Here is a 57,671-nt window from a genome sequence, read left to right on the forward strand (position 1 = left end):
ACTGAGGATCAGAAAGCTTGTTTGAATCGATGTATTTCATCCGCAGATTATGCACGAATGCTAAGAAATCCGGAGTGCAAATATTAACCAAAAAGAAGATCGTTTTTTGATTTATGAAAGAGATCTATTATTTTTAATTAAATAAATTAAAACCCAATATTTTTAAAAGGATAATGATGAAAGTTTTAAAAACGAATTTAATGCTTATTATGCTTTCAGCAATGAGTTTAATAGGGTGTAATACACATTCAACAAAAACTTATGTATTGACGACAACATCTTATGGTTATGATGCAAGTTATATTCCATATATTGTTGAATTAAATGGAGAGGAGTTAGGTGGAGGGCTAGGTAGTGGAACGAAAAGATCAGCAGTGATAACAGGAGCTCAATATATTAAATGGGGAGAAGGTAATAGCTCTAAAAAGCATATTGCAACCAATGTCCCCACATTGACGAATGAAAATTTAAAAGATAAAAAATATTTAGCTGTACATATATATCCAGATGACAGTGTGGAAATTAATTTATCGAATGAATTACCTGATGCTACTGAGAAAGGTTTAGAGTGGAGAGCAAAAATTATTGATGAATTGAAGGTAAAAGAAAAAAAATAACTGTATCAGTCATTAGTGGTGTATAGATAAAAAAAAGCGCATGATGACATGCGCTTTTTAATTTACATCTAATTATTTTTCAACGAATGCACGTTCAATCACGTAGTCGCCTAGAACGCCCATCTTAGGAGATTCTTTCAGACCGTGCTGGTCAAGTAGCGCAGCAACGTCGTCTAGGAATGCAGGTGAACCGCAAAGCATTGCGCGGTCAGTTTCAGGGTTGAAACGAGGAAGACCAATTTTTTCGAAAAGTTGACCAGATTCAATGGCAGTAGTTACACGGCCTTGAGTATGGAATTCTTCACGGGTTACTGTAGGGTAATAAACCAATTTTTCTTTCGCGCCTAATTCACCAAAGAATTCGTGGTTAGGAATTTCATCTAAGATTAAATCTTGATAAGCCAATTCCGAAATGAAACGAGTACCATGTACAACGATGATTTTTTCAAAACGTTCGTAAGTTTCAGGGTCACGAATTACAGAAAGGAACGGTGCAAGACCTGTACCTGAAGAAAGTAGGTATAAGTTTTTACCAGGGTTTAAGTCATCTAGAACTAAAGTACCTGTAGGTTTTTTAGACACTAAAATTTCATCGCCAACTTTTACTTTTTGTAAAATAGACGTTAAAGGACCATCTGGAACTTTAATAGAGAAAAACTCTAATTCTTCTTCATAGTTTGCGCTTGCAATAGAATAAGCGCGCATTAAAGGCTTACCATTTACTTCAAGGCCGATCATCACAAATTGACCGTTTTTAAAACGTAACGCAGTATCGCGAGTGGTTTTAAAAGAGAATAAAGTGTCATTCCAATGGTGGACGTGAGTAATCTTTTCGACGTTAAAAGCAGCCATTAAAGGTCTCAATAAAATTATCAAATTAGAACAGCTTACTATTCTAATCTAAAATCATTCTCGATAAACTGAATATATTTAATTGAACTTATCAGAAAAAGTGATTATGTCTGAGCTTAAAATGCCAATTATCGGGTATATGAAATCTCCCTACCGAGAAAAATTTGGTATTCCACGTCAGCCGAATTTGGTGCAAGTCGAATCTTATATTGAAATGCTAGAACCTTATAACGATTTATTGGCTTTCGAAGGGATTGATGATTTTAGTCATCTTTGGCTGATTTGGCAGTTTCATGAAAATAAAAATGCAGATTCGACAAAATTTCGTCCGCAAGTTCGTCCTCCGCGTTTAGGTGGTAATCAAAAAATCGGGGTATTTGCGACACGAAGTATGTACCGACCGTCACCTATGGGCTTGTCGGTTGTGCAGCTCAAAGGAGTGAAAAAAGTCGGAAAATCGGTATGTGTCTATGTGGTCGGTAGTGATTTGTTGGATGGAACACCAATTTTAGATATCAAACCCTATATTCAATATTCAGATGCAGTGATGGATGCGCAAAGCGGTTATGCGCAGGATGAGCCAGAAAGAAAATCTGTGATTTGGTCAGAGCACGCTGAGCAACAAAAACAGGTATTTTTGAATAATGGCAATTTAACCGAACAATTAACAGCAGAACTGGAACAAGTATTGAGTTTAGATCCACGTCCTGCTTATCAGCATGATGATGAACGTGTGTATGGCATGTTATTTGGTGGATTGAATGTAAAATTTCAGATCTGTGATCTACAAATTCTGATTATTGATATATCTCAATAAAAAAGGAGCTTTTAGCTCCTTTTTTATTAAATGTGTAAATTATTTATTTGCTGCAAAACTTTGTTTGATTGCGTTAAGAGCAACATCGTTATACATGCTGCAAGAGTTCTCAGCTAATTGTTTAAACTCTAAAAATTGAGTTTTTTGAGTAGGATTAGTTGAAGTATTTATCCAATTATCAATAACCTTAATTAAATCCTGCATATTGTATTCCACTCCTTTAGGAGATAGGTAAGCGTTATAAAAACGATTTTTATATTGAGCTACGCCATATTCACTCTCATCATCAGCTACGGTATAGGCTACAGTATCTTTCATGATGTATTTTTTCGCAGTAATATCTGTACTAAGATCAGCCCACCAGTCAGCTAAAAAACTTTGACTATCACTATCTGAGGAATCTGTTAAATCTAAATACTGTTCACTATTTGATACTTTATTTAATTGTAAACAGCGAGAACCAGCGGGAAACTTAATATTTGAAATAGCTGTTAAGTATTTGAGAGCATCGTTAGAAATATAGTTGCTTGAATCAGTAATATTATTTTTTATGATCCAATAATTATAGGCATCAACTTGAGATGCTAGGATTTCACCTTCAAGATTGAAGGACTTCATTGTTGTCGTAATTTTTAGACCTGATGAATTAATAGTGGAATGAGGACTTAGCGTCCACACATTATTTGCAATGGATATATTGCCATTCAGATAGCCATACGAACTGTGTAGAGATCCTTCATCATACAAGCCATTCGCTGTGACCATAAATGAATCGCTACTTTCTGAAGTATATAGTTTACCATTATCGATAGTTGCAGTATCACTTTCGTATGACAGCACATCACTTTCACTGTCGAGTTCAAAAGTTGACCACTGTTGGAAAGCAGCATTTGGTATCGTTGGATTTTCGCTGGAGTCATTATTAGAGGTTGAGTTTCCACCGCCACCGCCGCAGGCAGTTAAGCTAAGAATAGTCATGGTACAAATTGCTAATATTTTTATTTTCATCATAAATCTTCTTATATCGTAATTATAAAGCCCTGATAGGCAACTTTATTATAGCTTAAATTTATGAATGTTTTCATTAATAACAAAAATAGTATGCTTTCAGAAAACCTATGTGCAAAACACTAATGACACAAGCGTGCCTTTAGAATTTTTTGCTATAGTGGTTTTATGTTTGGGGAACATAGAACAATGACTTTTAATTTTGAAATTGACACTTCATGGTGTTTAGACCAATTACAAAAAGACGGGCGAATTACTGAACGGGACAAAATACTGATTCAAACCACGCACCGTCAGCGTGAGCAGTTAAAATGGCATCCTTTACAATGGATTGCCAATTTTAATTTGGTCGATCAGAGTCATCCGCAGTCTACCTTAACGCTCAATAGACTCTGTCAATGGTTGGCAGAAAAGTCAGGTGTACCGTTTTATATTATCGATCCTTTAAAAGCTGATGTACCTGCTTTGACAGCCATTATGTCGCAGGAATTTGCAGTACGAAATCGCATTTTAGCGGTGGAATTACAAAATGAGCATGTGTTGATTGCAACGGATCAACCTTATAAAAATGAATGGATTGCAAATTTAGAAAGAACGGTATTACCACGCAAGATTCAGCGTGTATTACTCAGTCCAGATCAACTACAGCGATATTTGGTTGAATATTACCAAGTGAGTCGTGCGGTCAGTAATTCTCAAAAATCATCGAGTTATGACCGTGAAAATAAAGGCGTTGAAGCGTTATTACAATTAGGTGATACACAAAATCCAGATGCCAATGATCAGCATATTGTGAAGCTTGTGGATTGGGTCTTACAGTTTGCCTTCGAACAAGGTGCAAGTGATATTCACCTCGAGCCGCGTAAAGATACAGGAAAGGTGCGTTTTCGTATCGATGGGGTATTACATACCATCTACAACATGCCCGCAAATACCCTGACAGCCGTGGTCTCGCGAATTAAGATCTTAGGTCGGATGAATGTGGCGGAAAAGCGTAAGCCGCAAGATGGACGTTTAAAAACCCGTACACCCAAAGGCCAAGAAACAGAGCTACGTTTATCGACGTTGCCAACAGCTTTTGGTGAAAAGTTGGTTATGCGTATTTTTGACCCTGAAGTCTTGGTACGTAGCTTCCAACAGCTCGGTTTTGAAGGGCGTCTGTTAGATGATTGGAAAGCATTAACCAGTCATAGTCACGGTATTATTTTAGTGACTGGTCCGACAGGTTCAGGTAAGACCACCACGCTTTATTCATCACTCAAACAATTAGCAACTGAAGAAGTGAATGTCTGCACCATTGAAGACCCGATTGAGATGTTAGAGCCAAGCTTTAACCAAATGCAGGTGAATACAGGGATTGATCTGGGCTTTGCTGATGGTGTACGGGCTTTAATGCGTCAAGACCCTGACATTATCATGGTCGGGGAGATACGAGATCATGATACGGCAAATATGGCGATCCAAGCTGCATTAACAGGTCATTTGGTGCTTTCAACTTTACATACCAATGATGCACCATCGAGTTTGACGCGATTACATGACCTAGGTATTCAGCCTTTTTTAACCGCAGCGACCATATTAGGGGTTTTGGCACAACGTCTAGTTCGTCAACTCTGTCCACATTGTAAGCGTGAGACTTTTATCAATGAACAAGAGTGGAAACATCTGACCTTTGAATATGCGATTCAAATGCCTGATTTTGTCTACGAGGCGGTGGGCTGTGATGAATGCCGTCAAACGGGTTATAAAGGCCGTGTGGGGATTTATGAATTTATGCCGCTCAGTATTGAAACCAAACAATTGATTGGTGCCAATGCAGATTTAACCCAATTACGTACACAGGCACGTAAAGAGCATGTCGAGCCATTACGAATTGCCGGTGCGCGTAAAGTACTTGCAGGGGTAACCACTTTAGAAGAAGTCCTGCGTGTCGTGCCGCTCAACTAATGGTTCGATCAAAGTAAATAAAAACGTCTTTGCAGCTTAAGATTCGACTCATCTTGCTTTGTTTAAATAGCGCTATCGAAATAGACAAAGTAAGAGAGACCGAAGATGAAAACATTCACTCAATTGGTATGTGGTTTAGCATTTGCAGGTGTGGCATCGGTTGCAGTCGCGAATACAGCCGTTAATCAAACAGCAGTTGCACCGATGAAAACCACATCTGTGAAACATGCCTTAGGCTTAAAAGATGACAGTAAGGTTCAATTGAAAGGTTATGTTGTCAAATCGATGGGCGATGAAAAATATCAGTTCCGCGATAGCACAGGCAGCATTACAGTGGATATTGATGATGAACTTTGGCAAGGCAAAGCAATTTCAGCTAAAACACCGGTAACGCTCATTGGTGAAATCGACATTGATTACAAACCAACAAAACGCGTTGAAGTGGATGTCGATCAAGTAAAATTTTAATTTAGCCTGTCATTCAATACAGTGCTGCACTATAAAAAACCACGGCTTGCTGTGGTTTTTTTATGATTTGAGTAGATATGAGCAAAAGTTCGATACACTGAAGTCGGAACCATAGAAATAGGGTAGGTAAGATGCGAATTTTATTGGCAGAAGATGATGCATCCCAAGCAGACAGTATAAAAACATGGCTTGAAATGGATGGCTATAGTGTCGATTGGGTTGATCGCGGCGATCACGCTATTTTGGCTTTAGAACAACATCAATATGATTGCATACTTTTAGATCGTGGCTTACCAAAAGTAACTGGTGATGAAATTTTAAAACGTATCGTACAGTTGCATCCGTTTACACCAGTTTTATTCATTACTGCTCGGGACAGTATTGCAGATCGTGTTGAAGGTTTAGATCTGGGAGCCCATGATTATTTGGTGAAACCGTTTAGCTTAGAAGAGTTGTCAGCAAGGGTACGTGCCCAATTACGCTTGCATCATCAGCAGCGTGATAATTGTCTGACTTTTGGTGATTTAAGTTTAGATGTACATGCCAAAACGCTGCGTAAAAATGCGGAATTGATTACGTTGACTTCGCGTGAATATCAAATTTTGCATAAGATGTTGTTAAATCCTGAGCATATTATGACGCGTAGCCAACTCGAAGAATCACTCTATGCTTGGGGCGATGAAGTTGAAAGTAATGCGATCGAAGTTTTTATTTACCAATTGCGTAAGAAGATTGGCAGTGATTACATTAAAACCTTAAGGGGTTTGGGTTATCGCATGAATCTTCCGCAACAAAGTTAAGTCTATGAGTGATAAAAAAAGCATTTCCTTACAGTCGCAACTGATTAAAACCTCACTGCTCAGTGCAATTTGGGCGGGAGCAATCTCTCTGTGTCTGATGTTGGGATTTGGTTTGTATCACATCATGAATGTACATGATGCCCTGATGGACGAAGTGGCAGATATGCTTACTGCTACTGATCTAACGCTGAAGCAAGACGAACAAATAGATGAGCTGAGTGAAGAGTTTGATATGCAATATCAACTCATACAAGGGTCGCAAGTCTTAACCACATCGGAACAACACACAGCATTTGAACATCAGCCCAATTTAAAACAGGGGCTAAATTATCAATGGAGAGACGGCGCGCTTTGGCGTAGCTATGCACTTCAGGACGATGGATTAAGCGTACAAATCGTTCAACCGATGAAAACACGGCTCAGAGAAACGCTGCAAAGCGTACTAGGCTATGCAGGGATTCTATTGATTGTCTGGTTGATCCAATGGCTATTACTGCATATTTTGATTAAACGTCAATTGAAAGTTTTACAGCTTTTTTCAAAACAAATCGCTGAAAAAAATGTAGATGACTTACAAGCCATTGTCTTACCTGAACCTGTATTACAAGAATTAGAGCCGATCCAAACACAGCTGAATTTTTTATTAAGTCGATTAGATCAAGCCTTAGAGGCGGAACAACGCTTTACATCCGATGCTTCACATGAATTACGCTCACCGCTGTCTGCGATTCAAATGCGACTTCAGGTATTAAAACGAAAATATCCCGACATTCAGCAGGATTTATTGAGCATACAGCACGATGTTAATCGAGGAACGCGCGTGTTGGAAAATCTACTGATTTTGGCACGGCTCGACCCGACGCAATCGGAGCAATTAGATAAAAAACAAGAAGACTTAGAACAGCTGAGTTTACAAGTCTTTGACGCTTTACAGCCTTTTATTGAAGAAAAACAGATCGAATTGAAGCTACAGACCCAGTCTGTACAGTTTGCTATGAACCCAGAGTTGATGTTTAGCTGTCTACGCAATTTAGTCGATAACGCTATTCGCTATAGTCCTACGCAAGGACAGGTAAAGATTGATTTAACGGTAACAGCACAGCAGGCGGTTTGGACGATTGAAAATCAAGGTGCGGGACTGACAGTCGCAGAATTGCAACGCATTGGCGAGCGATTTTACCGTGTATTGGGAACGAAGACGCAAGGTTCAGGTTTAGGTATTTCAATTGCCCAAAAAATTGTACAGTTACATCAAGGCCATTTAAATGTGGATGCATCTGAACTGGGTGGCTTAAAGGTACAACTCACTTTTCCAATCCGTTAAAAACACGATTTGCTCTAAGGAATTTAGCGAAAGAGTGTTGTGAGAGGAAGATGAGTGTTGCGATTTAAATTAAGTTTGAGTAGCTATAAAACTTAATTTAACTAAGTACAAAACTTAAAAAGCAGTAAGCGTATGGCTTACTGCTTGTGTCCACGATTATTTTTATTGCGCTGATAATTATTATTTTTATCAGAAATTATTTGGTCAAAATAAGGCGATTATTTCGTGTTAAACGTAGTCGATATTCTTCACCTGCATGCATAATGCGAATTTCACGTCCTAAAGCAAAAAGGTTGTTTGAATGTAGCATTGGCAGTGAGTGGTGTGCTTCATTGCTACGAGTAAAAAGGCTAAATGGTGCGTTCATTCCGTCGACTCCGTGGTGTATTTCTGAATGTTTTAAATGATAATCATTATCGAATAGGCCTATCAACGGTAATTTTAGGATTTTATAAAAAAGATAAATTTGCTTACACTTGGAAATCAATTGGAACAGAGTAGAGAGCAGGGAACTATGTCTAAACCGCAAATCGATGTCGCCATTGCGATTTTATTGCATCAAGACAAAGTACTGGTGGGTTGGCGTGAAGCAAAACAACATCAGGGCAATAAATATGAGTTTCCGGGTGGTAAAGTCGAGCAGGGGGAAAGTCCTGAGCAAGCTTGTCGTCGTGAAATTTTTGAAGAAGTTAGCATTGGTTTACACGACGGGCATGCTTTTGATTTTATTCAACATGAATATGATGATGTTATTGTGAAATTACATTTATTTCATGCCACCGTCCCGCATGCGTTGCTGAATGAAATCAAAAAGCCATGGGCCTGGTATTCACGTCAACAACTCATGAGCTTAAATTTTCCAAAGGCCAATCAAGCTATTTTGCAGCGCTTATATTGGCAGCAACAGATCAAAATCACCGCCGATCTACCAACACGTGAAACGCTTCAAGAGACGCTGTTGTATTATTGGCGAGTCGATGCCAGCGCAGAAAATGCAAAGGTATTAAATCAATTACCTACTGTGATTTTAAAACAACTGATAATTAATGAAGATCTATGGTCATTGCTCTCTACAGAGGTGCAAGCACATATTTCAGCATTACATCTTAAACAGCACCAATTGCTGCAAAAAAATAAAGGTGATTTACAGCTTGGGAAGCGCTATATCGCAGCTTGTCATGATCAAGTTTCTGCACTGCATGCGCAAAAAATTGGCTGTGATGCCATCTTTATGAGCCCAGTTCTGGCGACACAAAGTCATCCAGAGGCGCAAAGTATGGGATGGGCGCATTTTTCTGAGATTGCACGAAGCATTGAAATCCCTGTTTTTGCTTTAGGTGGGATGCGTCCTGAATTGTTGCCTATTTCACAGCAGCATCATGCTTATGGGGTGGCTGGTATTCGCAATTTTTAAATTAAAAACTGATGTTACGCAGTAACATCAGACGCACAGTTTGCTTCAGATAAAAGAATGATACACGGTAAGGTCATCCGCAAGTTTTTGAGACAAGACTCCTTCTAATCAAAAATGGTTTTGCGATACTTTGATTAATTTGACGCTAGTGAACGAGTTTTGTCGGTGAGGTGCATTGCACCGCAAGATGGTTTCATTGCGAAGCACGCTTCTCATTTTGCCTAATGAGAAACATTGTTTCATAAGTGTACCTCCTGCCGAAGGCTAATCCCTTTATTCAAACCCTAGATGTAAGACACCGTTGAATAGACTTAAAATTCATTTTTAATATGCGAAATTACTTTTAGGTGCGTAACATCAGTTAAAAATACGTGCTTTTAATTAAATTTGTATTTGAAAGTCGATATTTTAGACTTGAAATAACTTTTAGAAATAAACTTACTTTTAGTATGTATGGAATAAGAAAGCCTGATCTTAATTGAGATCAGGCTTTTTTACGAGGTGCTTAAAGGGCTTTAATGGCTTGTTGAGCTTTTTGAATGGTGCTGCTTTTCTTTTGCATTTGACCGGCTTTTAAAACAACATTCCAAAGCTGTTGTTTCATCGGCTTGGTTTGAGCATAGCTTAATCCACGCAGTGCCAACGATTCTGCATTCGCAGGTTGATTTTTTCGATTGGCGATCATTGCCAAATATAAAAAAGTTTCCGCAGATTGCGGTGCCAAACGCTGTGCTTGAGTTGCCGCACTTTCAGCTTCATTCCATTTTCCATTGGCATAAGCGGTTTGCGTACTTTTCATCAATTTTTTGAATGCAGGCAAGTCGCGGCCATCATCAAATTTTTGAATTTGGGTTCTCTGCTCAGGAATAACGATGCGTTGACGTTTAATTTCTGGATGGTCATATGGCGTAATAATGACCCCAGAAGAGTCATGGATATCTGCCTTTTTTTCAGGTGGAGCAGGCGGCTTTTGCTCAGGTTCGACTATGGTTTGGCAACCAGCCAAAATGATCGTCAAAACGCTCAGAATACTGAACGTTTTTAAAACTTTAATGTTTTGCAATTTAATTTGTATACTCTCCACTTGAGATGATGCGAGGTTGATCAGATGAACCCTGATCATTATCGACATCACTTTCACGAATGTAGTCACCTAAACTATCATTTTGTTCCTGAGTTGGCTGCGTCTCTTCAGTATCAACTGTGTAAGGTTCTACTTCATATTGTGTCGAACCACATGCCGTAGCCTGATTTGGAATAGAGTTACGCGACAGAGGAATATACATCGCACCTGTACAATGCTGCGCAGATAAATTACCTGAATAACGGTCTAACCAATGCCACTGTACGCTGTCTGGTTGACGTAAATTAACTGGTTTTTGACGTAACTGCTTCATGACATTGGTCCAAACAGGAAGTGCTCCTGACGAACCAGTTAAGCCTGTAACTTTGTTGTTGTCTAAACCTAACCAAACCACACTTAAGTAATTACCTGAATAACCTGCAAACCATGAGTCACGCGTATCATTGGTTGTCCCTGATTTACCTGCAAGTTTAAGTGAAGCCGGTAATGATGCATAAGCAGAACGGCCTGTCCCTGAACTCATCACTTGTTGTAAACCGTAGTTCAATATAAAGGCTGCATCAGGTGCAATAGTCGGTTGTACCGTTAAGCTATAACGATCTAATAAACGACCATTGGCATCGACCACTGAACGAATAGCTTTCACTGGATATTTGAAGCCACCGGTTGCAAAGTTTCCATAGACACTCATGACTTCCATCGGTGACATATCGATAGCGCCGAGGTAAATCGAAGGGTAGTTTGGAATATTAGACGTCACACCAAACTTTTTCAGATGGTTAATAAAAGTCGACATACCGAATTCTTGACCTAAGCGTACCGCAGAGAGGTTATAAGAGTTTGATAGGGCATCAACCATTGGTACGACACCATGTGCGCCACCACTATAGTTTTTCGGTGTCCAAGCTTTGCCATCACTTTGAATGCTGATCGGACTATCTTCGATTTGACTCGCCCAGTTATAACGGTTGGATTCTATCGCACTGAGGTAAATCACAGGTTTTAGCAATGAACCGACTTGACGTTTAGCATCCATTGTACGGTTAAAGCCGGTAAAGTCCTGCGTTGAACCCACTGCTGAAACCAATTCACCATTTTCAGGATGAGACACCAATACCGCGCCTTGTAATTCTTTTAAGCGTGCTGGATTGGCATTGCTTAAACGGGCCACAGATTCTTTAAATGCAGTTTGTACACGGGTTTGTGCAATCGGGTCCATCGCGGTGAAAATACGCAGACCTTGATTGGTCAAATCGCTTTCTTGGTATTCAGTACGCAGTTGACGACGCACGATATCCATATAGTCTGGGAAGCGAGAAGGGCCCAATGTTGGTTTTGTAATGACATTTAATGGACGTGCAGACTCAGTTTCATATTGTTCCTGAGTTAAATAGCCCATCACCACCATATTGTTCAACACAATATTACGGCGTTTAATCGCACTTTCAGGGTTTTTCCACGGATTAAATAGAGTTGGACCTTGAACCAAACCGACTAAATACGCCTGCTGAGCAATATTTAGTTCACGTAGGGGTAAACCAAAATAGAATTGTGAGGCTAAACCATAACCATTGATGGAATAGTTACCGTTTTGACCTAAGTTCACTTCGTTTAAATAAGCTTCAAGAATTTCATCTTTGTCATAGTGAAGTTCAATCAGCATGGCCATTAAGGCTTCGTTGGCCTTACGCTTAATGGTTCTCTCAGGCGATAAATAAAAATTTTTCACCAATTGCTGAGTGAGGGTCGAACCACCTTGACGTTTTCCGCCTGTGACATTACTCACAATGGCACGTGCTGTACCACGAATCGAAATACCATGATGTTGATAGAAATTGCGGTCTTCGGTAGCAATTAAAGCTTGGATTAAAGGCTTAGGCACTTTATCAAGTTTGATCAGCACACGGTCTTCATTGTGCTGAGGATAAATACCACCAATTAACATCGGCTCTAAGCGGGCAATACCACTACTTGAAGGCTTGGTTGCACTCACTTCAGTGATTTGATCTTCACCAAAGGTCACTTTAAGGACTTGTTCAGGGTCGACACTATCACCAAAGTCAAAACCACGCGTATGGATATAGGTCACATTGCCAGAAGTAACGTAACTCCCTGTTTTCGCATAGCTATCTTGAGCGTTATAGCCCAAAAGTTTCAGTTCTTGGTTGAGGTCTGCTTGGCTTACAGGCGCATTGGTATAAATTTCTAAAGGACGAGCAAATACCTTGGCTGGAATGTCCCAACGTTGACCTTCGAATTTATCCCGTACAATATTATCTAGACGAATAAGATAAATGCTGAACACGAGAAATCCGCCGATAATCAACAGCGAAAAAATCAGTGCAATTATGCCTATGCCACGTTCAGACTTCATAAATAGTGATAATACCCTGAGAAATTTTGCTAATCATGCGAAGCTTTTCAGTATTTTGCAATATTTAAACTGTTATATGTATGCAAAATATTGGAAGCTACTTCACTAAAGTCGAAACTTTAAAGTTTTTTTAAATCATTTCTGTTAGTGATATGATACCAATGAGGCGAAGCGGAGCAAAAGCGCAGGTGCAAATTTCACATAAATCATTTCGAAACATTGGGTTGATTGGTCGTCCAGACAAATCATCAGTGATCGAAACCCTATGTTTGATCCACGATCATATTTTGAGTTTGGGATTACATCCTGTATTTGATACGCAAACAGCGCAGCTGGTTCCCTACAATAATACTCAGACGGTCAGCCGTAATTTATTGGGTGAAGTTGTCGATTTGGTGATCGTTGTCGGAGGTGATGGTTCATTGCTTCATGCCGCACGTGCCTTGGTGAAATATAATACCCCTGTGATTGGGGTGAACCGTGGTCGTTTGGGCTTCCTGACCGATATCAAACCGACAGAAGTGATTTTCAAGTTAGATCAAGTGCTCAAAGGTGAGTTTCAGCTAGACCGACGTTTCTTGTTGGAAATGGAAATTCGCTCGAAAGGCGAGTCGATTTATGATGCTGTAGCTTTAAATGATATTGTGCTGCACTCGGGTAAATCGGTACACATGATCGACTTTGAACTGAATATTGATGGGCAATATGTATACCGCCAACACAGTGACGGTTTAATTGTTTCGACACCAACCGGCTCTACAGCTTATGCATTATCTGGTGGTGGTCCGATTGTCCACCCAAGTATGGATGCGATTGCCTTAGTGCCAATGCATCCACATACTTTGTCGTCACGGCCGATTGTCGTCGGCGGACAAAGCGAAATTAAAATTTTGATTCGTGAAAATCGTGTTCTACCAATGGTCAGTGCCGATGGTCAACACAGTGTATCATTGGGTGTAGGCGATAGTTTACATATCCGCAAACATCCATTTAAGCTCAACTTATTACATCCACCTGGTTATGACTTCTATATGGCATGTCGTACCAAGCTAGGCTGGAACCAAGATTTTGACTCATTAAAGCAGGATTAATTATGAATATTGAACAGATGCTTGCCGTACTCGATCCTGAAATTGTTGGTCGATTAAAAACGGCAATTGAAATTGGTAAATGGCCAAATGGCGTAGCGCTGACTCAAGAACAACGTCAAATTTGTATGCAAGCGGTGTATGCATGGGAAATTAAACATTTGCCAGAAGATGAGCGTAGTGGTTATATCGACCGTGGGACCAAAGAAGAAGATGAGCATTGCGACTCGCATGTGGAAGAACCTGAGTTCAAGCCGATTCGTTTCGTTTAATCCTTTTTCTTTTTGATTGAAAAAGCCAGCTCAATGCTGGCTTTTTATTGGCTTGATGCATGCCTAGATTTATTTCTTCATATCTGCTTATTTAAGCGTGACGATTTGCCCACATGGTTTTGGCAGTTTGCATGGCTTCATCAAAACTTGCGACTACACCCATGGTATATAGTGCGATTCCCATGGTTTCGGTGACTGCGATTTCACCATATTCATGTGTCTGCTGACCGTCCCAAACGGCTTTAAAAACGGCCAAATCAAGTTCTTCTTCGACTGGACTACGGTTGTCCGTCAGTTTAGGCAACTCATGTTCATACATTTCACCATCCTTGATGCCACAAATTAAGGTTTTTGCATCGGGGTTACGTTCGAATTCACCACCTTCACCCTTAATGACAGCACTATTTTGATAACCCAATTGGAATGCCGCACGTTGGTGTGATCCACGATAGGCTGGATGGAAAATCGCTTGCATGGTGGCTTTGGCATTAAATGGATTTATCAGACGCGCAAGGGTGTGAATTGGGGAACGTAAGCCCATGACATTGCGTAGTGAAATTAAATCACTGAGTATTGGTGAAATGACGTCGAGCGGAATATAAGCAAAATGACGTTGTATAAGCTGCTGTTCCACATCTGTATCATTTTGGCAAATAGGAAAACCCAAATACTCTAATACTTGTTCTGTATAAAGGCGGTTAATGGTATGACCTGAAGCGCCATGCATTACGACATTGTAGCCGTGTTTTGCCAGCGTTAATGCGGCCAATAAAAACCAAGGATAATGTTTGCGTTTACCTGCATAAGATGACCAATCTAAATCGACATCAAGCTTTTTAAACTTGAGCTGATCACGTGTGGCTTGGACAAAGCCTGTCAGTTCATCGACAGATTCTTCTTTTACACGCAATAACATCAAGAAAGCGCCCAATTGAACGTCTAAAACCTCATCTTTTAAGATCATGCTGAACGCTTGGTAGGCTTCATCATAAGTGAGAGAACGTGCGCCATTTTTACCTTTACCCACGATACGGACAAATTGCGCAAAAGGATGTTCAAAATCTTTGTAAATATTTCGTTTATTGTTCATGCAAATACTGGGCTTAAAATTAGGACTTAAGGATAGTTTACTTCTATAGTTGGTATTTTTCAGCCTGATAACAGGTTTAAAAAAGGATGTCTTTAGACTATCGTCTAATAAACTCGGTCTATTATTTAACCGAAATTAACATTTGTGGCAGAACAAGCCATTAAAAAACAGGTAAAATTTAACCTACTTTAGTATGTGTTTCATCTCCTGATCAATGCGCTGATTTTATATCAGGTTCTGATGTGATTATTTAATCACCATACATATTTCGTTTTTCTGTATTTGGCTAAGTCAAATACCTTTGGTGCTCTTTTGTCGAAGACAAAGGGGTTTTGGGCTGTTTATTTTTTGAAAATAGACAAAAACTGAATATTTCTTTGAAGCAGAAATATATCGTGAAGTAATGTCATGGCTAAAAAACCAATTTATAAGTCACTATATTTTCAAGTGATCGTTGCCATTATTGCGGGTGTATTGGTGGGGCATTTCTCACCAAGTGGCACACAAATTATCAATGGTACCGAGCAATACGTAAAAGGCTGGGGTGAATTGTTCTATCCACTAGGACAAGGTTTCATCAAGCTGATTAAAATGATTATTGCACCTGTGATCTTCTGTACCGTGGTGAGTGGTATTGCAGGTATGGAAAGCATGAAATCTGTGGGTAAAACAGGTGGTGTCGCTTTACTATACTTCGAAATTGTTTCGACCATCGCACTCATCATTGGTCTTGCAGTAATTAATATTGCAAAACCAGGTGTAGGCATGAACGTAGATCCAGCATCTTTAGATACTTCAGGTATTTCTAAATATGTTGAATCTGGTGCAGCACAATCTACCCAAGATTTCTTTATGAATATCATCCCAAACACCGTTGTTGGTGCGTTTGCTGAGGGTGAGATTCTTCAAGTTCTATTATTTGCCTTATTATTTGGTTTTGCATTACATAAACTTGGTGATGCAGGTAAGCCTGTATTGAAGTTTATTGATCAAATTGCACATGTATTCTTTAACATTGTAAACATGATCATGAAGCTTGCGCCAATTGGTGCCTTCGGTGCGATGGCTTATACCATTGGTAAATATGGTATCGGTAGTTTGGCGCAATTGGGTCAGTTGATCATCTGCTTCTATATTACCTGTTTGCTGTTTATTTTCCTTGTACTTGGCTCAATTGCACGTATTTGCGGTTTCAGTATCCTCAAAATGATTCGTATGATTCGCGAAGAGTTACTGATCGTACTGGGTACGTCTTCTTCTGAATCTGTACTGCCACGTATGTTGAAAAAACTCGAACTTGCTGGTGCAGAAAAATCTGTAGTGGGCCTTGTTATTCCAACAGGTTATTCATTTAACCTAGATGGTACGTCTATTTACCTGACCATGGCAGCAATCTTTATTGCACAAGCGACCAATACACCGCTTGATATTTCGCATCAGATCACGTTGTTGTTGGTTCTACTCATTTCATCTAAGGGTGCTGCGGGTGTGACGGGTTCAGGCTTTATTGTGATGGCTGCAACATTGTCTGCTGTGGGTCATATTCCTGTTGCAGGTTTGGCATTAATTCTTGGTATTGACCGTTTCATGTCAGAAGCACGTGCATTAACGAACCTTGTAGGTAACTCTTTGGCAACGATTGTGGTTGCGAAATGGGTGGGTCAATTAGACAAAGAAAAACTGGATTTTGCTTTGGCAAACCCTGAAGAAATTGACCGTCAGATGCAAGAAGAAGGCAATGCACATCATGCCTAAGGCAGATGCTGTGATGTAAAAGATGTCATTTAAAAAGGAAGCTTCGGCTTCCTTTTTTAATGCAGGACTAAAGCCAAATTTGAACGCTTTAGTTTTTGGGCATGACGGCTGTTCTAAACTGCAATAGGATGGAGTTCAACAAAACAACAAACTTAACCAAGGAAGAAACACATGCTGGCTTATGATGCAGACTTAGAATTATTTCGAGATAACTTTCGCCGTTTTATGGCAGAGCATGTCGCACCACATTATGAGCAATGGGAACGTGAAGGCATTATGCCGCGATCAGTATGGAATGCCTTGGGTGAAAATGGCTTTTTATGTGTCGATGTGCCTGAAGAATATGGCGGCTATGGCGTCCCAACGCATTATTCACTGATGCTAGTTGAAGAATCTGCGCGCGCAGGTTTTAGTGCATTATCGACAGGTATTTCATGCCATTCTGAAATTGCAGCACCGTATATTTTGCACATTGGTTCAGAAGAACAAAAACAACATTGGTTGCCGAAAATGGTCACGGGTGAAGTGGTCGGTGCCATTGGTATGACGGAGCCGGGTGCAGGTTCAGACTTACAGTCTATGCGCAGTAGTGCAATTTTGCAGGGCGATCATTATCTACTCAATGGCTCGAAAACCTTTATCTCAAATGGTCAACATGCAGACCTAGTGGTATTGGCGGCGAAAACTGATCCACAAGCACGTGCTAAAGGCGTGTCATTACTTTTAGTCGATACCCATTTGGATGGATTTAAGAAAGGTACCAACCTCGACAAAATTGGTCTGCATGCGCAAGACACTTCAGAGTTGTTTTATGACAACGTCAAAGTGCCAAAAGAGCAACTTTTGGGTCAAGCTGGACAAGGCTTTGCTTACTTGATGCAAGAGTTACCGCGTGAACGTACCGCAATTGCCTCGACTGCAATTGGTGCGATTCGCGGTTCCATTGATGTGGCAACGCAGTATGTTAAAGAGCGACAAGCGTTCGGACAGGCGATCGGACAGTTCCAAAATACTCGTTTTGTCTTGGCACAGGCTAAGATTGACGAATTGGCTACAGCGGCATTTTATAATCAAAATGTTGAACTTTATATGCAAGGCAAACTTGATGTTGAAACTGCAGCAGCACTCAAGAGCTTTTCTACCGATATGCAAATGAAAGTGGCCCATAATCTACTTCAATTATTTGGTGGCTATGGTTATATGACCGAATATCCAATTTCACGTTTCTTTGTCGATGCACGTATTCAGCAAATCTACGGTGGCACCAATGAAATTATGAAAGAAATCGTGGCACGAAGTATTTTAGGTCGATAAACAATTTATCAGGCTGAAATTAAAATAGCGAAGTGAAGACTTCGCTATTTTTTTTAGGATGTATTTCTATAGAGACGATGTATTTCTATAGATTTGCTTATTTGAATTAGATTGTGTGTTTAATTTTGCGTGAATATTTTGAAACCTATGATAATGACGGTTGCCCCAAAACTTGCAAACAGACTTCAATAAATTCAGGTGTATCTAAAGTACTGCGAGACGATATATATAGGTTATTATCATTCACAACCGATTGATCCGACACCACCACACCTGCGTTTAACAAAGCGGATTTAAGTGTTTCAGATTGGGCGAAATGGCGACCTTGTATGACACCAGCTTCTAGTAACAACTGTGGACCATGGCAACTGCTCAAGATCGGCTTTTGGCTATCTGCAAAATTACGTACAAAATAGATAAAACGGTCATCTAAAGCGAGTTTCTCTGGGGAATAACCGCCGGGAATAAATAAGGCATCAAAATCATGCACAGAGGCATCGTCGATACTTTGGTCAATGGTGATCTGGGAACGGCGTTTAATGCCGTAAACGATTTTTCCAACCTGATCTTCGATATTGATAATGCTGTGCCGAGCGGCTCGAAAGGCCTCCACAGGCTCAAGATACTCAATATCTTCAAAATCGTAGGTCACTAACACTGCAATTTTCTTGTGCATACTTGTACCTATGGGGCTGTTATTTTTTTTTCTGATATTTAGACTACAAAGCAATGATAAGAATTACCTGTGTCTTTTGTAATAAATGCGTCAATGACTGTAAACACTAGATGAAAGTGCCTATTAAGTCACTGAAAAAACGATCAATGACCAAGTGTTTATATAGATCATCTTTAAGTTTCAAATTATTTCTATGCCATGAAAACCAAGTTTTGAAATTTTTATTTTGCTTCAAGTATTGAGAGCAAAATTTAAAACTGAAATGACCAATGAAACAAATTGATTGATGGGCTTATACAAGGAGATGGATCTGAGGCAAATTTGGAGGAAAAGAGAAGGGCTATTTATTGTGCTGCTCAAGATGAATGATCAATAAAGCCGTCAAAAGGTAAGATTTGCCTTAATTATGGCTTTACCTATCAGTTTGGCTGTTTTGGCTCTTAAGTTAAGCTGATGAAGCTTTAATCAACTGTATGTTTTTAAGGCTGAAACCATCAAAGTCGTATTGCGCAACATTTGAAAGCTAACTATTGTTATACTGTTTGCAAAATTTTTTTGAAGGGCGACATAACAATGATCAACGATGATCAAAACACTCCGACTTCTCTGGACTTAGCTCAAATTCGTGAAGATATCGACTCTGTTGATATGCAGATTCAACAACTTATCAACCGTCGTGCGAAACTAGCTGAAGCTGTGGCAAAAGCAAAATTTGCTGCAGAAGAGAATCCATTGTTTTATCGTCCTGAACGTGAAGCGCAAGTTTTACGTAAAGTTATGGATCGTAACGAAGGCCCATTGTCTGATGTGACAATGGCACGTTTATTCCGTGAGATCATGTCGGCTTGTTTAGCTCTTGAAGCACCGCAAAGTATTGCGTTCTTAGGTCCAGTCGGAACTTATACGCATTCGGCTGTTTTAAAACATTTCGGTCAAGACGCTGTTGTTCGCCCTCTTCCAACGATTGATGAAGTATTCCGCGAAGTAGAAGCAGGCAGTGCGCACTATGGTTTAGTGCCTGTTGAAAACTCATCTGAAGGGGTAGTGAACCATACTTTAGATTGCTTTAAATCTTCACATCTCAATGTTATTGGTGAAGTGGAACTGCGTATTCATCACCAATTCCTTGTGTCTGAAAATACACGAAAAGACAGCATTAAACAGATTTATGCACATCAACAAACTTTGGCGCAATGCCGTGGTTGGTTAGATGCACATTATCCGGGTGTAGAACGTGTTGCACTCAGTTCAAATGCAGAAGCTGCACGCCGTATTCGTAATGAATGGCACTCTGCGGCAATTGCCTCTGAAGTTGCTGCGAACATCTATAACCTCGAGATTTTGCATAGCAATATTGAAGACAATCCTGAAAACACCACACGTTTCTTGGTGATTGGTCGTGAAAAAGTGCCACCATCTGGCAATGATAAAACTTCATTGTTGATTTCTGCGCATGACCGTGCGGGGGCATTACTTGAAATTCTTGCACCGTTTGCCAAGCATAATATTAGCTTAACAAGTATCGAAACACGTCCTGCATTACCAGAAAAATGGGCTTATGTATTCTTTGTGGACTTGGAAGGTCATGTTGAGCAAGAAAACGTGAAAGCGGCAATTGAAGAAATTCGTCCGTTAGTAAAAGAAATTCGTGTATTGGGTTCATATCCGATTGCTGTTCTTTAAGATCACAACTGTGATCAATTCCATCAGGAGTTGATCACCTTCATCATTTGAAAAAACTGGAAGTGTAAAATGACGTTTGTCCCAGCCAATGAAGGCATTGCAAAGCTAAAGCCTTACCAACCAGGTAAACCAATTAGTGAACTTGAGCGTGAGTTGGGTATTACAGATATCGTAAAACTCGCATCAAATGAAAACCCATTGGGTTGTTCTGACAAAGTGAAAGAAGCGGTTGCTGCTGAACTTGCAGAAATTGGTCGATATCCGGATGGTGGCGGTTTTATTTTGAAAGACCAAGTTGAAAAACAATTTGGTATTGCACATGACCGTATTACGTTGGGTAATGGTTCAAACGATCTTCTAGAAATTTTTGCTCGTGCTTTTGTTTCAGAGCAAGACTCGGTTGTGTATAGTCAACACGCATTTGCTGTGTATGGTCTGGTGACACAAGCCATTAATGCTGAAGCGATTGAAGTGCCTGCAAAAGGTTTTTCACATGACCTAGATGCAATGGCTGCGGCAATTAAAGACAATACTAAATTGATTTTTATTGCGAACCCAAATAATCCAACAGGTACATGGTTTGAAGAAGCTGAATTTGAAGCGTTCATGCAAAAAGTACCTGCAAATGTGATCGTGGTTTTAGATGAAGCTTATGTGGAATATTTCCCAGAAAACTTCAACAGCTTAAAATTCTTAGATCAATACGCAAACTTAATCGTTAGCCGTACCATGTCAAAATGTTATGGCTTGGCTGCGTTACGTGTTGGTTTTGCCTTGGCTTCAGTTGAAGTGACGGATTTCCTTAATCGTATTCGTCAACCCTTTAACGTAAACCATCTTGCAATGGTGGCTGCTGTTGCTGCACTCAAAGATGAAGCGTTTATTGAAAAATCACGTGTAGTCAATAAAGCAGGTATGGCGCAACTTGAGTCAGGATTTGATGCTCTAGGTTTAGCATATGTGCCTTCACGTGCGAACTTCATTTTAGTAAATGTAAAAGCTGATCCTGCACAGACTTTCAATGCTTTATTAAAAGAAGGTGTGATTGTTCGTCCAGTTGGTATCCCAGAGCATTTACGTGTATCAATTGGGACTGAAGCTGAAAATGCTAAATTCTTAGCAGCCTTGGCTAAAGTTTTGGGCTTAGAGGCTAAAGCTTAAGTCATGTCTGTGCCACTATTTGAAAAAGTTGCTTTTATTGGGCTTGGGCTGATTGGCTCAAGCCTAGCTCGCGTCATGATTGCTGAAGGTTTAGCTAAGGAAATTGTGGCGTCTACGCGTTCACAAAAAACTTTAGAAGATGCAAAAGCTTTAGGGCTTATTCAGCAGGGTTATAGCGATCCTGCTGAAGCGGTCAAAGGTGCAGATCTCGTTGTCTTGGCTTTGCCTGTACGTGCGACACAAAAAGTCCTTGAAGCGATCAAGCCTTATCTAACCGAACAGACGATTATTACCGATGTTGGGAGTACCAAAGGCAATGTCGTTGATGCAGCGAAAGCAGTCTATGGTGAGCAATTACCTGCTGGTTTTGTACCGGGGCATCCGATTGCTGGGGCTGAACTAACAGGTGTGCATGCCGGTAAGGTAGATTTATTTGCTAATCACAAAGTGATTTTGACACCATTACCTAGCAGTGCAGATTGGGCTGTAGAGAAACTGATTCAATTGTGGCAAGCTGCCAAAGCGGAAGTGATTTGCATGGATGTGGAAAAACACGACGAAGTGTTGGCCCATACCAGTCATCTTCCGCATTTGATGGCATTTAACTTGGTTGAGCAACTTGCGAACCGAGAAGACAATTTAGATATTTTCCGTTATGCCGCTGGCGGTTTTCGTGATTTCTCACGCATTGCTGCAAGCGACCCACATATGTGGCATGACATCTTTTTTGCCAATAAAAAGGCAATTTTAAAAGCGGTAGATGGCTTTGAAAAACAATTGGCTATTCTTCGCAAACTGATTGAAGATGAAAACTCACAAGCGTTGATGGGACTGTTGGGGCATGCACAAGCGGCACGTCAACATTTCAATCACATGCTCGCAAAGAAACCACTGATGGAGAAAAATAAAGTGACGACACAGCAATTCAAAATTTTACCGGGTCCAAAGCAATTCCAAGGTAAATTTACTGTGCCAGGTGATAAATCTGTGTCACATCGCTCTATCATGTTTGGTGCTATTGCAGAAGGCACAACGCATGTCACTGGTTTTCTAGAAGGTGAAGATGCCTTGGCAACTCTCCAAGCATTCCGCGATATGGGTGTGAGTATTGAAGGCCCTAAAAACGGCGAAGTTACCATTCATGGTGTAGGCATGCATGGTTTAAAAGCACCTGCAGGCGCTTTGTATATGGGTAACTCAGGCACTTCAATGCGTTTGCTTTCAGGCATGTTGTCGGCACAGAAGTTTGATTCGGTGATGACGGGTGATGCGTCATTATCAAAACGTCCAATGGAACGTATTGCCAAACCATTACGTGAAATGGGTGCGCAAATTCAAACTACAGGTGAGCGTGGTACGCCGCCCGTGTCTATTTCCGGAAGTCAAAACCTGAAAGGTATTCATTACGACTTACCAATGGCATCTGCACAAGTAAAATCCGGTATTTTGTTGGCTGGTCTTTGGGCGGAAGGTGAAACTGTTGTCACTGAGCCGGAACCAACACGTGACCATTCAGAGCGTATGCTTCGTGCATTTGGTTATGACGTGAAAACAGAAGGCAACCGCATTTCACTTCAAGGTGGCGGCAAGTTAGTCGGTACAGACATTCAAGTACCCTCTGACATTTCATCTGCAGCATTCTTTATGGTGGGTGCAGCGATTACTGAAGGTTCAGATGTCACACTCGAAGCGGTTGGCATTAATCCAACACGTACAGGTGTGATCGAAATTTTAAAACAGATGGGTGCTGACCTGACTGTTGAAAATGAGCGTATCGCTGGTGGTGAGCCGATTGCAGATATTCGTATTCGTGGTTCACGTACACTCAAAGGCATTCATATGCCAGAAGATCAAGTGCCATTGGCGATTGATGAATTTCCAGCACTGTTTATTGCAGCGGCATGTGCAGAAGGTCAAACCATTTTGACCGGTGCAGCTGAACTTCGAGTGAAAGAGTCGGATCGTATTCAAGTGATGGCAGATGGCCTAAAAATTATGGGTATTGACTGCACGCCTACTGATGACGGCATCATTATTGAAGGTCAAGGTAAAACGGGCGAGTGGGGTGCAATCTTCACAGGTGGTCAAATTGAGTCACATCATGACCACCGTATTGCAATGAGCTTCTCAATGGCAGGTTTACGTACTTCGGGTGAAATTAATATCGTGGGTACAGAAACCGTTGCGACCAGCTTCCCGACATTTACAGAGCTAGCCACTCAGGCCGGTTTAACGATTGCCGTAAGTGAATAAATAATTCACCAAAATTGTATATTTATTCAACAACAGCCAAGCAAATGCTTGGCTGTTTGGTTTTAATTGCTTATGCTAAAACCATACAACAAGAATGTCTTTGGATAGATACATGAGAAAACTACAATTCACCGCGCATAGCGAGTCAAATCGAGTTGAAAGCAGTGCTGATACGCAAACTCAGGTTGCTGAATTATTGGCAAATAAATTAGAGCGTTATGGCTTTCAAACGTTATCGCAAAGTGGTGATCAGATTGCAGTCAGTGTCGATCAGCATGAATTGCCGCTTTCAGTGACATGTCAGGGGCAGGATGAATCAGGTCGTTTAGTCTGTGAAATTACCTCTTATCCAGATGAAGACCAAGATTGGTTAGATCGTATTACTGAGCAAAGTTTATTGAACCAATTGGCTCAAGCAGTCGAAAACAGTTTAAAAGAAGAAGAGTCATATAGTGAGTTTCAATGGAAACAAATGACAAAATGATCTGAAAAATTGAATTAAAAATCATCCATAAAAAAGCAGCATAGCGCTGCTTTTTTGTTTTTAACAGAATGTATTGAACAAGGTTATAGACATTCAATATTGATTGGATTAATGGTTCGATTGCTCTTTTTCACATAGTCACACATTTTTTCTGACTCTTGTTCATTGAGTCCCCAAAACACAATCACACCACGTTGATCAGTCAATTTGCTATCGCTAAGATAAATATAATGGGTGTCATGATAGTTTTTATCGAGCATATCTTTATATTTTTGATCGGTAAAAGATGAACAAGACGAAATTTCAGCTTCTTTACACACCGAGTCACTCGAACAGCGTTGCTTAAAGGTTGAAATCATATTCATGGTGTCTGTGCTGTTGAGCTGGGCTTCACACACTTGGCTATTGGGAAAGTCGTAGACCATCTTTAAGCTAAAATCACGACCATCGACATTCATCTTGTATGACGCTGTCAAATAGGCTTTGGGACCATCGTTCGCAGCAACCGTAGATGCTGGCAAATTTGTCGTTGTGGATGGGGTTGAATTAAAATAATAGACCAAAGCTGCAATGCCTAGACTTAAAATCACAGCAACAATATATTTCATTTTTCCCTCTAAATTTTATCTTAATTTTTCTCGGTATTATTTCTATAGTTGATTATTTAAACAAGTAAATTATTGGTTTTTAGATAAAAAAATGTTGCGTAATAAAAATTAAACTAGCGACGAATTAGGTCATTACATGTTGAATAGATAATGATGGCCAATGCACTAAAAAGATGGATAAATCGAAGTGCTGTAGGTGAATTTATCTGAAATATTGGTGGGGAATAGAGCGGTCACTAGGCAAAAAAATGAGCCAGTTAAGCTGACTCATTTTTGGTATTGTTTATACTAAAAAGCGTGAAATCGCGATACGAAGCTGTTTTAGATAACCCGTAAAAAAGTGGTTTGCACCGGGTAAAACCGTGATTAAATGGCGCTGCGGTTTGGCCCACTGAATCAAGTCAGATAACAGTGTGACATTATCTTCTTCACCGTGAATAAATAAAATATCACCCTTAATATGCGGCGTCACATAGTGACGTACACCTGCAACTGTTGTAGTTGGTAGTCCGCATAAAATAGTCTGTACAGGCTGTAATTCTACAGGCAATAGGGCATAGCATTTAGTCATGACATTTGCACCAAAACTAAAACCGCCTGCATAAAATGGCAAGTTTGGGTGTTGGCTACGAGCAAATTCAATGACTTGCATGGTATCTTTGGTTTCACCATTGCCTTCGTCATGTATTCCTGCACTTTGGCCAGAGCCGCGGAAACTTGGGCGATAGACAACATAGCCACGTTCTAAGAACATTTGCGCTAAAAGCACAGGGACTTTGTGCTGTGGTGTGCCACCTTGCAATGGGTGAGGGTGTGTAACTACCGCGAATCCTTTCACTTCACCCTGTGGATAATCAACAAAAATTTCAAGTTGACCCATCGGCCCTTGAATGAACATTTGTTCTGACATAATGACTAAAATGTGAAAGCGGGAGAGTCTATAGTTTACAGATTATGTTTATCAAAAACACAGATTGGATTTGAAAATACTCTACTGTTATAGTTTGTTTAATTAAAAATTAATCAGGATGTTTATGCTCGCTTTAATTTCTCCAGCAAAAACTTTAGATTACGAAACCGCTTTACCGACTGAAAAATTCACTCAACCACGGCTATTAGATCATTCTGAAGAATTAATCTCAGTCGCACGTAAATTGTCGGCAAGTGAAATTTCAAGCTTGATGAGTGTCAGTGAGAAAATTGCGACTTTAAATGTTGAGCGCTTCCGAGATTGGCAGCCTGATTTTGATTTTGCCAATGCACGTCAAGCAATCTTTGCCTTTAAAGGTGATGTATATACCGGTTTAGATGCTTATAAACTTACAAACTCAGACCTTGAATATGCACAAACCCATTTGCGTATGCTCTCGGGTCTCTATGGTTTATTGCGTCCGCTTGATTTAATGATGCCATATCGTTTAGAGATGGGGACCAAGCTGCAAAATCCACGTGGACATAACCTATACGAGTTTTGGGACAATACCATCACCAATCTCATCAATGACGATTTGGAAAAAGCGGGCTCTGAACTTTTGGTCAACATCGCTTCAGATGAATATTATAAGTCGGTCAAAGAATCAAAAGTTAAAGCCGAAATCATCAAGCCAGTTTTTCTCGATCAAAAGAACGGCAAATATAAAGTCATCAGCTTCTATGCCAAAAAAGCACGTGGCCTAATGGCGCGATATTTGTTGGAAAATAAAATTGAACGTATTGAAGATATCAAGTCGTTCAATACCGATGGTTATTATTTCGATGCTGAGAGTAGCTTAAAGGGCGAATTGGTCTTTAAGCGAAATGAACAACAAGCCGCTTAATTTTAAAATTGAAAAACTTAGACTGAAAAGAATATGAATAGCCGCTGATTAGAAGTCAGCGGCTTTTTTATCTTCTTCACTCGAGATGTAATGGTGGGCCTGTGAAATTGATCGTGCTTTAAATTTCGTATATGAAATGATCTATGATTTGAAGCTTTTTACGGAAAAGGATTCGAAAAATCATTCAGCGATTATCTTGTCTATCAGTCTAAAATATATTACAAAATTAACATTGATCGAACAAATAGCTTATTAAATGACTTAATAAGATATAAAATTGTGAAATACGTCACTTTTTTGTTTAAATTTTTTGTTATTATAGCCAAATATTTAAACATGAATAAAATTTTGTTATGAAAAAAATACTGATACCAATTTTTATACTCAGCATTGTGTTTTTAGGGTTTAGTGTTTATAAGAATGCAGAGTTAAAGCGACAGCAAGAAATTAATCAGGTGTTCAATGATGATTTGAGCGCATCACCTTATATGCGCTAAAAAAAATCAATCTTGCTGCTTTTGCATTGAGCTCAAGCATGGTCTTGAAGTGTTCGTTTAAATATTGATATTTTATTTTTATATATAATAATTTGAAACTTTATAAAGAAAACAATGTCTTAAATTTACTAAATTGAAAAGCGATGAAAATGTGGAAACATTAAAAAATCAATGTGTTATAATTTGCCGAAATTAATTTGATCAGTATTTATTGATATTAAATACGAATTAAATGACATAAATAGAGGAGCTGCATAGGTTTATGCAGCTTTTTTGTTTGCAAATTTCAACATTTGTACCGTGTTGTATGTTGTTGAAAATAGGATTTTTTAAAGCCTACAATCTGCCGAATTGGCATATTCGTTGCTTAGGCATACACAAAATTAATGATGAATACATGACATGATTAATTTTGTGGAATGCTTATATGCATAAAGTTTACTTCATAGGGGCTAGGTCATGACGACTCCTAATCCATCTTCCGAGAACATGCTTGAACGTCTGTTTAAACTGAGCGAAAACAAAACCAGTTTCAAAACAGAAGTCATTGCAGGTGTAACTACTTTCTTGACAATGTGTTACATCATTATTGTCAATCCAATGATTTTGTCCGAAACGGGTATGGATCATGGCGCTGTTTTTGTCGCAACCTGTCTAGCAGCAGCCATTGGCTGTTTGGTGATGGGGCTTGTTGCTAACTATCCAATTGCCTTAGCACCCGGTATGGGCTTAAACGCTTACTTTACCTATTCTGTATGTTTGGGTATGGGCGTGGAATGGCAAACTGCTTTAGCAGCTGTTTTTGTCTCTGGCCTTGTTTTTATCGCTATCAGCATGTTCAAAATCCGTGAAGCGATTGTCAATGCGATTCCAATGTCGCTTAAACTGGCGATCGGCGGCGGTATTGGTTTATTCCTTGCACTGGTTTCTTTGAAAAATGCCGGCATTATTGTTGATAACCCTGCAACATTGGTTAGTCTGGGTGATTTAAAACAGCCGTCTGTCTTGTTGGCTTTACTTGGCTTCTTGATGGTTGTGGTTATGCATCACTTTAAAGTACGTGGTGCAATCATCATCAGTATTTTGGTGATTACTGCAATTTCAACCCTGCTGGGCTTCAACGAATTTAAAGGTGTTGTGGGTGCTATTCCTTCAATCGCTCCAACATTCATGCAAATGAACTTCGAAGGTCTATTCACCGCAAGTTTGATTGGCGTGATCTTTGTATTCTTCTTGGTCGATTTATTTGATTCTACAGGTACATTGGTCGGTGTATCACACCGTGCAGGTTTATTAAAAGACGGTAAATTACCACGTTTGAAGAAAGCATTATTTGCTGACTCATCTGCAATTGTTGCGGGTGCGGCATTGGGTACGTCATCAACTACGCCTTATATTGAATCATCAGCAGGTGTTGCTGCCGGTGGTCGTACAGGTTTAACTGCAGTTGTAGTTGCTGTATTGTTTATTTTGGCATTGTTCTTAGCACCACTTGCTCAGTCAGTACCAGGTTTTGCAACTGCGCCAGCATTGTTGTTTGTCGGTGTGTTGATGATTCAAGGTATCGTTCATATTGAGTGGGATGATATTACTGAAGCAGTCCCTGCATTCTTGACAATTGTATTTATGCCGTTTACCTATTCAATTGCAGACGGTATTGCAATGGGCTTCATTAGCTATGCATTGGTTAAATTGCTTACAGGTAAGGCGAAAACTGTACCATATATGGTCTGGATTATTGCTGCACTTTGGGCATTAAAATTTGCTGCATTTGGCGGTTAATACTGTCAAATAGCGAAAGGGTGTAAACTCAGTTTGCACCCTTTTTTATTTTTATGAGGATAAAAGATGGATCAACTTGAGCTGATTCGCGCTTTGCCAAAAGCAGAGCTACATGTGCATATTGAAGGGACATTTGAGCCTGAACTCATGTTTGCAATTGCCCAACGCAACAATATTGCAATTCCTTATCAGTCAGTCAAAGAATTAAAAGAAGCGTATAACTTTCATAATTTACAGTCTTTTTTAGACATTTATTATGCAGGTGCAAATGTACTGATTCATGAGCAAGATTTTTATGATTTAGCATGGGCATATTTAGAAAAATGTGCAGAAGATCATGTGGTTCATACTGAAATGTTCTTCGACCCACAAACTCATACAGATCGTGGCGTTGCTTTTGAAACTGTTTTGAATGGCTTACAACGCGCTTGTAATGATGCCAAAGTAAAACTGGGCATTAGCTCACATCTGATTATGTGTTTCTTACGTCATTTATCTGAAGATGCAGCATTTTCAACTCTAGAACAGGCTTTGCCATATAAAGATCAAATTATTGGTGTCGGTTTAGATTCGAGTGAAGTGGGGCATCCGCCATCAAAATTTGAACGTGTTTTTGCCAAAGCACGTGAAGCAGGTTTTCTTATTGTTGCGCATGCAGGGGAAGAAGGTCCAGCAGAATACGTATGGGAAGCCTTGGATCTACTGAAAGTAAATCGTGTTGACCATGGTGTACGTTCAGAAGAAGATCCTGCTTTGATGCAACGTTTAATTGCAGAAAAAATGCCATTAACAGTTTGCCCGCTGAGTAATTTAAAACTTTGTGTTGTGAATGATATGGCTGATCATAATATTCGCCGACTATTGCAACAAGGTGTGCATGTGACCGTCAATTCAGATGATCCATCTTATTTTGGTGGCTATATGAATGATAACTTTATTGCGATCACCAAAGCACTTGATTTAAGCAATGCAGAGTTAAAGCAACTGGCAATTAACTCTTTTGAAGCATCATTTATTTCAGATGCGGAAAAACAAACTTGGATTAAAAAGATTGAAGCGTTGAATTAATAATCAGCGTATAATCTCAGGCAGTGAATATTCACTGCCTTTTTTATGTTTAAATCATGCTTTTCTCTCATTCAAATCGCTCTATATTTGCCTCATCGATTACATTTTTAGCCGCAGTATTGATTTCATCCGCTGCTAGTGCAGATAAATCAAGTTTAAGTCAGCGTATGCTAAAGCCCGTGATTGAATATCAATGCTCGCAAGAGTTAAATAGTTCTAAAATTTGGAAAGGTGCTGCGTTGTTTATGAGTGCTCAACAGAAAAAAGACAATCAAGCTGCGATTTGTCAGTGCGTGAGTGAGCATGCTATGGATGATATCGGTGCGAAAGATCTGATGACTGCTGCAGTGAATGAAACTGAAAAGAATAAACTGATTTCTAAAGCGGTTTTGAATAGTATGCGAGGTTGTGCTCAGCAAGTACTGAATTAAAAGATAATGCTTAAAATAAAAGCCACATGATGTGGCTTTTATTTTGTCTCTATTTAAGTTTTGGTTGTTGTGTCATGCTTTTGAGCACATGGTCTTTATCTATAAAATGATGTTTCAGCGCTGCCAAAATATGACCCACTAAGAGAAAGCCTGCTGCCCAAGAAATCCAAATATGTAATGGTTTCACGATGGCTAATAATTCAGAATTATCTTGTACCAAGCGTGGTATTTCAAAAAAATACAATACGGGAGCAGGGTGACCTGCACTCCAACTGAATAAGCAACCTGTGATCGGCAAAGCCAGTAGTACAAAATACAGTGCTAAATGACCCAAATGTGCCAAGGTTTTCATGCCGGAGGACATGTTGTCAGGTAAATCTGGAGCGGGGTGGGTATAGCGCCAAAAGATTCGTATCACCACCAAAAAAATAATCGTAGTCGCAATATTTTTATGGAGGGTAATGACTTGCCCTTTAAAGCTGCCATCGACGTCATAACTCAGAAAATTACCACTATAAAAGCCAATTAACCATGCCACGATGAATATGATCGCCATCAGCCAATGTAAGACCTGAGCTGTTCGAGTGTAGTATTGTGTGTTATTGCTCATGTTGATTATTTAAGCGTCTAATCTTATGCAGATTCTAATACAGACCACAAAAATATGCGTCGTTTAAAATCGGGACACTGTGTTGTGAATATGCAACACAGGCTTTGATGATTAACTACACAACTACCGAATTTATTTTAAATAGTCATATCAGATGGTGTGTGATTTGGGGCACAATATGCGCGTTAATTAACAGAACAAAGGAAATATTCGTGAAAAAATTAGTTGCTGTTCTAGCGCCATTAGCGCTTGTACTTTCTGCATGTGCTGCGACTGGTACAACAGGTACAAGTACATCTACAGGTACAACTTCAGCAAACAGCTTGGCAATGATGGCTGTTAAAGTAGGTGTTCAAGCAAAATGCGTGACTGAGCTAAATAACAACAGCTACTGGAAAACAGGTTCAAAACTATTAACAGAAACTCAAAAATCTGAACTACAAACTGAAGTGTGTTCATGTGTAGGCGAGAAAGCGACAACTAGCGTGACTGCAACGGATTTGGTTGTAGCAGCAATGGATAAAACTTCACAAGCTAATCTTGCGGCTAAAATCGTGACAAATACTTTAAATGCTTGCGTGATCGAAACATTTAAAAACTAAGATTTAGAACATTTTATACGACCCAAACAGTGGTTTTGCTGAGTATCAGTAAATCCAAATTAAGGGTCGTATTTTATTTTGAGTGAGAGATATATGAAAATTGCTGGTGCAGATGAAGCGGGTCGCGGTCCATTGGTGGGTTCGGTTGTTGCGGCAGCTGTCATTTTAGATCCAAATAACCCGATTGAAGGTTTAAACGATTCTAAAAAACTCACTGAAAAAAAACGTGAAAAGTTATTTATTGAGATTCAAGAAAAAGCCTTGGCTTGGGCGATTGCTGAAAGTTCTGCACAAGAAATTGATGAGATCAATATTTTGCAAGCATCATTACTTGCAATGCGTCGTGCAGTGGAAAAACTCAATGTACAGCCAGAACACGTGTTGGTCGATGGTAATAAAGTCCCAACCGGTTTAGCAATGAGCTGTGATGCAATCGTGGGCGGTGATGCGATTCATCCAGAGATTTCGGCTGCGAGTATTTTGGCAAAAGTGACTCGAGACCACGAAATGGTTGAACTGGATGCAAAATATCCACAGTATGGTTTTGCGAAACACAAGGGCTATCCAACCAAAGCGCACTTCGAAGCGATTGCACAGTATGGGGTGATTGATGAACATCGCCGCAGTTTTGGCCCCGTACGTAAAGTTCTAGAAGGGCAGTAATTAAGCTCAGTTGAACTTATATAGTAAACGCATGTTCTAGATAAATTTAAAGCGGCCTAATGAGCCGCTTTATCATTTAACAACTTAAATCTTAGCGATTATAGTTGTTTTGTGAATAATCAGTTTCTTCAAAAGATGGCTGATATTCTTGATCAATGTTTTGGAGATGTTCGTGCATTGCGCGTTCATGTTGAATTCGTTGGTAAATTTCTTCACGATGAACAGATACTTCTTTTGGAGCATTCACGCCAATACGAACCTGATTACCTTTAACACCAAGTACAGTCACGCTAACTTGGTCTCCAATCATTAATGTTTCTCCGACACGACGAGTCAGAATCAGCATGTTTCTCTCCTTGCAAAATGCAAAACCTGCAAATGATCTGTTATGTAAAATTCATAACTTGTAAAAGCAAAAAAATTTAGCAGTGCATCTGAAACAATCATTGTGACAGTCGCAAACTGAGTAAATTTTAAAATCCTCAGGTTTAATATAACAGAGCCACTATAAAAAAAACTATAGTGGCTCTGAATTTTTACGATGTTTTTCAAAATCTGTCTAACAATGACAAATTTTGACACACAGCAAGGTTAATTAAGCACGCGCGCTTGATTCACCTGTTTCACGATCTAGACCGAATGCAGTGTGTAGAGCACGTACAGCAAGCTCTAAGTATTTCTCATCGATAATCACTGAAATTTTGATTTCAGAAGTCGAGATCATCAAAATGTTAATGCCTTCTTTTGCAAGAGCAGTAAACATTTTGCTTGCTACACCAGCGTGTGAACGCATACCAACACCAACAATCGATACTTTAACGATGTCTGCGCGAGTTGCAACTTCACGTGCACCAATTTCTTGTGCAGTCGCTTCAAGAATAGCTTTCGCTTTTGGTAATTCACCACGGTTAACTGTAAAAGTGAAATCAGTTGTACCGTCTTCTTCCACGTTTTGGATAATCATATCCACTTCAACATTGGCATCACCAATTGGTGAAAGGATGTTTGAAGCGATACCTGGTTTATCCGGTACACCAAGAATAGTTAATTTAGCTTCATCACGGTTGAACGCGATACCTGAGATGATTGGTTGTTCCATGTTGTCTTCCGCTTCAGTGGTGATTAGTGTCCCGACGTTTTGTTTAAAGTTTTCGTCGAATGCGCCATCATCGTCATTATCAAAACTTGATAATACGCGTAAAGGCACTTGGTATTTACCGGCAAATTCTACAGAGCGAATTTGAAGGACTTTAGAACCAAGTGATGCCATTTCAAGCATTTCTTCAAAAGAAATACGATCAACTTTTTTCGCTTTTGGAGCGACACGAGGGTCAGTGGTGTAAACACCATCAACGTCTGTGTAAATCTGACATTCGTCAGCTTTAAGTGCAGCAGCCAATGCAACACCTGAAGTGTCAGAACCACCACGACCTAGAGTCGTTGTGTTACCTTCAGCATCAAAGCCTTGGAAACCTGCCACAACAATGACACGTCCAGCGTCAAGGTTTGAAGTCAATACATCTGTATCAATCGCTTCAATACGCGCCTTGGTAAATGCGCTGTCGGTTTTAATACCAACTTGACGACCTGTAAGTGATTTAGCTTCAACACCAATAGAGTTAAGTGCCATTGCTAACATAGAAATCGTTACCTGTTCACCCGTAGACACCATTTGGTCTAATTCGCGTGGATCAGGTGTTTCGGTAATGGCTTTCGCTAAAGCAAGTAGACGATTGGTTTCGCCACTCATTGCAGATACAACAACCACAACTTTGTGACCGTGATCATGCCAACGCTTTACACGACGAGCAACATTTAAAATGCGCTCTGGAGTACCCATTGAGGTACCGCCATATTTTTGAACGATTAATGCCATAACTATCCTTACCAAGTAAATAAGTCTAAAGACTTAAAGCACTTACACATATTTTAAGACCGCACTTCGGCGCGATTTTAATATACCACGTAGCTTATGAACTCCAAGGTAGGAGGAGTTCAAATAGATACTTTGTGTCTGCAGGGGATTCACATGAACCCAGCCTTTTAGACTCCATTTTCATCATTTAGCCAGAGGTTGAATATTGGTTTCAACATGATGATTGAGTTTGCGCTTTCACGCATCAACAGTGTTTAAGCAGGATCCAGCATTAAAAAACACACTGCTTAAACCTGTTGATTTGCTCAAAGGAGGTGAGTCACTTTGAGCTATAGGACTTTTGGTCTTATTTTGCAGCTAACCATGCAACGAGGTCAGTCATTACCGCTTCAAGTTTGTCGCTATAAGGCGCACCACCTTGAGCCATATCAGGTTTACCACCACCTTTACCGCCAAGTTCTTGACCAAGGTGTTTGATGATGTCACCTGCTTTTACAGCAGCAGTGTATTCTTTAGCAACCGAAGCAATGAGGCTCACTTTGTCGGCATCAACCGCTGCGATCACGATCACAGCATTGTCTAACTTAGATTTCACACCGTCGTGCAAGTTGCGAAGTGATTTCGCATCTACACCTTGAACCGTGGTGATTAATGTTTTGCGGCCAGCAATCTCTTGAACTTGACTCAATAACTCAGCGGCTTGGAAGCTCGCTAGTTTTTGGTTTAATTGTTCAATTTGCTTTTGCAAGCTAGATGCTGTGTGAGATAAAGCTTCAACTTTTTCTAAAGTTTGATCTTTTTGCGCTTTCAGCAAGTCATTAATTGCATGAATGTCACGATCAGCTTTTTGCGCAGCTTCAACTGCCTTAGTACCAGTAACGGCTTCAATACGACGTACGCCTGCTGCAACACCACCTTCAGAAGTGATCTTGAATAGGCCGATGTCGCCTGTGCGTTTTACGTGAATACCACCACAAAGCTCGATAGAGAAATTTTTCTCATCTTTGGTTGTACCCATAGACAATACACGTACTTCGTCACCGTATTTCTCACCGAACAACATCATTGCGCCTTTTTCTTTGGCCGCATCGATGTCTAAAAGTTCAGTTGAAACAGCAGTGTTGGCAATCACTTCGGCATTGACAATGCGTTCAATTTCTTGAAGCTGTTCAAATGAAACAGGCTGATCATTGGCAAAGTCAAAACGTAAAAGTTCGCTGGCAACCAATGAGCCTTTTTGCTGTACGTGCGTACCCAAAACTTGGCGCAGCGCTGCATGCAACAGGTGAGTCGCAGAGTGGTTGCGCGATGTTGCTGCACGGATATCTGCTTTAACAATCGCTTCAACCGCTTGAGCCGCTTTTAAGTTACCCATGGTCACGATGCCTTGGTGTACAAATGCGCCGCCTGATTTTTTGGTGTCTTGAACTTCAAAAATACCAGTTTCGTTTTTGAAGATACCTGTATCGCCAACTTGACCGCCACTTTCTGCATAGAACGGAGTTTGGTTTAGAACGATTAGTGCTTCATCGCCCTCAAAAACTTCATCAACTTGTTCGCCGTCTTTGTAGATTGCAACAATTTGACCTTGGCCTTGAGTTGCGTCATAGCCGTCAAATTGAGTCTCGCCTTCAACTTTCACAATTGAGTTGTAGTCGACAGCAAATTTACCAGCATCACGTGCACGTTGACGTTGAGCCGCCATTTCGACTTCGAAACTAGCTTCGTCAATGGTTAAATCACGTTCACGTGCAATGTCTGCTGTTAAGTCAGTCGGGAAGCCGTAAGTATCGTAAAGTTTAAATACAGTTTCGCCTGGAATCACTGAACCTTTAAGTTGAGCCAATTCGCCTTCAAGCAATTTCAAACCTTGCTCTAAAGTTTTTGCGAATTGTTCTTCTTCTTTCAAAAGTTGTGCTTCGATACGTGCTTGCTGTGCAGCAAGCTCAGGATAAGCAGCGCCCATCACGTCGATCAGCGGCTGCAACATTTTATGGAAGAATGAACCTGTTGCACCCAATTTGTTACCATGACGTACTGCACGACGGATAATACGGCGAAGTACATAGCCACGGCCTTCGTTAGACGGGTTAACACCGTCTGCAATCAAGAAGCAGCAAGAACGTGCATGGTCAGCCACAACTTTAAGTGAAGCAGGGTATTCAACTGGTTTGTTTTCTGCTTGTGCTTTTGCTTCAAGTTCAGTGGTATCTAAACCAATGATTTCAGCAGCAGCTTTAAGTAGGTTTTGGAAGAGGTCAATTTCGTAGTTTGAGTTTACATGCTGTAAAACTGCAGAAATACGCTCAAGGCCCATACCTGTATCTACAGAAGGTGCTGGAAGTTCATGCAGAACACCATCAGCAGTACGGTTGAACTGCATGAATACGTTGTTCCAAATTTCGATGAAACGATCGCCATCTTCTTCAGGAGTGCCCGGTAAGCCGCCCCAAATGTGGTCACCATGGTCAAAGAAGATTTCAGAACATGGACCGCAAGGACCTGTATCGCCCATTGCCCAGAAGTTATCTGAAGCGTATTTTTCGCCTTTGTTGTCACCAATACGGATAATGCGTGAAGCGTCTAAACCAATTTCTTTGTTCCAGATATCAAATGCTTCGTCATCTGTATGGTAAACAGTGGCATAAAGTTTATCTTTTGGCAGACCTAACCATTTTTTGTTGGTTAAGAAATCCCAAGCAAATGTGATGGCATCACGTTTGAAGTAGTCACCAAATGAGAAGTTACCCAACATTTCAAAGAATGTGTGGTGACGCGCAGTATAGCCAACGTTGTCTAAGTCGTTGTGTTTACCACCGGCACGGACACATTTTTGTGAAGAAGTTGCACGAACGTAGTCACGTTTTTCAAGACCAAGGAAGCAGTCTTTAAACTGGTTCATACCAGCATTTGTGAACAATAGTGTTGGGTCGTTGGCAGGTACCAGAGAACTCGACGCGACACGTGTATGCCCTTGCGATTCAAAGTAGCTTAAAAAAGCTTCGCGAATTTCAGCTGATGTCATAAAACGAGTACTCACAACCAAGTCTCTCCTAATTTCGATTTGGTAATAGCATATCAAGCAAGTCTTACAAAATTTTAAAGCTGGCTTGAGATGCTGACATAAAATTTAAAAACGCTAAATTATAACGGAAAAAGGTGTAGTGACCAATGATTTTCGGCTATCTCTATGACTTTTTATATGTTTTAAATTTAGCACCTATATTTTTAGATTTTTAAACCTTTGGAACGCTGAAAGTATTTATTGATTAATCTAGTGAGCACTGTTTTCGGCGTTTTATTTATATGTCTTGGAAAGTTTTCAATGTTCAAATTCAGCACGTTGATAAATGCTCTACGTGAAGGTGCTTTGCATTTATATTTTTCAGTTCATTGGGGAAAGTGCATGTTTACATCCAATTTAATCATAGTGTTTGGACTTGATCTTGGTGCTGTACATTTTCAGTGAAGCTAATATTTAGATCTAAACAGGCGCTAACGCTTTATAAAAATATAGCCCAATAAGCATTAAACGAATAAATGATAACGTTTTCATGTTGAAATCCATTAACATATAGATGCTTTATTTTTGTTTCAAAACGAAGGATTGGTCATGCAGCGAGTGGCAATTAATGGATTTGGTCGAATCGGACGCAATGTATTACGCGCATGGTTTGAAAATCCAAAAGAATTTCATTATGAAATTGTTGCCATAAATGATGTCGCTGATGTGGAAACCATGGTGCATTTGTTTAAATACGACACCACGCATGGTCGTTTTGCAGGCCAAGTCGAAATTCTTGAACAAGATGGCGCTATTTTTCTAGACATCTCTTGTGCCCAAGCACATCTCAAAGTGCAAGTGTTGAATGAGCCACAGCCGAGTCTTTTGCCGTGGCAACGACTGAATGTCGATGTGGTACTCGAATGCACAGGTTTATTTCGATCAAGAGAGGCAGCCACACAGCATATTGGTGCAGGTGCCAAACGTGTGATAATTGGTGCGGCGCCGTTTGACAGTGTTGATGCTGCGATTGTGTATGGTGTTAATCATCATGAAGTCAAAGCGACGGATCAAATTATTTCGAGTGTGTCGTGTACCACGCAGGCTTTGGTGCCTTTAGTCAAAATTATTGATGATGCCTTTGGTATAGACACAGCACTCATGACAGAAATTCATGCTGTGACTGCGGATCAGTCTGTATTGGATCATGCACATCGTGACTTACGTCGTGCGCGAGCTTCAGGTCAAAATATTATTCCAACGACCTCTTCAGCTCTGGGTGCGTTGAAACGGGTCATGCCGAAAATGGAAGATCGAATCGATGGCTATTCGATTCGTGTGCCGACTATCAATGTTGCTGCAATCGATTTAAGTTTTGTGTCTCAATCAGTTATCACCAAGCATGAGTTAAATGCAGTGTTAAGCAAAGCTGCACGTTTTGATTATCATGAAATTATGTCAGTAACCGATGAGCCCTTGGTCTCAAGTGATTTTAATCATTCACCTTATTCATTGATTGTCGATTTGAATCAAACCATGGTGGTAGGAAAGCAAGCAAAAGTTTTCGCATGGTATGACAATGAATGGGGCTATGCGAACCGCTTGCTCGATTTATGTGAAAGTTTTCACTCTTTATAAAAATTCAAACTTATCCAATATAGAAAACATCTACTAGCTTGTAGGTGTTTTTTTATTTTCTAAAATTAGATGAAAAATCATGCGTAATGACGTTGATGTATCTCGAAAATATTGAAAAACTTTAAAAAATATTCAAGCACAGCCGATTTATTGTTTAAGATGAAAGTCAAAGAAATATATAAAGAGTATTGAGCATGATGTTGATGTTACTTTGGGGATTTATTTTATTATTGGCGCTGGCGGTTATTTTTTTAATTTGGCTACAGTTTAATCGTGACGTATCGCAATCTACCGCGCATGAAACCTTGCCACTCGAGGAAAAAGTGGTGCTTCTAGAAGCGAACTTGAAAAAGACCTTGGAAATTATGCAAGACCTTGCAAAGAAAATGCATATCCAGCAAGAAGTTTTAGATCAGACCACTCACAAATTACAGCAAGTTGAATTGCAAAATGCAGAGTTGGTGAACCTTTTGGCAAAAGTGATCAAGACAGACCAAAGCTAATCAAAAAAATACAAAAGACTGCCCACACCTCGATATCTGCATGAAGCATGTGATCTCAAGGTATGGGTATTTTTTATCCAATAAGATGATTCCTACTATTCATCATCATTGGGTTTAAATCGTAGTTCTTTCGTTATTCAAAACATGATCGCGTATTACTTAGTTAAATCAAAATTTGTCTTAATACTGCTGCTGAAAGCATGCTAATCACAACGGTAGGCAATAACGAAAAACGTGATGCTGCAAATAGGGTAATAGCCATCGCGATCAGATCAGCAGGATTATCTTTAACAAAATAAGGTGCGATCACTGAGATCAACACACAACCGGGAACAACTTCCATAATTTGACGTTGTTTGTTGGTGAGGCTACGGTTTTTCAGTAACACATAACCCAAGATACGGGTCAGGTAAGTGGTTAAGGCTATAAATAGAATCGCGATCAGGGTGCTAGTGTGGATCATGCATCATCTCCAATTAGGAAAAATGCAGAAGCAATGCCAGTAACTGCGCCAATCGGAACATACCAGCCCGCAGGGAGATACAAATAAGCCAAAGATGCGGCAATCAAACTGACCAGCCATGGACGCGCCGCTTTAAAGCCTTTCCACATGCCACGCAGTAAAACAAGAAATACAGCAGGGAAGGCCATATCAAAACCAAGTCGACTAATATCGCCAAGTATCGGCCCGATCATTGCCCCTAGCGTGGTAAAGCCAACCCACATCAAATATAGAGCACAGCATAAGCCTGCATAGAACATCAAACTAAAGGCGCGCTGAATTCCCAAAACATTAGATTTTTTTTGCGCATCAGCCAAACCCACAGCCCAACTTTCATCGCACATAAAAAATAAAGCGGTATAAACCTTACGATTCGGTAGATGTCGTAAATACGGGACAAGGCTAGCCCCCATTAATAGGTGCCGACTATTCACTAAAAACGTAATAAACATCAGCATGAGAATATTAGGAGGATTGGTCCAAACTTCCAAAATGGCAAATTCAGAACCACCTGCAAAGTTAAGACCAGTCAAAAGCGGTACTTCTAAACTAGAAAAGCCTTTATGTGTTGCCTGAGCACCCAAAACTAATGCAAAAGGAATAATGCCTAGCAGCATTGGAATAGATGTTTTTAGACCTCGTTTAAACTCAATAGAATGCTGTGAGTGGGTGTGATTGAGTGTACTTTGTCTAAACATCAACATGACGTTTTCCATGAAGCGAGATCGAAAGCAATATTTTATGGATATCTGAGCAGCATTTGGCAGCTATTTTATGGAAGATTGCTTTTATTGTGCAATGAAATTGCTAAAATAAAGATTATTGTGAAATTTAGTGCCTTTATTGATGGATCAGATAGATAAACGCATTTTGCAAGCATTACAGCAAAATGGAAAACTACAAAATAATGAATTGGCCCAACTAGTTGGTTTATCACCTTCGCCGTGTTTGAGACGGGTTAAGCAACTAGAAGATGAAGGCTATATTGAGAAATATGTGGCTTTACTGAATCAGTCAAAATTGAATTTAAGTTTAACGGTATTTGCGCGGATTTGGCTAAAAGGTCAAGATGCAAAAACCGTGAATGATTTTGTCGCAGCGATTCAAACGATGCCTGAGGTGATTGAATGTCAACTCATGGCAGGAGATTGTGACTTTTTCTTACGTATCGTCGTGGCAGATTTAGAAGCCTATCGAAAGTTTCAGATTCATCATTTAACGCAGATCGCCAGTGTGCAAAATGTAAAAACAGAGATACCGTTACAGGCTGTTAAACTAACCACAGCGCTTCCTTTGGATTGATGTTCGAGTCTTAAATTAAGTTGTTGAGCCTGATCATATTTATAACTTTGTTTAAAACTTCATCTATAGAAAGTAGGACGCTTATTATTTTTTATCAAATGGTTAAAAAAATAACGTTCACAGAATTTTAAAATATAAGCATAAACATGGATTTAGTTGTAAAAGTTAAAGCTGTAGATGAAGTAATGAATGCTGAAGCATCTTTTATGAAAAAGTCGTGTGCAAGCGTAAAACTATCGTGCTAAACTAGGAGAAATCGGGTGTGCTCCCGATTTTTTTATGCGGATTTGTTCCGCGCTGACAAGAATTTAGGTTTACAACATGCCCATTTCAGAGACATGGTTATTACCTGATGGTGTAGCTGATGTACTGCCAGAACAGGCGCAAGTGATTGAATCTTTGCGTCGTGAAGCATTAGATTTCCTCGCATCTCGAGGTTATCAGTTGGTGTACACGCCATTCATTGAATACATCGAATCTCTATCTTCTCTTTCAGAATCGAATCAAGATTTAGACTTAGCCACTTTTAAAGTGATCGATCAACTTTCAGGTCGTTTGCTTGGTGTGCGTGCCGATATGACACCACAAGTGGCTCGTATTGATGCGCATGTACATCCTGTCGAAGGTGTAGTTCGTTATTGCTACGCTGGTACAGTACTACATACTAAACCACAGGGTTTTAATACCACACGTGCACCTTTACAGTTAGGTGCAGAATTATTTGGTTCAGACAGCATTGATGCTGACGTTGAACTGATTGATGTCATGATCAACTTGCTTGCTAAAGCAGGTCATGCAGATGGTATCCATCTTGATTTAGGGCATGTCGGTTTATTCCGCAGCATGGTAAAACAAGCTGGCTTGAGCAAAGCGGTTGAACGTCAGTTATCTGACTTGTATCAACGTAAAGCGCTACCTGAACTTGCTGAATTCACACAAAGCATTCCAAATGGTGCTGACTTCTATACATTAGGTCGTTTTGCAAGTGACTTAGATGCATTGCAAGCCAATTTAACGGCTGATGTATTGGCAAATGAAGCATTTAAACTGGCTTTTGATGCAGTGAAATCGACTCAAGCGGCAATCCAAGCCCGTTGGCCTGATCTACACATTGGTATCGATGTGGTTGAACTTCGTTCATATCACTATCACACTGGTTTAATGTATGCCGTATATGCGCCAAACCGCGCTGCGCCATTGGCTCAAGGCGGCCGTTATGACGGTATTGGTGAACACTTCGGCCGTGCGCGCCCAGCAACAGGTTTCTCTTGTGACTTATATGCATTAACTGCAGGTCAAGTTCAGAAAAGCCAATTTTTGGTTGCACCAAAAGGCATCGAAGCAGATTTATTAAAGGCAATTGAGGCAGCACGTACCGAAGGGTTCAGTGTGGTTCAATTGTTAGGTAATGATGATTTAAGCTCTGCACCATATGCAACGCACCAGTTGGTGAATGCAAATGGCGAGTGGACAATCAAACAAATTTAATCGCGGATGTGCCTGCGGGCACACACGTTTTTTCCAATTTTAACAGCATGATGCAATGAGGCTATTATGGGCAAGAATGTTGTGGTACTTGGTACCCAATGGGGCGACGAAGGTAAAGGTAAGATCGTCGACCTGCTCACAGATCAAGCGGCTGCGGTAGTTCGCTATCAAGGCGGACACAACGCAGGTCATACACTTGTGGTTGGTGGTAAGAAAACTGTATTACACCTCATTCCATCTGGTATTTTACGTGACAACGTATTGTGCTTAATTGGTAATGGTGTTGTTTTATCACCTGAAGCTTTAATCCATGAAATGGAAGTTTTAGAAAAAGAAGGCGTGCCTGTACGTGAACGTCTACGTATTTCTCCAAACTGTCCGTTGATCCTTCCACACCATATCGCACTTGACCAAGCACGTGAGAAAAAACGTGGCAATGCGAAAATTGGTACTACAGGTCGTGGTATCGGTCCTGCATACGAAGACAAAGTGGCTCGTCGTGCAATCCGTGTTGCTGACTTGGTTCGTGGTGGTGCTCATCTTAAAGCTCAACTTGAAGAGCTTCTTGAATACCATAACTTCCAATTGACTCAATTCTTCGGTGTTGAAGCCGTTAAAGTTGAAGATGTGATCGCTCTATGTGACGAATGGCGTAAAGTCATCGAACCTATGGTGATGGACGTGACTGGTGAACTTCATGCTTACCGTAAAGCAGGTAAGAAAATCATGTTTGAAGGCGCGCAAGGTTCACTTCTTGACGTTGACCACGGTACATATCCGTATGTTACATCTTCAAATACAACTGCTGGTGGCGTAAGCTCAGGTTCAGGTCTTGGTCCATTACACCTTGACTATGTATTGGGTATTACTAAAGCGTACACAACTCGTGTAGGTGCTGGTCCGTTCCCAACTGAACTTGTTTATGATGCTGCTAACGATGTTGGTGATGCAATCGGTAAACACTTGGGTACTGTCGGTTCTGAGTTTGGTGCGTCTACTGGCCGTCAACGTCGTTGTGGCTGGTTCGATGCTGAAATTCTACGTCGCTCAGTAGAAGTAAACTCACTTTCTGGTATTTGCTTAACTAAACTAGACGTTCTAGATGGTTTAGAAGAAGTGAAAATCTGTGTAGGTTACGAAGCAGCTGATTCTGGTTGTGTAGGTTCTTCTGATGCGCTTGCATTTGAAACTTTAAAACCGATCTACGAAACTATGCCAGGTTGGTCTGAGTCTACTTTCGGTGCGAAATCACTAGATCAATTGCCACAAAATGCAATTAACTATGTGAAACGTTTAGAGCAATTGATTGAATGTCCAATCGACATCATTTCAACAGGTCCAGACCGTGATGAAACAATCGTATTACGTCATCCATTCGACGCATAATGTGCTGTTGAATTAAGATGTCAAAAGCCTCGCGAAAGCGGGGCTTTTTTTATAGGGCGAAGAATAAAAATTCAAAAACCGACAGGTATTATTAACTGATAAACGCAGTAACATCCGAAGTGCCATTTGATTCAAATAAAAGAATGATACGCGGTAAGGTCATCCGCAAGTGTTTGAGACAGGACAACTTTTAATTAAAAATGTTATTGCAATACTGTGAATAATTTGACACTAGTGAACGAGTTTTGTCGGTGAGGTGCATTGCACCGCAAGATGGTTTCCTTGCGAAGCACGCTTCTCATTTTGCCAAATGAGAAACAACGTTTCGTAAGAGGTACCTCCAGCCGAAGGTTAATCCCTTTATTTAAGCCCTAGATGTAAGACTCCGTCGTATACTTAAAAGTATTTAAAAAATGTGAAATTATTTTTACGGGGTAACATCAGATATTAAATTTAAATAATGGAAAAATAAAGATTTTGAAAAAAATAAGCATAAAAATATTGAGTCAGTCAATTTTTTGTATATATTTGACACTCTTTATAAATAACTAGAGATCATGATGAATTATAAAAAATCTTTGGCATGCTTTGCCGTAGCAGCTTCTTTATCAGGTTGTACCACGATTGCTGATCTTGCAGGTGCCGATTCTGCATCATTGAACTTACAGGCAACTCAGTCTTATAACGCAATGCTGAAAGACGCACAGACCAAACAAGTGCTCGATACCAAGTCTGCGACTTATCAAAAAGTAAACCGTGTTTTCTGGAAAATGAAACCATTTGCAGATCAAATGAACCAGACAGGGCAGGCATTTGATTGGAAAGTGGCCGTTATTAAATCTAAAGAAATTAACGCCTATGTCGCACCCGGTGGCAAAGTTGTTTTCTATACAGGAATCGTCGAAACACTCAAACTCACGGATGATGAAGTCGCGGCAATCATGGGCCACGAAATGGTGCATGCCTTAGAGGAACATGCAAAAAATAAAATTGGTGCTTCTGCACTGACTAATCTTGCAGTGAGTATAGGTTCACAATACGTAGGTAATGCAGCAGGTGGCTATGGTGCAACCTTGCTTGACTTGGGGAGTCAGTTCGGTGTGGGCTTACCGTATTCACGTAATTTGGAAAGTCGCGCGGATAAAGGTGGCCTAGTGATGATGGCAAAAGCTGGATATAACCCAGAAGCAGCGATCTCTTTGTGGAAAAAAATGAATGCGAATGACAACAGTGGCAATGATGCACTGAGCAAATTTATGTCTACACACCCAAGCAATAATGATCGTATTGCTGCCATGCAAAAAATGATGCCAGAAGCGCAGCAATTTTATAAAAATGCGACACCTTCGAGTGTACGTCGTTAATATCTGAGGTTTTCAAGACTAAAGTTGCATTTTAGTACGCTATACACTTTGTGGTGAGTTGCTAAAATGCAATTTGAATTAGGAAGAGAAGTGCAGGATGCAAAAGAATATTTCGACGACCATTTTTTATTCTTTATTATTTGCGATGGGGGGAGCACCCACTATTGCCATGATGATCATTCGTGCTCAAACTCAAGATCCACAATTGATTTATCAAGCCCTGATTGGATTGTCGGTGATTATTGCCTGTATTCTTGTACCTATAGTTTTGATACAAAATGCTGTCCTATTTTTTAAGCGAAAAAATGTGCAGTTAGAAGAAAAAATCAAGCCATTAATGCAAGTTTATTTAGGCTTGAATGTGGTTTGTTTAGTCTATTGGTTGGTTCTTCAATTTTCAGCTTAAAAAAATTACATAAATACTATTATAAGTCGCTATAACTTCGTTTTAAGCTCCAAACCATAAGAATATAATATCCATAAATTCACTTATATTTTAATGGTCTGGAGTATCCTTAATGAAAAAAATAATTCTAACGAGCCTGTGTATGGCCGGTGTAATGACGATTTCGGGCTGTGCGACAGTGGCAGATATGGCAGGAGCGGATACTGCCACATTGAACGCGCAAGCAACACAAAGTTATAACAAAATGGTGACAGATGCGCGTTCTAAAAATCAGCTCGATACCTCTTCGAGTACATATAAGCGCATTAATACTGTATTCCAAAAACTGCGTCCTTATGCAGACCAAATGAACCAAACGGGTCAAGCGTTCCAATGGCAATTGGCAGTCATGAAATCAGACCAAGTCAATGCCTTTGTCGCTCCAGGCGGTAAAGTTGTATTTTATACAGGTATCGTCAATAAACTGAATTTAACTGATGCAGAAATTGCGGCGGTTATGGGACATGAAATGGTCCATGCTCTTGAAGAACATGCAAAAAGTAAATTGGGTGCTCAAGCCTTAACGGATCTTGCGCTGAATATTGGTTTAAGTGCCGCAGGCAATAATGTCGGTCAATTGGGCACTGCTGCTGCGCAGTTAGGTAGTCAAATCGGTATAGGGTTACCGTATTCACGTTCTCTGGAAAGCCGTGCTGACCAAGGTGGTTTAATGTTAATGGCACGTGCAGGTTATAACCCACAAGCGGCGATTACACTTTGGGAAAAAATGAACAAGCTTGAAGGTGCGGGAGGTTCATCATTCCTGTCTACGCATCCATCAAACTCACAACGTATTGAAGCGATGCGTAAAAATCTACCTGCAGCGCAGCAGATTTATAACCAACGTCGTTAATTCATAAGAATTAATTATCCGTTTTAAAAAGCAGGCCGTGGCCTGCTTTTTTGTATTTAATAGTTTGAAAAGTTCTTATATGGCATACCTATATCAGGCGCAATAAAAAAGGCAAAGTAAAAACTTTGCCTTTTGCACTTGAGATCAGAAGATCTTAGTGGTGGTGACCGCCTGCACCGTGTACGTGACCGTGTTCAAGTTCTTCAGCAGAAGCCTCACGGATTTCAACGATTTCAACTTCGAAAGTTAAATCTTGACCAGCAAGTGGAAAGTTCGCATCAACAACAACGTTGTCGCCTTCAACCGCTTTAACTGTCACGATTTGTACGCCGTCATCAGTTTGAGCTTGGAATTGCATACCAGGTTGGATGTTGTCCACGCCTTGGAACATTTGAGCAGGAACTTCTTGAACGAGATCAGGGTTGTATTCGCCATAACCTTCAGCAGCAGGAACAGTTACAGTGAATTTTTCACCAACAGTTTTGCCTAAAAGTGCTTTTTCAAGACCTGGAATGATGTTACCAGCGCCGTGCAAATATGCTAGTGGCTCACCTTGAGATTGGTCGAGAGTTTCACCCTCTGCATTAGTCAATGTGTAGTGGAAAGAAACCACAGAGTTATTTGCAATAGCAGTCATGTTATTGATCCATTCAATTTTTTAAGGGTTACATCATAAAGTGAAATTGCACTTTTGTAGACTAAATTTATCAAAAAAATGCAATTTTTAAATGTTTATGATGCTTTTTTCATTAATCGGGGCAAATCTGTAAATTTCAATGCAATTTAATTTTAGGCGCAATTTTTCGTGTAACAAAATCTTTAGCCGTTAATAGTCCTGCATGTGCATAGCCGTAAATTGTAGCTTGATGCATTCGATACAATGAAACATACATTGATTTGGCAACAAAACCTTGAACATTGACCTGACCTAAAAGCTCACCAACCGCTTTATGTTTACTTAATGAGACTAAAGAACCTTTGTCTGAAAATACGAACATAGGGAGTTGTTGACCACGGATACGCGCCTTTAAGCAATCCACGAGAAATGACGCTTGTTGGCTAGCAACTTGAGCGCGTGGGCCGAGGACAGGCTCATCTGCACGCGGTTGGCAATGTGCACAATCACCAAAGGCGAAAATATCTGGGTGTGCCTTAGTTTGTAGTGTTGCATATACACTTAAACGCCCCATGTGGTCTTTTTCAAAGCCTTCAAGTTTAGAAATTACTTCTGGTGTTTTAATGCCTGCCGCCCAAACTTTTAGTTCGGCTTTAATTTTGCTTCCATCATTAAAATAAACATGTTCAGCATCGACTTTTTCCACACGTTTAGAGGTTAAGACCTCAATTTTCATGCGTTGTAATTGCTGCTGTGCATGCTCGGCCATTTTTTCAGGGAGTGCAGGCAGAATCCGATCAGCACCTTCAATCAAATTGATCTGTACGCTTTGAGGATGAATTTTATTTAAACCATATTTATAAAAATTATTTTTGGCTTCAACCAATTCTGCTGAAAGTTCAACCCCCGTTGCACCTGCGCCAATAATGGCAATTTTCAACTCACGTGCTGTATTGCTATTTTGCGCATCCAAATACAACTGTAAGAGATCTTGTTGGAAGATTTCAGCTTGTTGCAGGCTGTCTAAATAGTGGCAATGTTCATACACGCCTGGTGTATTAAAATCGTTGGAAACTGAGCCTAAAGCAAGAACAAGGGTGTCATAACTCAGTTGCAGTTGTTCTTGAGTAGATTCATATTTACCTTGTTGGACTTTGCTAAGCTGAATGGTTTTTTTCAGTAGGATGAACATTTTCAAACTTAGCCAACACAAATTCATAATGATGCTTCGCAGCATGCGCATAGTAGTTAATTTCTTCTTCACTAACCGACATAGTCCCTGCGGCAATTTCATGTAAAAGGGGTTTCCAGACATGCGTGAGTTTCATATCTACGAGGGTAATGCGCGCTTTCTTTTTTTTTCCCGAGTAAGTCACCGAGTTGCGTAACCAGTTCTAAACCACCGGCACCACCACCGACAATGACAATATGGTGTAACTTGGAGTCATCAGCGTTATTCATTGAATTCCCTATTTTATTATTGTTGAAAAAAAGAAGATGGCACGAGTATGCCATCTTCTTTATTGCACAAATAACGAATTGTCTTACAAGTTACATAATCACATCATTGACCTAAAGGGTAGGTTTTAACTTCTGCTGCATCCGTATTAAAGATGCTAAAAAGGCCTTTGATCCACATCATGAAACGCTCAAAAATATTGGCTTCTTCAATTTGCACGTCATCTTCGATATCAAAGGTATTGATCAGCTGGTTATTTTGATAAACCGTAACGGTGGCTAATTTCATCACTTCAGCCAAAGGCGCAGTGAGTTCTTTTTCATTCACTTCAACACTCAGTTTAGTCTGTGTTTCATGAAGTGGCTCAATGGCTTGAATTTGACCATTGCCGGTATTTAAAAGAATACGTTGCTGTGTGGGATCAAAAGCTTTTAAATCGATGGCATAAGCTTGATCATAAAGCGAAGTTGTAATCAGCTTAGGTTGTTGAGTTTCAACCTTAAACATTTTCAAGGTTGATTTAATCACAGGTAATTCTGCAATTAATTGCTTATCTTTGATTGCAACTTCATTACGTGTATAGGTATAAGCCAAGTTCATGAGGCTGTGTGCTACTTCTGCACGTTTTAAACCACTTTTTGCCCCTAATACCACAACAATCAAACGACGTTCTGGCGCGTCGGGATTTGCGATCAAACGGTTTGCTGTTAAAGCTAAGTTATAACCTGCAGCTTTGGTGAAACCTGTTTTTAAACCATCAACAGTAGGATCTTGTTTTAATAAGATATTTGTTGCACGGTGGAAGCGTTGGTTATAACTGAAACTTTGTTGTTTTGAATAATATAAATAGTCAGGTGTTTCGGTCACTAGCGCTTGCCCTAAACGAGCAAGGTCAGCCGCCGAAGAGTAATGTTCTGGCATGGTAATGCCGGCTGGATTTTGAAAATTAGTGTCATTCATGCCCAAAGCTTTGGCTTCTTTGTTCATGCGTTCAATAAATTTTGGAATATCACCAGAAATGCGTTCAGCTAAGGTTACTGCGGCATCATTGGCAGACATGACCACAAGACCTGCCAAAAGCTGATCAACTGAAATTTGTTCGCCTGCTTTGAGATACATTTGTGATTCATCCCATTGAACCACTTGTACAACTGGGGTTGCGGTTAGGATTTCATTTTTCTTTAATTGACCTGCTTTAATTTCCTTTAGAGCAATATAAGCTACCATCATTTTGGTAAGTGAAGCAGGGGCACGCTGAACATGGCTATTATGTTCTGCAATCACCTGACCCGACTGAGGGTCTAAAATGGTCCAAGCTTCAGCTTCAACGGTTTCAGGGACAATATTTAAAAGGGCAGCATTTGCTATCGTGGAGCATAGAAAACTAAGCAGCGCGATGAGGTAGATCACGTGTTTCAATGAGGTTCCTTAACCAACCATTCCGTTGGTGGTAAAACGAAAAAATTTTTAGGCATGCTATGCCTTTTTTTTTCTGCTGACTAGTCATAATTGTAGACAATTGCGACAGTTCCGCATTCCGTTGTAAAAAATGTTAATCTAATTGATAAGTTATCTTTTATTTATTTTATATCGCCCATTATGTTGCATTATCAAATCGAATTTGACGATTATCGTCAGCATCTAGTCCATGTCACTGCACGTTTCTTGGCAAATCCTACACAGGTGCTTTCGTTGCCTACTTGGATTCCCGGAAGTTACTTAATCCGTGAATTTTCGAAGCATATCGAAGCCGTTCGAGCATATGATGAAGATGGGCGTTTGTTACAAATTGAGAAATTTGAAAAAAATAAATGGCGTTTATTCAATACAGATCATGAGTTGATCACGGTTGAATATGATGTATATGCCTTTGACTTGTCGGTCCGTGGTGCTTATGTCGATCAAAGCCGTTTATATGTCAATCCAGCTTGCGCATGTTTAGGTTTAGTTGACCAAGAAGATACAGCCATTGAGGTTGAAGTTTTCTTGCCACCAGAGTTAAAGCATTTCCAACTTGCGACTGGATTGAAGTCAAAAAGTTTAGTGAAAGGTCGTTATACCTTATATGCAGATAACTATGCTCAGCTGATTGATGCACCGTTTGAACTGGCGGATCAAACCCGTTTCAGTTTTGAAGCCAACGGCATTCCGCATGAGTTTGTGGTGTCGGGCAAACATGCCATGAACGCGCAGCGTATGCAGCAAGACATCGAAAAAATTTGTTCGACTGAAATTTCAATGTTTGGTTCGGCGCCATTTAAAGACTATACCTTTATGACCATGGCAACGGCCAATAGCTATGGTGGTTTAGAGCATCCAAACAGTACGAGTTTAATTAGCCCGCGTGATGATTTGCCAAAAGCCAATGAACCTGTAGAACCATCGGCAGATTATCAACGTTTCTTAGGGTTATGCAGCCATGAATATTTCCACTCATGGTTGGTAAAATTTATCCGTCCAGAAAACTTTGTGAATTATGACCTCAACAAAGAAGGCTATACCTCTTTGCTTTGGATTTTTGAAGGTTTTACATCGTATTATGATGATTTGATCTTGCTGCGTAGCGGTGTGATCAATCAGGATTCTTATATCAAGCTTTTAAAAGCACAAATAGATCGCTATTTGCAAAATCCGGGTCGTGAGATTCAAACTGTGGCTGAATCAAGCTTTGATGCATGGGTGAAATTCTACCGTCAGGATGAAAACTCAAATAACGCAGGTACAAGTTACTACAACAAAGGTTGCCTCGTTGCATTGTGTTTAGATCTAGGCTTACGCCTGCGCGGTTCTAGCCTTGATGCCTTAATGCGTAAGCTATATGAAAATGCGCAAAATGGCATTCAAGTCAATGAACGGACTATTTTCAATTTATGTAATGAATTAACAGGTGATGATTGGTTAGAACAAATCAATCACTTGATTAATACTACAGATGAATTGCCGTTAGATCAGTTGTTCCCTGAGTTTGGCTTAAGCTATACACTCAAAAATGACAAATCATTGCCATTTGGTTTAAAACTGGCTGATAAGCCTGAAGGTGTGTTGGTTCAGTCTGCTCGCCGTGACGGTGCGGCGGCAAAAACTGGCTTGTCTGCAAATGATGTGATTATTGCAATTGATGGTCTAAAAGCGACAGTTAAATTGGCAGAAAAATATGCCAAGCAAGATGGAACTTATACCGTACTGGCATTCCGCCGTGATGAGTTGATGAGCTTTGAAGTAGAAGCGGCAGGTTCAGAATTGACGGAAGTTGAACTTAAAGTTGAAGATCAGGCTAAAGCTGAGAAGTGGTTAAAAGCTTAATTTGATAAGTATTTAATTTTCATGTAAAACCCATACTTAGGTATGGGTTTTTTATTAGTAAAAGATGAATCAAAAAAGTTTAAATTGGGGTATTGCTATTACAGGCATTTGGTTGACTGTAATTATTATTGTTTGGTTTTTTGGAGGTTTAGAATCTTCATCATCTTTAAATGAATTAGGAGATGCTCTTGCAGGCATTTTTGCGCCAATTGCATTCTTTTGGCTGATTATGGGGTATATACAACAAGGTAAACAGTTGGATCAAAATACCAAAGCTTTGGAACAGCAAGAAAGAGCGCTTCAATTGCAAATTGATGAGATGAAGGAGAGCGTTAAACAGCAAGGGTATCTTGCTCAGCTACAGTCAGAACAATTGAGAATGAATCATAATTCATGCCAACCTTACTTAGAATTATGCACTCCAAAATTAGAAATTGTTGATATTAGAGATCTATTAACTAATAAGCCTGAAAAGTTATGCTCATTAATTTTTAGTGTTTATTCGAGAATTAATGAATCAAGAATTGTTTTATTAATGACTTTGGATGACACAATTTATCAGCGTGAAATGAAAATATTAGTTGATGAGTCTATTGAATTTAAATTAAGGCTAGATTGTTTGAATGACACTTATACTAATGATTTTTTATCAGCAAAAATCAATGATTTGGATTTTAAATTTAAGATGAGATTTCAGAATATTTACGGATTAGAAACTGAAAATATTTATTCATATAGAATATTAAGACATGAAACAGGTGAGGTTCAAGTATTAAAGCCATCACTGAGAGATTCGTTAGTAGCAAGTAAAGTTGTATAAATTATGCTTCATAGATACATTTTTATTGAAAAAAAAGCTCACTGGCGTAAGCTTTTTTCAAACTAATTTTTAAGAAATAATATCAACGTCCGTTACGACCGCGGCCACGAGGGGCTTTAGTATTCGGACGAGTTGTGCCATTGGTACGGCGTTTTGGTTTTTCGCTCTCATCCATTTGCCAGATACGTTTTGTACCTGACTTTTTCACGGATCCGTCTTTATTCTTACGAACCATTGGCTTACCACCTGTACCGCCTGGTTTTTTCACATAAGAGCGCGAACGGTAAGGTTCTTCTGCAGGTACATTTTGAAAGTCAGGGTACAGTAAAGGCTCAATTTCTTTGGTTTCACCTGGTTCTAAACCCAATTGAACTAAATCGATGGCACCAATACGTGTACGAATTAAACGTAAAGTCGGGAAACCTACTGCTGAAGTCATACGACGAACTTGACGGTTACGGCCTTCGCAAATTTGGATTTCAACCCAAGAGGTTGGAATGTTTGCACGGAAACGTACAGGAGGATCACGATCCCATAACCATTCTGGCTGTTGCACTTTAATGGCTTTGGCTGGCAAAGTCATACCATCTTTTAGCTCAACGCCTTTACGTAATTGTTCAAGCGCTTCTTCTGTGATGTCGCCATCGACTTGCACTAAGTAGGTTTTGAACTTTTTATTTTCAGGATTGGTGATGTACTGATTTAAACCACCATGATCAGTTAAAAATACCAAACCTTCAGAGTCCATATCTAAACGACCTGCAATACGTAGACTAGGATCGTCCACGAAGTCAGATATGGTCATATGCGCTTCGTCTTTACGGAATTGGGAGAGCACGTCATATGGCTTGTTTAAGATGACGATTTTCATAGGAAATAACTTCTATTAAATACAATAATTCAAATTGGTTAAGATTTATTCAATAGGGAAATGCAGCTATTTCCCATCTAAATCTCAAAAAAGGTAGATTTGCTTTAGAGTATTATGCGTGAAGCGCAATTAAAAGTCTTATCAAACAGCAATTATTTTTTCACTCGCTTCTCAGGGAGGATCATAAAAATGGGTTATCAGAAGATCGTCGTTCCAGTGGATGGGACAAAAATTACAGTAAATTCAGACTTATCATTCAATGTTCCCAATAATCCAATTATTCCATTTATTGAAGGCGATGGTATTGGTGTTGATATCACGCCCGTGATGAAAACTGTGGTGAATGCCGCAGTACAAAAAGCTTATGGTGGAAAACGTGCCATAGAATGGATGGAAGTTTATTGTGGTGAAAAAGCCAATAAAATTTATGGTACCTATATGCCCGAAGAAACCTTTGAGGCTTTACGCGAATTTGTAGTTTCAATTAAAGGGCCGTTAACGACGCCTGTCGGTGGTGGCATTCGTTCGCTAAATGTTGCACTACGTCAAGAATTAGATCTCTACGTCTGTGTGCGCCCAGTACGTTGGTTTAAGGGTGTTCCTTCACCTGTTCAGCATCCTGAACGTACAGACATGGTGATCTTCCGAGAGAACTCAGAAGATATTTACGCAGGGATCGAATGGAAAGCAGATTCGCCTGAAGCCAAGAAAATGATCAAATTTCTTAAAGAGGAAATGGGCGTCACTAAGATTCGCTTTGAGGAAAATTGCGGTATCGGTATTAAGCCTGTATCTAAAGAAGGTTCTCAGCGTTTGGTTCGGAAAGCTATTCAATTCGCCATTGATAATGATAAGCCGAATGTCACCTTGGTGCATAAAGGCAATATCATGAAATATACCGAAGGTGCGTTTAAAGAGTGGGGTTATGAAGTCGCACTTGAGCGCTTTGGTGGTGAATTGCTAGATGGAGGTCCTTGGGTCAAAATAAAAAATCCGAAAACTGGCAAAGAGATCGTGATTAAAGATGCGATCGCAGACGCTTTTTTACAGCAGATTCTGATGCGTCCGACCGATTATTCAGTCATTGCTACCCTAAATTTAAACGGTGACTATATTTCAGATGCTTTGGCGGCCGAAGTTGGCGGTATTGGTATTGCACCGGGTGCCAATATTGGTGGCGCTGTGCAAGTATATGAAGCGACACATGGCACAGCGCCTAAATATGCGGGTCAAGATAAAGTAAACCCAGGTTCTATTATTCTGTCTGCAGAAATGATGCTGCGAAATTTGGGCTGGACAGAAGCTGCAGATCTAATTATTAAAGGTATTGCAGGGGCGATTGAAGCAAAAACAGTGACTTACGATTTTGAACGACTTATGCAAGGAGCAAAACTATTGCGTTGTTCGGAGTTTGGACAAGCCATCATTGAGCATATGGACTAACTTTATTTGCTAATCTAGGTGTAAAAAAGCTAGATGCATAAAAGGCTAGGTAAAAAGGATTGAATCATTCAGTCCTTTTTTAGGACTAAACATTAAAAACACAGAATCATAGCTTCACAATACCATTCAAAAAACAGCAATCAAAAGGTGGCTTCACGCAATCAATCAGATGGTCTGGCATGCTTGTCATGTTACTAAAAGTTTAAAACCGCACTATTCGAGTGAACTTAAGTAATGCAGAAAATAGAGGGGGATTGATTTCAAATTAATTATTCGCCAGTGATTTTACAATGACGTAATTCGAAACATTTATCGGCTTGGATCCTTGAAAATTAGCGGTACATTGGTTGTTGTCCTTTAGTAGAAGTACATCTAGTAGTAGCACATTGCGACACTTGTGATGAAAAGGAGAAATGAAATGTCTCGTAAACAGCATCAACAAAACCAACAAACTGATCAACAGCAGCAAAATGATCAGCAACAGCAACAGCAACAAGACCAAAAGAAACAGAAACAACAGCCACATCAACGAAATCAGCGTCAACAACATCATTAATAGGCTAAAGACTTTGTGAGTCAAAGTTCATTTGGTCAAACGATTTTCTAATTGAACGAAATTTAAGTTTTATACGTAGACGAGAAGGAGATGAATTTGTCTAAGAAAACCAAATCACTTAAAAAGGAAATTAAAGCGAGGTTGAACAAAATTTCAAAGCATAATTCTGCTTTGAAAAAGTTAAAGAAAAAGCTGAAAAAAGCTTAGTCCATTCACGATTTATCAAAAAGAAAAGACCTATTTAAATAGGTCTTTTCTTTATATACATGATTGGTGATGTAGTTGAATGTCTTGTGATCTACCTAGACGAGATGCTTACTTAATTTTGCTGTTCGAGTGAACCAAAAGAGTTGCATTGTTCCAATGCAGAGTACGCATGCGGCCAAAATAAATTGCTGTGAATAATCAATACCAATTCGCTGTAAAAAACTAAAGCTTATACCACCGATTAATTGAATAGATGCAAAGCACAGGGTTGCAATACTCCAGAGCTTTTTATAGGCGCTACCATAGATTTGCAGAATGGTATAAGAGGTGAGAAAAACCACTGCTGGATTGAGCAAGCCTGTCGCAAAAGAAGATAAAAAAGTAAAAAGTGGATGGATATTAATAATTGCTATAAAAATCGCCAAGACATAGCTGCTATATAATATTTTAAGAGCGCTGATATTTCCCAGTTTTTGTGCTAGGCAGTAAGCAGCAAATGCCCCTAAAGCACTCCCCAGACCATATAAAATCCAATTGAAATTGATCCCGATCGGGCTTAGGTGTAGGGTGTGAGTTAAATAGTCAATCCAAAATAATGAATGGGGCACGTAAGCAAAAGCACTGGTGCTATACACAATTAAGAGACAATAGAAAATTCCATCGACTTTATGTTCTACTGCTGGAATCGCGGTGAGTGTTGTGAGCTGTGATTTAAAACTCTTCAAAAGCACGCTGAGTAAAATACAAATCAGGGCTGAAAAAGAAAATAAAATCAACCAAGCCCACTTTGTCGACATTTGTTGGATGTAAGGCAAAAATAGCGTTGCCATTAGGACCCCCAAGCCAATGCCGCTAAAACCAATAAAGTTGATTTTAAAGCGGTCTTGAAGCTGTGAACATTGGGCCACAACACTTGGGGAGAGGATCATTAGTAAGCCGCCGCTGATCCCTGAAATAACGCGCCAAGTGCTATACCAAAGTTCTGAAAAACCTGAAAATGCACAACTGAGTAAACTGAGTGTTCCTGCAATAGCTGCAAGTTGGATGTAGCTCACCATACTTTTATTTTGGGGTAATTTCATGGCCCAAAATGCGCCGATTAAGTAGCCGAGCAAATTGGCGCTGCCTAAGATGCTGGCAAAACTTGGGCTCCAACCAAAGGCTTCACGGGTTGAAGGGAGGAGTGCGGTATAGGAAAAACGTAAGATCCCGATGCCTAGGCACATGCTTAGACAGAGAAATAGGCTCAGTTTAATTTTGTTTGAGAACATCCTGTACTCATGTATTTTTATGATTGGTTAAAAAATAACATGAATATGCTGTAGAAAAATCAACAGATCTTAAAGTTTTGACTAAGGTCTAAGCTCAAAATAAATTATTAAAAACTTAACGATTCAAAAAGATAGCTGTGGTGTGAGTACAGTAAGAAGTCAAATTTAAGCATACAGTAATAAAAAAACCGTACAGCACGTACGG

General features: G+C 39.9%; 52 protein-coding genes and 1 pseudogene. 33 read left to right on the plus strand and 20 right to left on the minus strand.

The window, feature by feature from the left end; all coding sequences use genetic code 11:
- The first annotated feature begins 176 nt into the window (after nucleotides 1-176).
- Nucleotides 177-617, plus strand: coding sequence for a hypothetical protein (locus tag FTU64_RS11455; RefSeq protein WP_180059789.1), 441 nt, complete (start codon nucleotides 177-179; stop codon nucleotides 615-617).
- 72 nt (nucleotides 618-689) lie between these two features.
- Here the strand turns inward: FTU64_RS11455 and FTU64_RS11460 are convergent, their stop codons facing one another.
- Nucleotides 690-1,469 carry a ferredoxin--NADP reductase gene (locus FTU64_RS11460; RefSeq protein WP_078189109.1) on the minus strand — a complete coding sequence of 260 codons (780 nt, stop codon included), beginning with the start codon at nucleotides 1,467-1,469 and terminating at the stop codon, nucleotides 690-692.
- A gap of 106 nt (nucleotides 1,470-1,575) precedes the next feature.
- Here FTU64_RS11460 and tsaA point away from each other — a divergent pair, with 106 nt between their 5' ends.
- Nucleotides 1,576-2,286 (plus strand): tRNA (N6-threonylcarbamoyladenosine(37)-N6)-methyltransferase TrmO, encoded by a 711-nt coding sequence (gene tsaA / locus FTU64_RS11465; RefSeq protein WP_180059764.1) that lies wholly within the window; start codon nucleotides 1,576-1,578, stop codon nucleotides 2,284-2,286.
- A gap of 39 nt (nucleotides 2,287-2,325) precedes the next feature.
- Here the strand turns inward: tsaA and FTU64_RS11470 are convergent, their stop codons facing one another.
- The gene (locus FTU64_RS11470; protein WP_180059765.1) at nucleotides 2,326-3,297 is read right to left on the minus strand and encodes a hypothetical protein; all 972 of its coding nucleotides are present in this window, start codon (nucleotides 3,295-3,297) and stop codon (nucleotides 2,326-2,328) included.
- Between the two features lie 186 nt (nucleotides 3,298-3,483).
- Between FTU64_RS11470 and FTU64_RS11475 the strand changes: the two genes are divergently transcribed.
- The 4 genes from FTU64_RS11475 (at nucleotide 3,484) to FTU64_RS11490 (ending at nucleotide 7,833) form a co-directional block, all read left to right on the plus strand.
- Nucleotides 3,484-5,241 (plus strand): GspE/PulE family protein, encoded by a 1,758-nt coding sequence (locus tag FTU64_RS11475; protein ID WP_180027311.1) that lies wholly within the window; start codon nucleotides 3,484-3,486, stop codon nucleotides 5,239-5,241.
- Nucleotides 5,242-5,346: 105 nt separating this feature from the next.
- Nucleotides 5,347-5,709, plus strand: a complete 363-nt coding sequence (locus tag FTU64_RS11480; protein ID WP_168379331.1) for a NirD/YgiW/YdeI family stress tolerance protein — start codon at nucleotides 5,347-5,349, stop codon at nucleotides 5,707-5,709.
- A gap of 131 nt (nucleotides 5,710-5,840) precedes the next feature.
- Nucleotides 5,841-6,509 (plus strand): response regulator transcription factor, encoded by a 669-nt coding sequence (locus FTU64_RS11485; RefSeq protein ID WP_180059766.1) that lies wholly within the window; start codon nucleotides 5,841-5,843, stop codon nucleotides 6,507-6,509.
- Between the two features lie 4 nt (nucleotides 6,510-6,513).
- Nucleotides 6,514-7,833, plus strand: a complete 1,320-nt coding sequence (locus FTU64_RS11490) for a HAMP domain-containing sensor histidine kinase (RefSeq protein WP_180059767.1) — start codon at nucleotides 6,514-6,516, stop codon at nucleotides 7,831-7,833.
- A 196-nt stretch (nucleotides 7,834-8,029) separates the two neighbouring features.
- On the opposite strand, the gene hemP is transcribed toward FTU64_RS11490, so the two are convergent.
- A complete protein-coding gene (gene hemP, locus FTU64_RS11495; RefSeq protein WP_078189103.1) occupies nucleotides 8,030-8,200 on the minus strand; it encodes a hemin uptake protein HemP in 171 nt (56 codons plus the stop codon).
- Between the two features lie 147 nt (nucleotides 8,201-8,347).
- Between hemP and FTU64_RS11500 the strand changes: the two genes are divergently transcribed.
- The gene (locus FTU64_RS11500) at nucleotides 8,348-9,247 is read left to right on the plus strand and encodes an NUDIX domain-containing protein (protein ID WP_180056078.1); all 900 of its coding nucleotides are present in this window, start codon (nucleotides 8,348-8,350) and stop codon (nucleotides 9,245-9,247) included.
- A 505-nt stretch (nucleotides 9,248-9,752) separates the two neighbouring features.
- On the opposite strand, the gene FTU64_RS11505 is transcribed toward FTU64_RS11500, so the two are convergent.
- The gene (locus tag FTU64_RS11505) at nucleotides 9,753-10,370 is read right to left on the minus strand and encodes a tetratricopeptide repeat protein (RefSeq protein ID WP_257222246.1); all 618 of its coding nucleotides are present in this window, start codon (nucleotides 10,368-10,370) and stop codon (nucleotides 9,753-9,755) included.
- Nucleotides 10,312-12,705 (minus strand): penicillin-binding protein 1B, encoded by a 2,394-nt coding sequence (mrcB, locus tag FTU64_RS11510; RefSeq protein ID WP_180020839.1) that lies wholly within the window; start codon nucleotides 12,703-12,705, stop codon nucleotides 10,312-10,314. Before mrcB ends, FTU64_RS11505 begins: the two co-directional genes overlap by 59 nt.
- A 152-nt stretch (nucleotides 12,706-12,857) precedes the next feature.
- On the opposite strand from mrcB, the gene FTU64_RS11515 reads away from it, so the two are divergent.
- Both FTU64_RS11515 and FTU64_RS11520 read left to right on the plus strand, forming a co-directional pair.
- Nucleotides 12,858-13,796: an NAD(+) kinase gene (locus FTU64_RS11515; protein WP_078189100.1), complete on the plus strand. Its 939-nt coding sequence runs from the start codon at nucleotides 12,858-12,860 to the stop codon at nucleotides 13,794-13,796.
- A gap of 2 nt (nucleotides 13,797-13,798) precedes the next feature.
- The gene (locus tag FTU64_RS11520) at nucleotides 13,799-14,065 is read left to right on the plus strand and encodes a YeaC family protein (protein ID WP_078189099.1); all 267 of its coding nucleotides are present in this window, start codon (nucleotides 13,799-13,801) and stop codon (nucleotides 14,063-14,065) included.
- Nucleotides 14,066-14,156: 91 nt separating this feature from the next.
- Here FTU64_RS11520 and FTU64_RS11525 read toward each other — a convergent pair whose 3' ends face one another.
- Nucleotides 14,157-15,155, minus strand: coding sequence for a glycosyl transferase family protein (locus FTU64_RS11525; RefSeq protein ID WP_180056077.1), 999 nt, complete (start codon nucleotides 15,153-15,155; stop codon nucleotides 14,157-14,159).
- Nucleotides 15,156-15,563: 408 nt separating this feature from the next.
- Here FTU64_RS11525 and FTU64_RS11530 point away from each other — a divergent pair, with 408 nt between their 5' ends.
- On the plus strand, nucleotides 15,564-16,910 hold the full coding sequence (locus FTU64_RS11530; protein WP_180009487.1) for a dicarboxylate/amino acid:cation symporter: 1,347 nt from the start codon (nucleotides 15,564-15,566) through the stop codon (nucleotides 16,908-16,910).
- Nucleotides 16,911-17,081: 171 nt separating this feature from the next.
- Complete coding sequence (locus tag FTU64_RS11535; protein WP_078189096.1) at nucleotides 17,082-18,224, plus strand: acyl-CoA dehydrogenase family protein; 1,143 nt, start codon at nucleotides 17,082-17,084, stop codon at nucleotides 18,222-18,224.
- Between the two features lie 145 nt (nucleotides 18,225-18,369).
- On the opposite strand, the gene FTU64_RS11540 is transcribed toward FTU64_RS11535, so the two are convergent.
- Nucleotides 18,370-18,900 (minus strand): DJ-1/PfpI family protein, encoded by a 531-nt coding sequence (locus FTU64_RS11540; protein WP_078189095.1) that lies wholly within the window; start codon nucleotides 18,898-18,900, stop codon nucleotides 18,370-18,372.
- Nucleotides 18,901-19,473: 573 nt separating this feature from the next.
- Here FTU64_RS11540 and pheA point away from each other — a divergent pair.
- The 4 genes from pheA to FTU64_RS11560 all read left to right on the plus strand — a co-directional run bounded on the left by pheA (nucleotide 19,474) and on the right by FTU64_RS11560 (nucleotide 24,481).
- Nucleotides 19,474-20,583, plus strand: coding sequence for a prephenate dehydratase (pheA, locus tag FTU64_RS11545; protein ID WP_180027224.1), 1,110 nt, complete (start codon nucleotides 19,474-19,476; stop codon nucleotides 20,581-20,583).
- 69 nt (nucleotides 20,584-20,652) lie between these two features.
- Nucleotides 20,653-21,744, plus strand: a complete 1,092-nt coding sequence (hisC, locus tag FTU64_RS11550; protein ID WP_078189092.1) for a histidinol-phosphate transaminase — start codon at nucleotides 20,653-20,655, stop codon at nucleotides 21,742-21,744.
- Nucleotides 21,745-21,747: 3 nt separating this feature from the next.
- Nucleotides 21,748-23,997, plus strand: a complete 2,250-nt coding sequence (locus FTU64_RS11555; RefSeq protein ID WP_180056076.1) for a bifunctional prephenate dehydrogenase/3-phosphoshikimate 1-carboxyvinyltransferase — start codon at nucleotides 21,748-21,750, stop codon at nucleotides 23,995-23,997.
- Between the two features lie 112 nt (nucleotides 23,998-24,109).
- Nucleotides 24,110-24,481 (plus strand): hypothetical protein, encoded by a 372-nt coding sequence (locus FTU64_RS11560; protein WP_078189090.1) that lies wholly within the window; start codon nucleotides 24,110-24,112, stop codon nucleotides 24,479-24,481.
- Nucleotides 24,482-24,564: 83 nt separating this feature from the next.
- Here FTU64_RS11560 and FTU64_RS11565 read toward each other — a convergent pair whose 3' ends face one another.
- Together FTU64_RS11565 and FTU64_RS11570 are read right to left on the minus strand one after the other, a co-directional pair.
- Nucleotides 24,565-25,089: a hypothetical protein gene (locus FTU64_RS11565; protein ID WP_180020849.1), complete on the minus strand. Its 525-nt coding sequence runs from the start codon at nucleotides 25,087-25,089 to the stop codon at nucleotides 24,565-24,567.
- A gap of 283 nt (nucleotides 25,090-25,372) precedes the next feature.
- Nucleotides 25,373-25,999 carry an alpha/beta hydrolase gene (locus FTU64_RS11570; RefSeq protein ID WP_180056075.1) on the minus strand — a complete coding sequence of 209 codons (627 nt, stop codon included), beginning with the start codon at nucleotides 25,997-25,999 and terminating at the stop codon, nucleotides 25,373-25,375.
- 124 nt (nucleotides 26,000-26,123) lie between these two features.
- On the opposite strand from FTU64_RS11570, the gene yaaA reads away from it, so the two are divergent.
- The 4 genes from yaaA (at nucleotide 26,124) to FTU64_RS11590 (ending at nucleotide 30,684) form a co-directional block, all read left to right on the plus strand.
- Nucleotides 26,124-26,906 carry a peroxide stress protein YaaA gene (yaaA, locus tag FTU64_RS11575; protein ID WP_180056074.1) on the plus strand — a complete coding sequence of 261 codons (783 nt, stop codon included), beginning with the start codon at nucleotides 26,124-26,126 and terminating at the stop codon, nucleotides 26,904-26,906.
- 956 nt (nucleotides 26,907-27,862) lie between these two features.
- The gene (locus tag FTU64_RS11580) at nucleotides 27,863-29,185 is read left to right on the plus strand and encodes an NCS2 family permease (RefSeq protein ID WP_111885323.1); all 1,323 of its coding nucleotides are present in this window, start codon (nucleotides 27,863-27,865) and stop codon (nucleotides 29,183-29,185) included.
- Between the two features lie 66 nt (nucleotides 29,186-29,251).
- Nucleotides 29,252-30,253, plus strand: coding sequence for an adenosine deaminase (locus FTU64_RS11585; RefSeq protein ID WP_180059768.1), 1,002 nt, complete (start codon nucleotides 29,252-29,254; stop codon nucleotides 30,251-30,253).
- A gap of 56 nt (nucleotides 30,254-30,309) precedes the next feature.
- Nucleotides 30,310-30,684 carry a hypothetical protein gene (locus tag FTU64_RS11590; RefSeq protein ID WP_111885321.1) on the plus strand — a complete coding sequence of 125 codons (375 nt, stop codon included), beginning with the start codon at nucleotides 30,310-30,312 and terminating at the stop codon, nucleotides 30,682-30,684.
- Between the two features lie 49 nt (nucleotides 30,685-30,733).
- On the opposite strand, the gene FTU64_RS11595 is transcribed toward FTU64_RS11590, so the two are convergent.
- Nucleotides 30,734-31,294 carry a cytochrome b gene (locus FTU64_RS11595; protein ID WP_180059769.1) on the minus strand — a complete coding sequence of 187 codons (561 nt, stop codon included), beginning with the start codon at nucleotides 31,292-31,294 and terminating at the stop codon, nucleotides 30,734-30,736.
- 212 nt (nucleotides 31,295-31,506) lie between these two features.
- Here FTU64_RS11595 and FTU64_RS11600 point away from each other — a divergent pair, with 212 nt between their 5' ends.
- Both FTU64_RS11600 and rnhB read left to right on the plus strand, forming a co-directional pair.
- A complete protein-coding gene (locus FTU64_RS11600) occupies nucleotides 31,507-31,896 on the plus strand; it encodes a hypothetical protein (protein ID WP_078189082.1) in 390 nt (129 codons plus the stop codon).
- A 93-nt stretch (nucleotides 31,897-31,989) separates the two neighbouring features.
- Nucleotides 31,990-32,559 carry a ribonuclease HII gene (rnhB, locus tag FTU64_RS11605; protein WP_168379347.1) on the plus strand — a complete coding sequence of 190 codons (570 nt, stop codon included), beginning with the start codon at nucleotides 31,990-31,992 and terminating at the stop codon, nucleotides 32,557-32,559.
- A 91-nt stretch (nucleotides 32,560-32,650) separates the two neighbouring features.
- Here rnhB and csrA read toward each other — a convergent pair whose 3' ends face one another.
- The 3 genes from csrA to alaS all read right to left on the minus strand — a co-directional run bounded on the left by csrA (nucleotide 32,651) and on the right by alaS (nucleotide 37,475).
- Nucleotides 32,651-32,905, minus strand: a complete 255-nt coding sequence (gene csrA / locus FTU64_RS11610; protein WP_078189080.1) for a carbon storage regulator CsrA — start codon at nucleotides 32,903-32,905, stop codon at nucleotides 32,651-32,653.
- Between the two features lie 249 nt (nucleotides 32,906-33,154).
- Nucleotides 33,155-34,435, minus strand: a complete 1,281-nt coding sequence (locus FTU64_RS11615; RefSeq protein WP_078189079.1) for an aspartate kinase — start codon at nucleotides 34,433-34,435, stop codon at nucleotides 33,155-33,157.
- Nucleotides 34,436-34,781: 346 nt separating this feature from the next.
- Entirely contained in the window at nucleotides 34,782-37,475 is a 2,694-nt protein-coding gene (gene alaS, locus FTU64_RS11620; RefSeq protein ID WP_180059770.1) for an alanine--tRNA ligase, read from the minus strand.
- 573 nt (nucleotides 37,476-38,048) lie between these two features.
- Here alaS and FTU64_RS11625 point away from each other — a divergent pair.
- Complete coding sequence (locus FTU64_RS11625; RefSeq protein ID WP_078189076.1) at nucleotides 38,049-39,077, plus strand: type I glyceraldehyde-3-phosphate dehydrogenase; 1,029 nt, start codon at nucleotides 38,049-38,051, stop codon at nucleotides 39,075-39,077.
- Between the two features lie 200 nt (nucleotides 39,078-39,277).
- On the plus strand, nucleotides 39,278-39,580 hold the full coding sequence (locus FTU64_RS11630; RefSeq protein WP_180059791.1) for a hypothetical protein: 303 nt from the start codon (nucleotides 39,278-39,280) through the stop codon (nucleotides 39,578-39,580).
- A gap of 163 nt (nucleotides 39,581-39,743) precedes the next feature.
- Here the strand turns inward: FTU64_RS11630 and FTU64_RS11635 are convergent, their stop codons facing one another.
- Together FTU64_RS11635 and FTU64_RS11640 are read right to left on the minus strand one after the other, a co-directional pair.
- On the minus strand, nucleotides 39,744-40,043 hold the full coding sequence (locus FTU64_RS11635) for an AzlD family protein (protein WP_180012238.1): 300 nt from the start codon (nucleotides 40,041-40,043) through the stop codon (nucleotides 39,744-39,746).
- On the minus strand, nucleotides 40,040-40,786 hold the full coding sequence (locus FTU64_RS11640) for an AzlC family ABC transporter permease (protein WP_180012236.1): 747 nt from the start codon (nucleotides 40,784-40,786) through the stop codon (nucleotides 40,040-40,042). Before FTU64_RS11640 ends, FTU64_RS11635 begins: the two co-directional genes overlap by 4 nt.
- A 142-nt stretch (nucleotides 40,787-40,928) precedes the next feature.
- On the opposite strand from FTU64_RS11640, the gene FTU64_RS11645 reads away from it, so the two are divergent.
- From FTU64_RS11645 to FTU64_RS11670, 6 genes are all read left to right on the plus strand, one after another.
- On the plus strand, nucleotides 40,929-41,384 hold the full coding sequence (locus tag FTU64_RS11645; RefSeq protein WP_180009416.1) for an Lrp/AsnC family transcriptional regulator: 456 nt from the start codon (nucleotides 40,929-40,931) through the stop codon (nucleotides 41,382-41,384).
- A 321-nt stretch (nucleotides 41,385-41,705) separates the two neighbouring features.
- On the plus strand, nucleotides 41,706-42,872 hold the full coding sequence (locus FTU64_RS11650; protein ID WP_180059771.1) for an ATP phosphoribosyltransferase regulatory subunit: 1,167 nt from the start codon (nucleotides 41,706-41,708) through the stop codon (nucleotides 42,870-42,872).
- Between the two features lie 66 nt (nucleotides 42,873-42,938).
- Nucleotides 42,939-44,258, plus strand: a complete 1,320-nt coding sequence (locus FTU64_RS11655; RefSeq protein ID WP_078189071.1) for an adenylosuccinate synthase — start codon at nucleotides 42,939-42,941, stop codon at nucleotides 44,256-44,258.
- 560 nt (nucleotides 44,259-44,818) lie between these two features.
- Complete coding sequence (locus FTU64_RS11660; RefSeq protein WP_180059772.1) at nucleotides 44,819-45,622, plus strand: M48 family metallopeptidase; 804 nt, start codon at nucleotides 44,819-44,821, stop codon at nucleotides 45,620-45,622.
- 97 nt (nucleotides 45,623-45,719) lie between these two features.
- Nucleotides 45,720-46,028 (plus strand): hypothetical protein, encoded by a 309-nt coding sequence (locus FTU64_RS11665; RefSeq protein ID WP_180059773.1) that lies wholly within the window; start codon nucleotides 45,720-45,722, stop codon nucleotides 46,026-46,028.
- Nucleotides 46,029-46,140: 112 nt separating this feature from the next.
- A complete protein-coding gene (locus FTU64_RS11670) occupies nucleotides 46,141-46,920 on the plus strand; it encodes a M48 family metallopeptidase (RefSeq protein WP_078194384.1) in 780 nt (259 codons plus the stop codon).
- A gap of 154 nt (nucleotides 46,921-47,074) precedes the next feature.
- Here FTU64_RS11670 and FTU64_RS11675 read toward each other — a convergent pair whose 3' ends face one another.
- The 3 genes and pseudogenes from FTU64_RS11675 to FTU64_RS11685 form a co-directional block, all read right to left on the minus strand.
- The gene (locus tag FTU64_RS11675; protein ID WP_078194383.1) at nucleotides 47,075-47,557 is read right to left on the minus strand and encodes a peptidylprolyl isomerase; all 483 of its coding nucleotides are present in this window, start codon (nucleotides 47,555-47,557) and stop codon (nucleotides 47,075-47,077) included.
- A 136-nt stretch (nucleotides 47,558-47,693) separates the two neighbouring features.
- Nucleotides 47,694-48,997 (minus strand): annotated as a pseudogene (locus FTU64_RS11680) (NAD(P)/FAD-dependent oxidoreductase).
- 103 nt (nucleotides 48,998-49,100) lie between these two features.
- Nucleotides 49,101-50,414, minus strand: a complete 1,314-nt coding sequence (locus FTU64_RS11685; RefSeq protein WP_180059774.1) for a D-alanyl-D-alanine carboxypeptidase PBP6B — start codon at nucleotides 50,412-50,414, stop codon at nucleotides 49,101-49,103.
- A 180-nt stretch (nucleotides 50,415-50,594) separates the two neighbouring features.
- On the opposite strand from FTU64_RS11685, the gene FTU64_RS11690 reads away from it, so the two are divergent.
- Nucleotides 50,595-52,298, plus strand: a complete 1,704-nt coding sequence (locus tag FTU64_RS11690; RefSeq protein ID WP_180059775.1) for a M61 family metallopeptidase — start codon at nucleotides 50,595-50,597, stop codon at nucleotides 52,296-52,298.
- 64 nt (nucleotides 52,299-52,362) lie between these two features.
- A complete protein-coding gene (locus tag FTU64_RS16385; protein ID WP_257222247.1) occupies nucleotides 52,363-53,118 on the plus strand; it encodes a hypothetical protein in 756 nt (251 codons plus the stop codon).
- An 82-nt stretch (nucleotides 53,119-53,200) separates the two neighbouring features.
- On the opposite strand, the gene FTU64_RS11700 is transcribed toward FTU64_RS16385, so the two are convergent.
- Complete coding sequence (locus FTU64_RS11700) at nucleotides 53,201-53,989, minus strand: rRNA large subunit pseudouridine synthase E (RefSeq protein WP_078194376.1); 789 nt, start codon at nucleotides 53,987-53,989, stop codon at nucleotides 53,201-53,203.
- Nucleotides 53,990-54,178: 189 nt separating this feature from the next.
- Between FTU64_RS11700 and icd the strand changes: the two genes are divergently transcribed.
- A complete protein-coding gene (gene icd / locus FTU64_RS11705; protein ID WP_180022563.1) occupies nucleotides 54,179-55,432 on the plus strand; it encodes an NADP-dependent isocitrate dehydrogenase in 1,254 nt (417 codons plus the stop codon).
- Between the two features lie 418 nt (nucleotides 55,433-55,850).
- The gene (locus FTU64_RS11710) at nucleotides 55,851-55,988 is read left to right on the plus strand and encodes a hypothetical protein (protein WP_180004097.1); all 138 of its coding nucleotides are present in this window, start codon (nucleotides 55,851-55,853) and stop codon (nucleotides 55,986-55,988) included.
- Nucleotides 55,989-56,290: 302 nt separating this feature from the next.
- Here FTU64_RS11710 and FTU64_RS11715 read toward each other — a convergent pair whose 3' ends face one another.
- A complete protein-coding gene (locus FTU64_RS11715) occupies nucleotides 56,291-57,466 on the minus strand; it encodes a YbfB/YjiJ family MFS transporter (RefSeq protein ID WP_180059776.1) in 1,176 nt (391 codons plus the stop codon).
- Between the last annotated feature and the right edge of the window lie 205 nt (nucleotides 57,467-57,671).

This window comes from Acinetobacter sp. YH12128 (assembly GCF_013418655.1).
GTDB classification, from domain to species: Bacteria; Pseudomonadota; Gammaproteobacteria; order Pseudomonadales; family Moraxellaceae; genus Acinetobacter; species Acinetobacter amyesii.

Coding starts and splice junctions, on each gene's coding strand:
- FTU64_RS11640 (WP_180012236.1), bottom strand. CDS start 40,786: ATGTTGATGTTTAGACAAAGTACACTCAATCACACCCACTCACAGCAT.
- tsaA (WP_180059764.1), top strand. CDS start 1,576: ATGTCTGAGCTTAAAATGCCAATTATCGGGTATATGAAATCTCCCTAC.
- rnhB (WP_168379347.1), top strand. CDS start 31,990: ATGAAAATTGCTGGTGCAGATGAAGCGGGTCGCGGTCCATTGGTGGGT.
- FTU64_RS11535 (WP_078189096.1), top strand. CDS start 17,082: ATGCTGGCTTATGATGCAGACTTAGAATTATTTCGAGATAACTTTCGC.
- FTU64_RS11660 (WP_180059772.1), top strand. CDS start 44,819: ATGAATTATAAAAAATCTTTGGCATGCTTTGCCGTAGCAGCTTCTTTA.
- FTU64_RS11655 (WP_078189071.1), top strand. CDS start 42,939: ATGGGCAAGAATGTTGTGGTACTTGGTACCCAATGGGGCGACGAAGGT.
- hemP (WP_078189103.1), bottom strand. CDS start 8,200: ATGAACGCACCATTTAGCCTTTTTACTCGTAGCAATGAAGCACACCAC.
- FTU64_RS11625 (WP_078189076.1), top strand. CDS start 38,049: ATGCAGCGAGTGGCAATTAATGGATTTGGTCGAATCGGACGCAATGTA.
- FTU64_RS16385 (WP_257222247.1), top strand. CDS start 52,363: ATGAATCAAAAAAGTTTAAATTGGGGTATTGCTATTACAGGCATTTGG.
- FTU64_RS11460 (WP_078189109.1), bottom strand. CDS start 1,469: ATGGCTGCTTTTAACGTCGAAAAGATTACTCACGTCCACCATTGGAAT.
- FTU64_RS11540 (WP_078189095.1), bottom strand. CDS start 18,900: ATGCACAAGAAAATTGCAGTGTTAGTGACCTACGATTTTGAAGATATT.
- pheA (WP_180027224.1), top strand. CDS start 19,474: ATGATCAACGATGATCAAAACACTCCGACTTCTCTGGACTTAGCTCAA.
- FTU64_RS11585 (WP_180059768.1), top strand. CDS start 29,252: ATGGATCAACTTGAGCTGATTCGCGCTTTGCCAAAAGCAGAGCTACAT.
- FTU64_RS11615 (WP_078189079.1), bottom strand. CDS start 34,435: ATGGCATTAATCGTTCAAAAATATGGCGGTACCTCAATGGGTACTCCA.
- FTU64_RS11485 (WP_180059766.1), top strand. CDS start 5,841: ATGCGAATTTTATTGGCAGAAGATGATGCATCCCAAGCAGACAGTATA.
- hisC (WP_078189092.1), top strand. CDS start 20,653: ATGACGTTTGTCCCAGCCAATGAAGGCATTGCAAAGCTAAAGCCTTAC.
- FTU64_RS11470 (WP_180059765.1), bottom strand. CDS start 3,297: ATGATGAAAATAAAAATATTAGCAATTTGTACCATGACTATTCTTAGC.
- FTU64_RS11560 (WP_078189090.1), top strand. CDS start 24,110: ATGAGAAAACTACAATTCACCGCGCATAGCGAGTCAAATCGAGTTGAA.
- FTU64_RS11505 (WP_257222246.1), bottom strand. CDS start 10,370: ATGATCAGGGTTCATCTGATCAACCTCGCATCATCTCAAGTGGAGAGT.
- FTU64_RS11570 (WP_180056075.1), bottom strand. CDS start 25,999: ATGTCAGAACAAATGTTCATTCAAGGGCCGATGGGTCAACTTGAAATT.
- FTU64_RS11635 (WP_180012238.1), bottom strand. CDS start 40,043: ATGATCCACACTAGCACCCTGATCGCGATTCTATTTATAGCCTTAACC.
- FTU64_RS11455 (WP_180059789.1), top strand. CDS start 177: ATGAAAGTTTTAAAAACGAATTTAATGCTTATTATGCTTTCAGCAATG.
- FTU64_RS11490 (WP_180059767.1), top strand. CDS start 6,514: ATGAGTGATAAAAAAAGCATTTCCTTACAGTCGCAACTGATTAAAACC.
- FTU64_RS11670 (WP_078194384.1), top strand. CDS start 46,141: ATGAAAAAAATAATTCTAACGAGCCTGTGTATGGCCGGTGTAATGACG.
- FTU64_RS11645 (WP_180009416.1), top strand. CDS start 40,929: ATGGATCAGATAGATAAACGCATTTTGCAAGCATTACAGCAAAATGGA.
- FTU64_RS11650 (WP_180059771.1), top strand. CDS start 41,706: ATGCCCATTTCAGAGACATGGTTATTACCTGATGGTGTAGCTGATGTA.
- FTU64_RS11555 (WP_180056076.1), top strand. CDS start 21,748: ATGTCTGTGCCACTATTTGAAAAAGTTGCTTTTATTGGGCTTGGGCTG.
- FTU64_RS11500 (WP_180056078.1), top strand. CDS start 8,348: ATGTCTAAACCGCAAATCGATGTCGCCATTGCGATTTTATTGCATCAA.
- csrA (WP_078189080.1), bottom strand. CDS start 32,905: ATGCTGATTCTGACTCGTCGTGTCGGAGAAACATTAATGATTGGAGAC.
- FTU64_RS11700 (WP_078194376.1), bottom strand. CDS start 53,989: ATGAAAATCGTCATCTTAAACAAGCCATATGACGTGCTCTCCCAATTC.
- icd (WP_180022563.1), top strand. CDS start 54,179: ATGGGTTATCAGAAGATCGTCGTTCCAGTGGATGGGACAAAAATTACA.
- mrcB (WP_180020839.1), bottom strand. CDS start 12,705: ATGAAGTCTGAACGTGGCATAGGCATAATTGCACTGATTTTTTCGCTG.
- FTU64_RS11515 (WP_078189100.1), top strand. CDS start 12,858: ATGATACCAATGAGGCGAAGCGGAGCAAAAGCGCAGGTGCAAATTTCA.
- FTU64_RS11520 (WP_078189099.1), top strand. CDS start 13,799: ATGAATATTGAACAGATGCTTGCCGTACTCGATCCTGAAATTGTTGGT.
- FTU64_RS11580 (WP_111885323.1), top strand. CDS start 27,863: ATGACGACTCCTAATCCATCTTCCGAGAACATGCTTGAACGTCTGTTT.
- FTU64_RS11715 (WP_180059776.1), bottom strand. CDS start 57,466: ATGTTCTCAAACAAAATTAAACTGAGCCTATTTCTCTGTCTAAGCATG.
- FTU64_RS11530 (WP_180009487.1), top strand. CDS start 15,564: ATGGCTAAAAAACCAATTTATAAGTCACTATATTTTCAAGTGATCGTT.
- FTU64_RS11595 (WP_180059769.1), bottom strand. CDS start 31,294: ATGAGCAATAACACACAATACTACACTCGAACAGCTCAGGTCTTACAT.
- FTU64_RS11480 (WP_168379331.1), top strand. CDS start 5,347: ATGAAAACATTCACTCAATTGGTATGTGGTTTAGCATTTGCAGGTGTG.
- FTU64_RS11675 (WP_078194383.1), bottom strand. CDS start 47,557: ATGACTGCTATTGCAAATAACTCTGTGGTTTCTTTCCACTACACATTG.
- FTU64_RS11590 (WP_111885321.1), top strand. CDS start 30,310: ATGCTTTTCTCTCATTCAAATCGCTCTATATTTGCCTCATCGATTACA.
- yaaA (WP_180056074.1), top strand. CDS start 26,124: ATGCTCGCTTTAATTTCTCCAGCAAAAACTTTAGATTACGAAACCGCT.
- FTU64_RS11565 (WP_180020849.1), bottom strand. CDS start 25,089: ATGAAATATATTGTTGCTGTGATTTTAAGTCTAGGCATTGCAGCTTTG.
- FTU64_RS11665 (WP_180059773.1), top strand. CDS start 45,720: ATGCAAAAGAATATTTCGACGACCATTTTTTATTCTTTATTATTTGCG.
- FTU64_RS11690 (WP_180059775.1), top strand. CDS start 50,595: ATGTTGCATTATCAAATCGAATTTGACGATTATCGTCAGCATCTAGTC.
- FTU64_RS11475 (WP_180027311.1), top strand. CDS start 3,484: ATGACTTTTAATTTTGAAATTGACACTTCATGGTGTTTAGACCAATTA.
- FTU64_RS11525 (WP_180056077.1), bottom strand. CDS start 15,155: ATGAACAATAAACGAAATATTTACAAAGATTTTGAACATCCTTTTGCG.
- FTU64_RS11710 (WP_180004097.1), top strand. CDS start 55,851: ATGTCTCGTAAACAGCATCAACAAAACCAACAAACTGATCAACAGCAG.